We start from the raw sequence: 48411 nt of genomic DNA, 5'->3' as shown, positions 1-48411 counted from the left end.
AAAAGTCCTCTTTCTAATTTAAATTTATGGAGTTATACACATAAAATAAGATTGTTGATAAAGAAAACCACAGGCTGTTAATAATTATCCACAACTTACTAACAAACGGTGGATAACTCAACTTTCCAATTCTCTTGTCCACAATCTTTACACTAGTATTCTTCTATAGAAATCATAGTAGTATCAATACTTTGTATAACTTATCCACACAATTATACTTTCAAACAAAACAAGTTGTCAAATGGTTGTGAATATGTGTAAAAAGATTAAATTAGGCTGTGAATAAGAAATAAGATTTATATAATTATCCACAAAAAGTTGGTAATGCATTGTGAATAAGTGGATAACTCTATTTTCGATTGTTGTAAATTTCTTCTTGATTTTTAAAAACTGATTTGTTATAGTTTAGTAGTTATTGAAATTGTGAAAAGTCACGTGTATGGTATAACTAATTTTGAAACTAATCTTCTGATATATATAAATGAATATCATACAAACAATTATCTAACTGTAAATTTAGATGTTAAGAATAAATAATGGAGGTGTTCTTAAATGGTAAAACGTACGTATCAACCAAATAAGCGTAAACATAGTAAAGTACACGGTTTCCGTGCTCGCATGAGCTCTAAAAACGGCCGTAAAGTATTAGCTCGCCGTCGTAGTAAAGGTAGAAAAGTATTATCAGCTTAAGATCACTGAAGAGCAGTGGTCTTTTTTTTGTTTTAATTGATGTAATTGTTTTGTATAATAAACAATAATTAAGTGTTGTTTTTTGGAGTGGATGTTTGTGGAAAAGGCTTATCGTATTAAGAAAAACAATGATTTTCAAAGAATATATAAAAAAGGTAAGTCAGTTGCTAATCGACAATTCGTTATTTATACAGCAGAAAACGAACATGAACACTTTAGATTAGGTATAAGTGTTTCAAAAAAATTAGGAAATGCTGTTACTAGAAATAGAATAAAAAGGTCAATTAGAGAATGTTTTAAGAATCATAAAGAAAATATTATTCCTAAAGACATCATTGTTATCGCTCGAAACCAATCTGTTAATTTAGAAGTAGTTGAAACGCAGAAGAGTTTAGAGCATGTATTGAAGATTGCTAAAGTTTTTAATAAACGTATTCCCTAAGTATTGATATTTTACTAGGAGGTTGCAGCATGCTTAAATCACGCTATGAAGGACAATCAGTAGAACAAGCACTTCAACAAGGTTTAGAAGATTTAAATGTTCAAGAACAACAAGTAAGAATTGATGTTATTAAAGAAGGTAAAAAAGGTATTTTTGGATTTATGAAACAAGATGCACACATTGAATTAACTATCATTGATCCTGAACTTAAGCAGTTTGAGTCAATTGAAGCGTTAAAATGTCGTCATCAACAACATGAAGAAGCTGACGAACCAATAAGTGATGAGACACATCACGAAGAAGCAATAATTATAGAAGAAAAGAATAACAATCAAAATGATATTCAGTCAGAAGAAGATATACGTGAACATAACAATCAGAAAAAAGATTCATTAAATGAAGTAGCACAAGATACATTAACGTATGTGCTTAATATTATAAGAGAAATGAACATTGATGTAGATGGTTCATACGAAATTAAGTCTAATACAATTTATATTAATATGACTTCGAATAACGCTGCTTATATAATAGGTAAACGTGGACAAATTTTAAATGCACTACAAACTGTAGGACAAAATTATATGCATCAATTTGTGAAAGGTTATTATGCGCTCATATTAGATATTGAATCTTATCGTGAAAAACGTAAAGAAACTTTAGAACAGTTGGCAATTAATATGGCTAAAAAAGCAACCCAGACGAAAAAACCGGTTAAATTAGAGCCAATGCCGAACTTTGAACGTAAAATTATGCATCAAGCAGTGAGTAAAATTGAAAATATCGAAACATACTCTGAAGGAAGAGAGCCACATCGATATTTAGTCATAAAGAATAAATGATAATAGTCGGAGTGAGTGATCTCGCTCCGCATTTTTTCGAACATAAAATTCGAAAAATAGAACAAAACCATTTACAATCAATAGAATAGTTACTAATGGTGGAGGAGAAAATCATGGAATTAGATACAATTACAAGTATCTCAACGCCTATGGGTGAAGGCGCAATAGCAATTGTACGATTAAGTGGCCCGGATGCCTTAAACATTGCCAATCGTATATATAAAGGAAAAAAACAACTCAACGAAGTAGCATCACATACTATAAATTATGGTCACATTATTGATCCTGAATCAGATGAAGTGATTGAGGAAGTGATGGTAGCTGTAATGAAAGCACCTAAGACTTTTACAAGAGAAGATATCGTAGAAATTAACTGTCATGGTGGACTTGTAACAGTTAACCGTGTGCTTGAATTAACGATGTCAAATGGTGCTAGAATGGCTGAACCAGGTGAGTTTACGAAAAGAGCCTTTTTACACGGACGTATTGACTTATCACAAGCTGAAGCAGTCATGGATTTCATCAGATCTAAGACGGAACGCGCATCGAAGGTAGCCTTAGGGCAGATGGAAGGGCGTCTAAGTAGTCTAATAAAAGGGCTGAGACAGTCCATTTTAGAAATTCTTGCACAAGTGGAAGTCAATATTGACTATCCAGAGTATGACGATGTTGAAGAAGCAACTGCACAATTTCTACTAAAGGAAGCTAGACATATTGAGAACGAAATTGATCAGTTATTAAAAACAGGTCAACAAGGAAAAATTATGCGTGAAGGGCTATCTACAGTAATAGTAGGGAAGCCTAATGTTGGTAAAAGTTCGATGCTTAACAACTTGATTCAAGATAATAAAGCAATCGTAACTGAAGTTGCCGGAACAACGCGTGACGTATTAGAAGAATATGTTAATGTTCGCGGCGTGCCATTAAGGCTCGTTGATACAGCAGGTATTCGTGAAACGGAAGACATCGTAGAAAAAATTGGTGTTGAAAGGTCTAGAAAAGCTTTATCAGAAGCTGATTTAATTCTATTTGTACTTAATTATAACGAGTCACTCACAGAAAATGATTATCAATTATTTGATGTCATTAAAGATGAAGACGTTATTGTTATCATAAACAAAATGGATTTAGAACAAAACCTAGATATGGATGAATTAAAAGAAATGATAGGTGATCATCCGTTAGTTCAAACATCGATGATAGAACAGCAAGGTATAGAAGATCTTGAACAAAAAATATCAGAATTATTCTTTGGTGGTCAAGTTCAATCACAAGATATGACGTATGTTTCTAATTCAAGACATATAGCACTTTTAAAAGATGCGAAAAGGGCAATTAATGATGCAATACAGTCTGCAGAAGACGGTGTACCTATAGATATCGTGCAAATTGATTTAATTAAGACTTGGGAATTGCTAGGAGAAGTTATCGGTGAAGAAGCAAGTGAATCACTTATCGATCAACTATTTAGCCAATTCTGTTTAGGAAAATAAAAAGGAGGAAAAATTTTGACACAAAAATATGACGTTATTGTTGTCGGTGCAGGGCATGCTGGAGTAGAAGCAGGTTTAGCTTCAGCGAGACGTGGCGCAAAAACACTTATGCTTACAATTAATTTAGATAGTGTAGCATTTATGCCATGTAACCCATCAGTAGGTGGCCCAGCAAAAGGAATAGTAGTGAGAGAAATCGATGCACTTGGTGGTCAAATGGCTAAGACGATTGATAAAACACACATTCAAATGCGTATGTTAAACACGGGTAAAGGCCCAGCTGTTAGAGCATTACGCGCACAAGCTGATAAAGTATTATATCAAGAAGAAATGAAACGTGTAATCGAAGACGAACCAAATCTTGATATTATGCAAGGTATGGTAGAACGTTTAATTATAGAAGATAATAAAGTTAAAGGCGTAGAAATGGTTATTGGATCAACTTATGAAGCTGATGCAGTTGTATTAACTACAGGAACATTTTTACGTGGTGAAATCATTTTAGGAAACTTAAAATATTCAAGTGGTCCAAATCATCAAATGCCATCTATTAAACTAGCTGAACATTTGAAAGAATTAGGTTTTGAGATTGTTCGTTTCAAAACTGGAACACCACCACGTGTAAACGGAAATACAATAGATTATAGCAAAACTGAAATTCAACCAGGTGATGATGTCGGACGTGCATTTAGCTATGAAACGACAGAATACATTTTAGATCAATTACCTTGTTGGTTAACGTATACAAATGAACATACACATAAAGTTATCGATGATAATTTACATTTATCAGCAATGTATTCAGGCATGATTAAAGGTACTGGACCAAGATATTGTCCTTCCATTGAAGATAAATTCGTAAGATTCAATGATAAACCAAGACATCAATTGTTCTTAGAACCAGAAGGACGCAAAACTCAAGAAGTTTATGTACAAGGTTTATCTACAAGTTTACCGGAAGATGTTCAACGCAAAATGTTAGAAACAATCCCAGGACTTGAAAAAGCTGATATGATGCGTGCAGGTTATGCAATTGAATATGATGCAATTGTTCCAACGCAATTATGGCCAACATTAGAAACAAAAATCGTAACTAACTTATTCACTGCTGGTCAAATTAACGGTACTTCAGGATATGAAGAAGCGGCTGGTCAAGGTTTAATGGCTGGTATTAATGCAGCAGGTAAAGTACAAGGTAAAGAAGATGTTATTTTACGTCGTTCAGATGCTTACATTGGTGTATTAATAGATGATTTAGTGACGAAAGGTACAAATGAGCCTTATCGTTTATTAACTTCACGTGCCGAACACCGTCTATTACTTAGACATGACAATGCAGATTTAAGACTGACAGACATTGGTTATGAACTTGGCATGATTTCTGAAGAACGTTACGCTAAATTTAACCAAAAACGTGATGCAATCACTTTAGAACAAGAAAGATTAAAAGATATTCGTATTAAACCGAATGAACATACACAAAGTGTTATTGAAAGTCGCGGAGGTTCCGCACTTAAAGATGGAATTTTAGCGCTAGATTTATTACGTAGACCAGAAATGGACTATGATGCAATTATGGAAATCTTACAAGAAGAATCTCCAGTGAGTCCGGATGTTCAAGAACAAGTAGAAATTCAAACTAAATACGAAGGTTACATTCAAAAATCATTAGCACAAGTTGAAAAAATGAAACGCATGGAAGATAAAAAAATACCTGAAAATATTGATTACGATGCTATTAACAGTTTAGCGACTGAAGCACGTCAAAAATTAAAAGAAGTCAACCCACTAGATATCGCACAAGCTTCACGTATTTCAGGGGTTAATCCAGCAGACATTTCAATATTGCTTGTTTATATCGAACAAGGTAAAATTCAGAAGGTGAACTAGATGAACGAACAAACATTTATTAATTCCTTAAAAGAATCAGGTATAGCGTTAACAGATAAACAAATTAATCAATTTGAGATTTATTTTGAAATGTTAGTAGAGTGGAATGAAAAAATTAATTTAACAGCCGTGACTGAAAAAGAAGAGGTTTACTTGAAACACTTTTTTGATTCTGTAACACCTAGCTTTTATTTAGATTTCAACAAAATTGAATCAATATGCGATGTTGGTGCTGGAGCAGGATTTCCTAGCATACCGCTAAAAATTATTTATCCACATTTACAAATTACAATAGTAGATTCATTAAATAAACGTATTAAGTTTTTAAATGAATTAGCAGCAGAATTAAATATAGACAATGTGAACTTTGTACATGATAGAGCTGAAACGTTTGGTAAGAGTAATTACCGTGAAAGCTTCGATCTTGTAACAGCGCGTGCAGTGGCAAGATTATCTGTATTAAGTGAATTGTGCATACCTTTAGTTAAAAAAGGTGGGCAATTTGTAGCTTTAAAAGGTTCGCAAGGCAGTGAAGAGTTGGAAGATGCACAATTTGCTATTTCAGTCTTAGGAGGACAAGTGAATGAAATATATGACTTCACTTTACCTTTAGAAGAAAGTATGAGACAAATAATTACGATAGATAAATTAAAACAAACACCTAAGAAATATCCAAGAAAACCAGGAACACCAAACAAAGAGCCGCTAACAAAATAATTCCTGGGAAATATGTATGAACGAAAGTAGGTATATTGAGATGAAAAAGCCTTTTTCTAAATTATTTGGACTAAAAGACAAAGAATTAGAACACATAGAAGAAGCTCGAGCTGAAGGTAATGTAGCGATAATTTCAACAGAGAGAATTGTGCCAAACCGTTACCAACCGAGAAAAGTATTCGATGAATCAAAAATTAAAGAATTGGCACAATCTATAAAAGAACATGGATTATTACAACCAATTGTTGTTCGTCCAATTGAAGAAGGTATGTATGAAATCATAGCAGGAGAGCGAAGATTTCGTGCAATAAAACATAACGATTTACCTGAAACAGAAGTAATTATTAAGCCGTTAAATGATAAAGAAACAGCAGCAGTAGCACTAATTGAAAATATTCAACGAGAAAATTTATCAGCAATAGAAGAAGCAGAAGCATATAGAAAGCTTCTCGATTTAGAAGATATTACACAACAAGATTTAGCTGTGAGTATGGGGAAAAGCCAATCATTTATAGCAAATAAATTGAGATTGCTTAAATTATCAGAACCGATCATAATTTCACTACAAAAAGGTGAAATAACAGAAAGACACGCTAGAGCGATGTTAGGTCTAGATGATGACGGTCAACAAGATGTCTTAACAGCCATCCATTCACAAAATTTAAACGTTAAACAAACAGAGGATCGTGTTAAGAAAATACGAGGCTCTGAAAAAGTAAAAGCTAAACAATTCCAATTCGAGCAAGATATTACAGAAGCCCTTGATTCACTTGGACAAAGCATTAAAAATGTTGAAAAAGAGGGAATTAAGATTAAGCGCATCGATGAAGAACATAAAGACTTTTACGAAATTACGATTAAAGTTTATAAAAGAAAATAGCTAAAATGAGCTGGGGACATCAATCTCTTGCTCAAAATAAATCACCCAATCCGTTTGAGTCATGTTCGGATTGGGTGATTTTTATATTTTTGATTTTGTAAAGTCCATGCTTGCATGGTCAATGTGCAAATAAAGTAATATTATGTAAATCATAATCAAAGTTGATATGTATACTAAGTTAAAATGTTGTTAAATTGCGCGCAAAGCATTGTATTTTGTAAATGATTCATTTATAATTTTCTGTAAACGCTTACACAATAAGGGGGATTTCAATGATTACATTTTTAGTTTCTATTGTATTATTGATTGTAGGTTATTTTACATATGGTAAGTATATTGAAAAGATGTTTGGCGTTAAGGATGAACGTCCGACACCAGCTCATGATCAAAGGGATAATATTGATTATGTTCCGATGACGACAAATAAAAACTCACTGATTCAATTATTAAATATCGCTGGTGTAGGACCGATATTTGGGCCTATTATGGGTGCTTTATATGGTCCTGTTGCTTTTTTATGGATTGTATTAGGTTCTATATTTGCTGGGGCTGTCCACGATTATTTAACAGGTATGATTTCAATTCGTAATAAAGGGGCTCATCTACCTGAATTAGCTGGTAAGTTTTTAGGTAATGTGATGAGACATTTAGTGAATGTCTTTACGTTATTATTATTGTTATTGACGGGTACGGTGTTTGTAACAAGTCCGGCATTACTGTTACATTCGTTAATGGATGGAAAAATTGCACTAGGTATTATCATTTTTGTTATTTTCTTATATTATTTCTTATCAACGATTTTACCAATCGACAAAATTATTGGTAAAGTTTATCCGGTGTTTGGCTTTGTTCTGATGATTTCGGCAGTGGGTATTTTCATCAGATTATTAATGACAGGGGCAGAAATTCCAGAATTAACGTTGAAGAATATGCATCCTGATTCTGCACCGATATTCCCATTGTTATTCTTTACGATTACATGTGGTGCTTTATCTGGTTTCCATGCAACACAATCGCCGATAATTTCTAGAACGACGAATAATGAAAAAAATGGTCGCAAAATATTTTACGGCATGATGATCGCTGAAGGTGTTATCGCGATGATTTGGGCTGCGGCTGCAATGAGTTTATTTGGTGGATATGGTGGCCTACAAGAAGTGTTGGCTAAAGGTGAAGCGGCTCTTGTAGTGAGTGAAGCATCTACTATGTTACTTGGATCTGTATTCGGTACATTAGCAATACTGGGTGTTATTGTATTGCCAATTACGAGTGGAGATACATCATTTAGAAGTGCGAGAATGATTCTTGCTGATTACTTTAATATTGGTCAAAAGAAAGTATGGAAGAGATTTGCTATCGCGATACCAATGTTTATTATTAGCTTTATATTAACGACAGTGGACTTTACAATCTTGTGGAGATATTTCTCTTGGGCAAACCAAACGACAGCTGTTATAGCGTTGTGGATAGGTGTAATGTACTTGCTGTTATCTAAAAAGAATTTCTATGTCGCGTTAATACCCGCATTATTTATGACGTGGAATATATTCACTTATATTTTAAGTCAGCCTATTGGATTTGGAATGGATTTAAAGTTAAGCTATTGGCTATCTATCGGTCTCACAATTTTATGGACAATGTACTTCTATTATTTATACAGAAAAAATAGTGAGAATGCGATAGAAATAGATCATCAAATTGGCGCTGCAACAGTATCAAAATACTAATCATGAAAAAAGAACCTTTCGATCTCCACCGAAAGGTTCTTCTTATATATATTTAATATAGGGAAGCTAGTCTGCCATATAACACTCGCTCAAAAATATTATATGGCAGTGCTATTATTTAGGGGTAATAGCAAATGCTCGGACAGGGAATCCGGGAGCATTATTAGGTTTAGGGCTAATGGCTAATATAACTGCACCACGTGTTGGCAGTTTGTCTAATCCGGTTAACAATTCTATTTGGAAAGTATCTAAACCAAGGACGTATCGCTCACCGACTATATCGTTATGTTTACGAATGTCTAAAGAAGCATCTGTATCGAACGTTTCATGTCCTATAGATTTGATTTTTCTTTCTTCAAATAAGTACTTAAGGGCATCTAATGACCATCCTGGGAGGTGTTCATGACCTTCTTTATCTTTATTTTCAAATTGTTCTTTGTCTGGCCATTTTTTTGACCAGTCACTTCTGAATGCTACGAACGTTCCGCTTTCAATAGGACCATTTTCTGATTCCCATTGAAGAATATGTTCTTTTGTTAATCTAAAATCTGAATCTTGAGCCACTTCTTTTGAAAAATCTAATACGATTAAAGGTAATACTGTTTCTTGTAAGCCTAATTCATGTAAAAATCGCTTATGTTCTACAAAATGTATCGGTGCATCTATATGTGTACCGTACTGTGTAGGGAATTGCCATGATTGCGCAAAGAAACCATCATCTTTAACTTTATATAATGTTTTTGTTTCTGCATTTTCAAAAGCTGAGAAATGGGGAGACTCAGAATCAAAAGTATGCGTTAAATCTATCCAATTATATTCTTTTAGTTGATTTAGCGTGTTCCACAATGGATATGACATAACATCACCTCATATGATTGATTAATTTGGTTGTTTAACTGTGCTGTCTTGACGTAATTTTTCTACTGATTTGACTAATACTGTTAATGCTTGTTTAACTTCTTCTTCTTGTCTAGTCTTTAATCCGCAGTCAGGATTTACCCAGAATAGAGAACGGTCAATCTTTTGAAGTGCTCTATTGATGGCTACTGTAATTTCTTCTTCTGTAGGTATACGAGGGCTATGAATGTCATAAACGCCTAAACCGATACCTAGATCATACGTAATGTCTTCAAAGTCTTGAATTAAATCACCGTGGCTTCTAGATGTTTCGATTGAAATAACGTCAGCATCTAATGATTTGATTGCATGGATGATTTGTCCAAACTGAGAGTAACACATATGTGTATGAATTTGAGTTGAATCTTGGACTGAAGATGTTGATAATCTAAATGAATGAACAGCTTTATTTAAATAATCTTCATGGTACTCTGAGCTTAAAGGTAAGCCTTCACGCAATGCAGGTTCGTCTACTTGAATAACTTTGATACCTGCTTCTTCAAGTGCGAGTACTTCTTCATTGATAGCTAAAGCGATTTGATCTTGAACTTCGCTACGTGGGATATCAACACGTTCAAATGACCAGTTTAAAATTGTAACTGGACCTGTAAGCATACCTTTAACAGGTTTGTCAGTTAAGCTTTGAGCGTATAATGTTTCTTTAACTGTTAATGGAGCTGTCCATTTAACATCACCGTAGATGATTGGTGGCTTAACGGCACGAGAACCGTATGATTGAACCCAACCGAACTTAGTTACTAAGAATCCGTTTAATTTTTCGCCAAAGAATTCAACCATGTCGTTACGCTCGAATTCACCGTGTACTAATACGTCTAAACCAATTTCTTCTTGAATATCAATCCAACGTTTAATTTCGTTTTGTACAAATTCTTCGTATTTTTCGTCTGAAATTCTATTGTTTTTCCAATCAGCACGGTATTTTCTTACCTCTGTAGATTGAGGGAATGAACCAATCGTTGTTGTAGGTAAGTCTGGTAAATTTAATACTTCATCTTGTAATACTTTTCTTTCTTTAAATGGTGTTGAACGTTCTGATTTTACTGAATCATAATCGTATTCAAGTTGTTTGAATGATTGACTTTCAAAGCGTTCAAATTGAGCTTTTAATTCATTGTATAAAGTGTCATCATTTTCATTGAATAATTGTTTTAAAGCATATAATTCATCTAATTTTTCAGTAGCAAAACTCAAACCTTCGCGTACTGAATCTCCTAATGTTTCTTCTTCTAATGTAACTGGAACGTGTAATAAAGATGAAGATGGTTGAATCACTAATTCTTCTGTATAAGATTGTAATGATTCTATTAATGCTTTTTTCTCTTCTATGTTTGTTGCCCAAACATTTCTTCCATCAACGATACCAGCAAATAATGCTTTTTCTTTAGGGAATAAACCGTCTTTAATTTGTTTTAAGTTAAATCCATTGTCATGTACAAAATCTAAACCAAGACCGTATACTGGTAATTGTCCTACAAAGCTTAAATCAACGCGTTCAAAGTAAGTTTGTAATACTAAGTTTGTAGAAGGTACTTCTTTGTTGAAAAATTCGTATGCTTCTTTCGTAATGTCTTGAAGTTCTTTTGCTTCGTCAGTAACTAAAATAGGTTCATCTACTTGAATATATTCTGCACCAGCTTCAGTTAAACTTTCGAATACTTCTTTATATAATGGTAAAAGTGTTCTGACTTTTTCATCGAAACTTTGGTCTCCACCTTTAGATAAAGCAACATAAGTCACAGGACCTACAATAACTGGGTGCGCGTTGACACCCGCTTCTTTAGAAAAGTTGAATTTCTCTAATAATACGTTGTTATTTACTTTAGGTGAAACGTTGTCCCATTCAGGTACGATATAGTGATAGTTAGTGTTAAACCATTTGATCAATGCACTTGCAACATGCTCTTTGTTACCTCTAGCGATATCGAATAATAAATCATCGTCAACAGGGCGTCCTTGGAAACGTTCTGGAATAATATTGAATAATAATGATGTATCTAGAACATGGTCATAAAGTGAGAAATCACCAGCAGGAATTTGATCGACATGGTGCTCTTTTTGAATTGTTAATATTTCTTTATGCAGACCTTGCAATGTTTGATCTAATTCAGCTTTATCTATTTTTTTAGCCCAGTAGCTTTCAATGGCTTTTTTCCATTCTCTTTTTTTACCTAGTCTTGGAAATCCTAAATTTGCTGTTTTAATTGTCATAATATTGCCTCCTTGGTTTGTGTTCCAGTTTTTAATTTTGAATAATTTGCTAATTCAACTGTTAAATCATATTTTAAAAATGGTGTAACTAAGTACAAGCCATTAAAATATTGGTGTACTGCATCAATTAATTGTTTGCTCAAGCTAATGCTGAGCTTTCGAGTTGCGTCTCGATCGTCTTTAACTTTTTCAAAAGCGTTGAGAACAGTTTCTGATAATTTAATACCAGGAACTTCGTTGTGTAAAAATAGTGCGTTGTTATAGCTCGTTATAGGCATGATGCCTATAAAAATGGGTGCATCTATATGTTTTGTTGCTTCATATATCTCTTTAACTCTTTCAGGTTCATAAATCGGTTGAGTAATGAAATACTCCATGCCAGATTCAACTTTCTTTTCTAATCTTTTAACTGCAGGTTCAAGGCGTCTTACATTTGGGTTAAATGCACCAGCAACAGAGAAGTTTGTATTACTTCTTAATGTATCTCCGTCAGCGTTAATACCTTGATTAAATTGCGTAATAATCTCGGCTAATCCGCTAGAATTGACATCGAATACACTTGTTGCACCAGGGAAATTACCAACCTTTGATGGGTCACCTGTAATTGTTAAAATATCGTTAATGCCTAGAAGGGATAGCCCCATCAGATGTGATTGAAGACCGATTAAATTTCTATCTCGGCATGCTAAATGTACGAGGGGTCTAATTTTATATTTTTGTTTTATAATGCTGGCTGCTGCAATGTTAGAAATTCTAACGCTTGCTAACGAGTTGTCAGCAAGTGTTACAGCTTCTACACCCGCATCTTCAAGCGCTTGTATACCTTCAAAAAACCTATTTGTATCTAAATGTTTCGGCGTATCTAGTTCAACAATGACGGTTGGTCTTTGTTGGACGAGTTCTTTAATACTTGGTTCGTTTTTATTTTGCTTTTTATACTGTTTTGTTTCTATCGGAATAACATTTTTATGTTTTATAGGTGTTAAGTCTTTAACGATATTCTTTATCTTTTTAATATGTTCTGGTGTTGTACCACAACATCCACCTATTAATCTGACACCTTGATTGACAAGTTCTTTAGCTGCATCAGAAAAGTATTCTGAGTTGTTATTGTATTTTAAGTCGTTTTCTTCTAAATCCAGCAAACTTGCGTTAGGGTAGCAAGAAAGATAGGCATTGTCAGGAATTTCAATATGTTTATATGTCTTGATCATATGGTAAGGGCCATGGTGGCAGTTTAAACCGACGATATCTGCACCTTCATTTAATAAAGCTTCTAATGCATCAGGTATAGGTGTACCATTTCTCAAATAATTTGTATTGCTTGCAGTAAGTTGAGCGATAATCGGAATATCGTATTTAGCTTTTGCATCTTTTAAAACAGTTAGCAACTCTTCTAAATCATAATAAGTTTCAAATAAAATGCCATCTACACCTTCATTAACAAGTGTTTCGATTTGAATTTCTGTATGGTATTGAATGGCTTCTATAGATAAGTGGCTTTTCTTAATGTTGCGAAAACCACCTACAGTACCTAGAATAAATGTGTCTTTATTGCTTGCCTTTTTAGCGATTTGAACAGCTTCTCGATGTATTTCTTTCACACGATGTTCTAAATTGAAATCTTGTAGTTTTTCAAAGTTAGCGCCATATGTGTTCGTTTGAATGACATCTGCGCCAGCTTCTATATATGAGCGATGTATTTGCTCAACTTTTTTAGGGTGAGTCAGATTATAACTTTCTGGGCAAGTGTCTAACCCTTCAGAATAAAGGATTGTTCCGATTGCGCCGTCAGCTACTAAAATGCGGTTCTTCAATGCTTTTTTTAGATTCATATGTAGCCTCCTTTAATGCCCAATCGATATCTGTAATCAATTCTTTGACATCTTCCAAGCCTGCTGACAGTCTAAATAATCCATTTGTTATACCACGTTCAGCTCTCACATCTTCTGGAATAGCTGCATGACTCATTGTAGCTGGGTGTGAAAGAATGGTTTCAACGCCACCTAAGCTTACAGAAACGAGCGGTATATTGAGATGATCGACAAATGCTTGTGCTTTTGATTCATCTTTAAGTCTGAATCCAAGCACGGCACCACCATTTTTAGCTTGTCTTAAATGCGTGTCGCTTGTAATTGGATAATAAACAGTTTCAATCGCTTCATTTTCAATTAAATATCTGTAAATTTGTTCCGCATTATAAACGGATTGTTTAAATCTAATAGGTAATGTTTTTAAATGTTTAGCGAGTGTCCATGAATCATAAACGCTTAAACCTGAACCTGTACCATTTTGGATTAAGTAAATGTCGTTTTTAAGTTGTGGGTCGTTTACGATAACAGCACCTGCAATTAAATCACTATGACCACCTAAGAATTTCGTTGCTGAATGAATGACAATATCTGCACCTAGTTTCAATGGAGATTGTCCAAGTGGTGTCATGAAAGTATTATCTACAGCTAAAAGTGCGTTGTTTTTACGAGCTATCTGGCTAACACCGTCTATATCAGTCACTTTAAATAGTGGGTTAGAAGGTGTTTCTACATAGATAAGTTTTGTATTGTCTTGGACAGCAGCTTTTACTTGTTGTAAGTCTGTTTGATCAACAGTTGTAAATTCGATTTTGAATTTCTTGAGTATTTGTTCTGTTAATCTGAACGTACCGCCATAAACATCATCTGGAAGGACGACGTGATCACCTGGTTCTAATGTTAAAAATACTGCTGTAATAGCGGCAATACCTGAACTGAATGCAAATCCGTATTGACCGCCTTCTAAGTCAGCTAATTTTTCTTCGAGTAGCTGTCTATTTGGATTACCGCTTCTTGCGTAATCATATTCAGCATTACCACCTAAAGTTTGTTGGTGATATGTTGATGAATAATATAATGGTTGATTGCTTGATAAATGTTCATTGCCTCTAGTGGAATCTAATATTAGTGATGTTTCTTTTGAATAGCTCATATTGACACTCCTTCTTTTCTTGAATTTTTTAGTGCTTGAAGTATGTCTTCGTAAATGTCTTCATAGTCTTCAATTCCAATTGATAAACGAAGTAAGTATTCATCGATGCCGCGTTTATCTTTTTCTTCATCAGCCATGTCTACATGTGTTTGTGTATATGGGAAAGTGATAAATGTTTCAGTACCACCTAGGCTTTCAGCAAATATACATAAATCAATATTTTGTAAAAAGCTATCAACACTATAAGCGTGGTTTAATCGAATGCTTAACATGCCTGTTTGACCGGAATATAATACTTCGTCGATGCTATCAACTGATTGAAGTGAAGCGGCTAACTTTTGAGCATTTTCAGTAGCACGATCAAGTCGTAAGTGAAGCGTTTTTAATCCTCTAAGCAATAAATAACTGTCGAACGGTGATAATGTTGCACCAATCATATTGTGGAATTGTCCAAGTAATTCACCTAAGTAATCGTCAGAAACTGTTACAATTCCTGCTAATACATCGTTATGACCACTTATGTATTTAGTAGCAGAGTGTAGTACGATATCGGCGCCATCTTTTAATGGTGTAGATAAGTATGGTGTTAAGAATGTATTATCTATAATCGTTAAAATATTTTTAGATTTTGCAATTGCATAAAGTGGATCTAAATCTACAGAGAACATTAACGGATTTGATATTGGTTCGATAAAGAATGCTTTCGTATGATCATTGATAGATGCGTTAACTTCTTCAATATTTGAAAAATCGATGTATTTAAATTTAATGTTGTATTGTTTTTCGTAAAACTCAAACAGTCTAAAAGTGCCACCATATAAATCAAATGAAACGAGTATTTCATCATTTGGTTTAAATAAGTTACATATTAATTGAATACTTGCCATACCACTAGAAGTTGCAAATGAGTATTTTCCACCTTCTAATTTGGCAAAAGCTTCTTCAAATTGAGAGCGCGTTGGATTTTTAGTCCTTGTATAATCAAAGCCAGTTGAACAACCTAATTTTTCATGTTGATAGGCTGTTGCAAGATAGATAGGGTTTGTAGTAGCCCCGGTATGGTCTTTAGTTAATGAAATTTGAGCGAGTTGAGTAGATTTCATAATAGCCGTCCCCCTAATGTATTTAAAAAATAAAAAAAGCTTCCGTCCTTTAAACCCGAAATAATCGGATGTAAAGGACGAAAGCTTAGCTCGCGGTACCACCTTTGTTTGTAATGACATTACTGACACTACCTCTATAAGTACGTGGTCTCTTAAGTAAGAGTATATAATGGCAGTAAAATCGTAAACAAATTCCAGTACGCCATCAACACTAAAGAGACTTTAATACTGTATCGCTATAACGGGCGATCCCGTTGACACCTCAATATCGATGTCACCACTCCAAGGCCATTTTCAATCTTTCTTTCAATATTCCCTTTCAGCAAATGGGAACTCTCTGATAATTGCAGTGTAAGATTTACTTTCCTTTTTATCGTGATTTTAATTTATATTTCGTTGTTGATATATTACACAATACTATGGTGTTATTTTTTTGTCAACAACTTTTCTGAATATTTTAACTTATCGGTCAATTATTCTTTTGTGCATATCATCAACAAAATTGTTATAATCTATTGTGGATGTTTTACGTGAAACAAATTAGATGATATGACGTGGTGATGAAATGAAAGAAAGAAATCATGAACTTGTTGAAAAGATTTCTTATAATCTGAGTCATGATAAAATAGTTGAAATTCCTTTATCCAAATTAAGAAGGAATCCATATCAACCGAGAGATTATTTTGATGAAGCAGCTTTGAAAGATTTAACGCAGTCCATTTCACAACATGGTGTATTACAACCAATAGTAGTAAGAGAAACGATTAAAGGTTATGACATCGTAGTTGGAGAAAGAAGATATAGAGCGAGTCAATTAGCTGGCAAAGATACAGTTCCAGCGATTGTTAAATCATTAACGGATGAAGAAATGTTAGAACTCGCTATTATAGAGAACCTTCAACGTGAAAACCTTAAACCCTTAGAAGAAGCAAAGAGTTATGCCACGATGATGAAAGAACTTAATTTAAAACAGCAAGATGTCGCGGATAGATTAGGGAAATCAAGATCTTATATTGCGAATGTTTTAAGGTTGCTTAACTTACCTCCAAGTGTGAAAAGTTTAATTAACGAAGAAAAATTATCAAGTGCACACGGACGAACATTACTTGGTTTAGAAAAGAAACATCAATTAAATCAAGTAGCACAAAAAATTGTCAAAGAAGGCATGAGTGTTAGAGCATTAGAAGAATATATAAAATTTTTGAATGCTAATGATCATGGGAAGACAAGAAAAGCAAGAAAGAGCAAGCCAAACTTTTTAGTTAAACATGAATATCAATTAAAAGAGAAATATGGAACTAACATTGATATTTCAAAGACAAAAAAAGCAGGTAAAATATCTATTGAATTTAATTCTGAAGATGAATATAAGAGAATTATGGAATTATTGCTAGAAGAATAAGAGGTGCAGAATTTTGGATAAAATTATGAATATCATTCATAAAATGATAGACCCATTTATGAATCCTGAGAATTGGCAGAAATGGATAGAACAAATTTTAATCGGAATATTTTATGTTGTATTAGCATTTATTATTATAAAGGTTCTCCATAAAGTTGTTGAAAAATTCTTTACTACTAAATACGGAACTAAGAGGATAGGGAAGTCTAACAAGCGTGCTAAAACGATGGTAAACTTACTACAAAATGTCATTTCATATGTAGTGTGGTTTATTGTGGTTACAACAATATTAAGCAATTTAGGTATAAGAGTTGAAAGTATTATTGCAGGTGCAGGTGTTGTAGGTTTAGCTATTGGTTTCGGAGCACAAACGTTAGTGAAAGATGTCATAACAGGATTCTTTATTATTTTTGAAAATCAATTTGATGTTGGAGATTATGTAAAAATTAATACAACGGGTACAACTGTTGCTGAAGGTACTGTACAATCAATAGGAATGAGATCTACGAGAATTTTATCATTTGCAGGAGATTTAACGATACTTCCAAATGGTACGATGAATGAGATTGTGAACTTTTCAATTCATAATGGTATGGCAATCGTGGAAATACCCGTATCCATTAAAGAAGATTTAAACGAAGTAGAAAGTAAATTAAATGAATTTTTACCTACACTTAAAGAGAAATACGAAATCTTCATCAAAGACCCAGAAATTTTAGGTGTAGAAACGGTTACAGCAGGAGAAGCAACAATAAAAATTGCAGGTGAAACAGAACCTAATGAACATACGTCGGGTGCAAGAATCTTAAGAAGAGAAATAAAATCATTCTTCGATAAAGAAGGTATACAAGCACCTATACCAACTATGGTTTCGTATAATCCTAACAACATTCAATAATCATCTACTCGGGAGGCAGTCATATGATGAAATCGTATAATTTAAATGATATCGTTGAAATGAAAAAACAACACGCATGTGGGTTTAATAGATTTAAAATCATAAGACTCGGTGCAGATGTTAGAATTAAATGTGAAGAGTGTTCTCGTAGCATCATGCTACCTAGACAAGAATTTAATAAAAAAATAAAAAAAATAATTGAAAAAGGACAAGGTGAATAACATATGGCATTAACAGCTGGCATAGTCGGATTACCTAACGTAGGTAAATCAACACTATTTAACGCAATTACAAAAGCAGGAGCATTAGCAGCGAACTATCCATTCGCAACAATCGATCCAAACGTAGGTATCGTTGAAGTACCAGATCAACGTTTACAAGAACTTACGAAATTAGTTAAACCTAAGAAAACAGTACCAACAGCATTTGAATTTACAGATATAGCAGGTATTGTTAAAGGTGCATCTAAAGGTGAAGGATTAGGAAATAAATTCTTATCACATATTCGTGAAGTAGACGCAATCTGCCAAGTTGTGCGGGCATTTGTAGACGAAAATGTAACGCACGTATCAGGTAAAGTAGATCCTATAGATGATATTGAAGTCATCAATATGGAATTAGTGCTAGCAGACCTTGAGTCAGTCGAAAAGCGTTATGACAGAGTCATAAAAATGGCGAAACAGAAAGACAAAGACGCAGTTGCAGAAGAAAAAGTGTTAGCAAAAATTAAAGAGACATTAGAAAACAACGAGCCAGTAAGAAGCTTAGAATTCACACCTGAAGAACAAGTAATCGTGAAACATTTGAGCTTATTAACAGCAAAACCAATGCTATACGTAGCAAACGTAGCAGAAGACGAAGTAGCAAGCCCAGAAGACAACGAATACGTACAAAAAATTGAAGAATATGCAAGTAACGAAGGATCAGAAGTTATTGTTATTTCAGCAAAAATCGAAGAAGAATTAGCAACATTAGACGAAGAAGATCGTGAAATGTTCTTAGAAGATTTAGGCGTAGAAGAAGCAGGATTAGACAAATTAATTCGCGCTTCATATGACTTGTTAGGATTAGCAACATACTTTACAGCAGGTGAACAAGAAGTAAGAGCTTGGACATTTATAGAAGGCATGACAGCACCACAATGTGCGGGAATCATTCATACAGACTTTGAAAGAGGCTTCATTAGAGCAGAAACCGTGAGCTATGATGATTTATTAAATAATAATGGTATGAACGGTGCAAAAGAAGCGGGTAAAGTAAGATTAGAAGGTAAAGAATATCTTATGAAAGACGGAGACGTCGTACACTTTAGATTTAATGTGTAGAGATAAAGGCCTTCATGACAATGATTTAAGTAAGTTTTAAAACAGTAAAGAACACATTACATTTTTAGTTGTTTATGTATTTTGGCTTTTTACCTTTTCGGTAAAGACCACATTACTTGTCGTAAGTACTGTAAGATTACGTAAACAACGAATTTGGTTCAATTAATGCACTTTCTTTCAACATTTAATTTAGTTGAAAGGAGGTGTTTTTTATGAAAAGGATAAGAAATACTTCAATAAATAATTTTGACAATAAGAGTCTTAATGAAATTAGGTCAATTGTAATCAGTTATAAACAATCTCAAAATTTATCACCTAAAACTTTTGATGTATATAAAAGAGTGTTTAAAGAATTTGATATATATTTTGATAAAAATCTAAATTTGTATGAATTAAAGATGCGTAAAGCAAGTCAATTTATTGAATATTTACTTAAAGACAAAGTGTATTATTTAGACAGATTTCATAATACAGGAAGAGTACGAGGTATTAAGCCAACTACTGTAAATACTTATCTAAAAGCTTGTAAATCAATATATCAAGTATTAGTTGATCTAGAGTATATTGAAAGTAATCCTTTTAAGAAAATTAAAACTGTAAAAAGACAAGAAGAAAGAATTAAAACTATTCCCGAAGATGATATTAATAAGTTGATAGATAGTTTAGATAAAAATTACTATACAGATTTTAGAATGATAGTAATTATACATGTATTATTAGATACATTCGGGAGGATAAATGAAGTGTTAAACATGAAGGTTGAAGACATTGATTTTGAAACTAACACTATATACTTTGGTGAAACTAAATCGAATCAATATAGATATGTACCGTTTTCTAATAAAACGAAAAAATTATTGATTGAATTAATAGAAGAAACAAAAGAGTTTCGTAGCGATTATATATTTCTTACGCAGTATGGAACTGTTATGACTCCTAATAATTTTAGATCAGCATTAAATAGATATTTAAAGCAATTTAAAATTAGCACTCATATTACACCACATATGTTTAGGCATACCGCTTCAACTTTATTTTTAAAAAATGGTGGAAGTATCAATGTATTGCAAAAAATATTAGGACATAAAAAAATAACTACAACTGAAATATACACACACTTATCAATAGAAGATGTATTGAATCAGAGTGAAGAATACAGTCCATTAAATAGTATAGTAAATACAAGAAAGTATAACAAATTAAGAAATAAAAGGAGAAAATAAGATGAAAGATAGTATCATAGAATTACAATTAGTAGGTAATAAAATATTAAACGAAAATGAAATGAGTCAACTTAAGAACAATGAAGTTCAAGATGTTGTTTCATTATTACGATTGTCAAATGGTGAAACAATAATAATTAAAAGTGAGTTGGACAATGAAATAAAAATTGTTGAAGCGGTTGAGTAATAATTAAAAACATGTCATTCGCATGAGTTTGTATCAGTTAGCTCATTTAAAATAAATCACTGAAATTGTGAATCTAAAACTATCCCCCTAGTACTTGTTATATTAGTGATTTGAAGAATGGAATTTACATTTAAATGTTTTTGCACTGAATACGCTAATTTATCGTAACATCTTAAATTTAAATTGGAGACTGAACAGAATATTTGTAAAATAATCAGTTATCTCGAAGAAGATAGAATATGAAAATTCAATTAAAATAGATTATATTGTGAAAATTTCACAATAAGGATAGTTGGATAATTTGGTAAATAATACTAGAAAACAAGGGGCGTTGCTATACTATTTTTTGCTGCAAAATGATTAGAACATTAGTTTAATTAAGTAATTATACACTGTACAAAGGTTGTCAAATCAATGTTTTTGACTACAGGAAATTAGTTTTAAAAACATACTTGCAGGTACTTGTATAACAGATGAACTTTTTCTAACTGTCTATTTAGAGAAAATTAGACTTAAAATATTTATTCTTTAAATTTTTAAAATCAATCTTATGAAAATTTTAGAAATAAAATTGAGATTTTATCATTCAGAACATTTAAAGTTAAATAACTCAAATATCAAATTCTAGTAGCGTAATCAAGCGTATATAGAACGGTTGAACAAGGTTGGATAATAAGTAATAGGATATTAACTTTAAGCATATACTCACGGTATGGGCTTGTAGAATGCTGATTGATTTTCTGTCAGTTAATGATTATATATGTATCTTATGGTGTGCATGTTATTATCTCACCTACCATTGATTTAAGTAGTATATCGTTTAGTTTATTGACTTAATTAAGTTAGCTATAATTTTGAATATAATCTAATATATTAATGACTTGCACCACCTTTCAATTGTGTTAGGTGGTGTTTCTATGATTTCTTTCAAACTTGCTTTAACCTTTTGTTCTTCTATCCAAGCATATGCACGCTCAACTGGATCTTCAATCATGTAACTATCCATTCTTCTATTGTTACCATTAGTTGTATTAATGATGTATCTTCCAGTCTTTCTTAATGTAGGCAATACTTCTGATGTAACCCAACGTTTAAACTGTTTAGCTGATTCTAACTTTGAAGAGAAGATTAAACTGTATAAGCCTGATTCATTAATCACTACTGGTTTTTGAGCTCTACCAATGGAGTCGTAAATTGCTACCCCATCTTTTTTAACTTCATTGTCTACATGATATTTCAATGCTTCTCTTGTATTCTTATATCCCAAAACATTCGCAACATCTTTACCAACAAAATATGGTTCATCTTCAATCATTAATGTTCTAACTTCTATTGAATCAAAATTAAATATTGTAGGTATCTTAAAGTTGACATATATACATTAAAAGAGTTATAATTAATCAATCTCTATACTTGACAAAAAAATAAATGTGATAATATATAATTATAGTCTAATTGACGGTTTAAATCTCTTTCTTCTTTACATATCCTTGCATTTTTTTGATTTACATAATGATGAATGTCGAACATCGTCATATTACAAGATTGGATTCTTTTCGATCTTCATTTTGGAATAAATACATATATTATAGGTTTCTATTTATGAAACTCTTAGGATTTATATAATTACATATTGGAACATAAGCATAATGAAATAGTAAGCTTATAGATCTATCTTTTTACTTTTAATAAGTTATTGGGTAGGTCTATTTGTTGAATAGGAATATGATAAAGGTTGTATGTATATTCATATGGCGTATAGACTTAATTTTTATAATAGTCATCACGTGCTTGTAAATAGTGACTAGAAGATGACTTGATATTATACAACATCTTACGATGTTTTTATTTATATAGTGTATAGAAGAAGGTTATTTAAATTGTTACTTAGAGTTAGCAATTAGACTAATAGGAACTTCACTTCATCGCAGGCTTGAAGTTCGTTCTTTCTGCCACTTCGCAATCCTGTTGGTTGCTTGTGACAGTCAATAATTTAGAGTTTAGAAATAAATTAATTTGGTAAGAATGTAAAATGATTAAGTGTAGATTTAGTTGAGACTAGAGGAGCAAATCGCAAGAAATGACAGAATTTGCACTAATTTTTAAGTAAAAAAGTGTTATATAGATGGTGCCTGTAGAGTACGGAAGAAGATTGAAAGAACGAAAGTTATTAAAAATAACAAGGAGGACATTGAATGTCAGAAGAACAAATAGATAAAAATTATGATACTGAAAATAGAAAGATGAAAGAAATTACTTACATAGATTATACAACGGGTGGATTCATAGATTTACCGTATAACGCTACCCCATATGACGAGAAAGTAATAGGTATGACAAGTAAGTTTAAAGAGAAAAATCCAGAACCATTTTTCTTAGTGCCGTGTATTAGATTTCAAAAGAATTTGAAAGATACTCTTCAATTGAATCATAAAGAAATAGGGATGCTTTTTTATTTAATGTCGTATGCCAATTATAGAAGCTTGCATTATACAGAAAAGGAAGAAGTTTGCTACTTTTCTCATTGTAATAATAATACTTATTTTAAAGGTAACAAGGATTTAGAAAAAATATTACAAGTAAGTAATAATATTGTTAAGAAATTTAAAAAAAAATTAAAAGACAACGGCATTTTACATGAGGATGAACGAGGTTTCTATATTAAGAAAGAGTATTTAATAAGAGGCAAAACATATTCGCTAGAAAAGAAGAACCGTTTCTATAAAATTTCTAATAATTACGTAAAAAAGTTAGTTGTAGAACTTAGAAATAATAATGTAAAAAAGTATTATTCAGCTCTAGGATTTTTGTTTTCTTTATTGTCATTCATCAACATTCATGAAAAAGATTCAGAGGGAAATCCAATCAGACCATCATTTAACAGATTAGTAAACCAAGAATATTTATTTGAAAAAGATCGATATTTATCTATACCAAAAGAGGAATTGGCAAAAAGAATGAACGTTTCAAAAAGCACATTAATAACTAGAACGCGTGAATTGAATGCTGCAATGAAAGAAGCTTTTGGCGAATATTTAATATTTGAAAGGAAAATTAATCCAGTAGGTTACGAAAACGAGAAAGTTACTTCATGGTTTATTAATCCCCATTTCAGCTATTCAAATGATAGAACAACAGAGGAATATAAAAAATTAGTAGAATCGAGTAAAATCAAGAAAAATAAGAAGGAGAATGTAGATGAAAGAAATTAAAACATTACCATATTATACCCAGTACGGAATAACTAACGATAAAAAAATTATACATATTGAATCAAAAGAAGAAGTAGAACAAACATATTGTAATAAAGATAATACATATAAAGTAATATTGAAGGATATTAAAGGAAACAAAAGAGTTTTAGAAGTGGATTATATTTATAAATTTCATTATAAATATAATCAAAAAAACAGATTAGAAGAAGGTAAATTCATTTATACAAATAAAACAAAAGCATACGATTATATGCACTATAATATTCAAAGTTTTTACAACAAGCATAAAATTGATGTCAGTTTCTTTGATTTAATGAGAAGCAAAGAAACGCTTCGACAAGCTGTCATAGATGGAGAAATATATCATAATTACTTTGTTTCAAATAGAGGTAATGTATATCGTAGATATGGTACTTTCTATTACAAATGGTTAAAGCCTACGGAACATAAAGGTTATTTACGTATAACAGTGTATAAAGATAAGATAGCGAGAAAAGAATACATACATAGAATAGTTGCGGAAACTTATAGGAATGCATATAAAAACAAATTTGATAGTAAAGGAAATATTAGGAACGAAGTAGATCATATTAATGTTGATACATTTGATAATAGGGCAGGAAATTTACAATGGGTATCAAGTAGTGAAAATGGTTTGCTTATGAATATTAGAAAAAATATCGTAAATCGTAAAAAAGATAGTAGTGAATATACTCAATTTATAGATGATTTAAGAGTTTATTAGCTATAAAAAGCATCAAAATGAAATTAGTTAATCACATTTAGTTGAATAAAGTTAAAAACACTTTCATTGAATTTGTATTAAATAGAATTCAATGAAAGTGTTTTTGTGAAAAATGTATATTTAATTAAAATTAAATATTAAATAAATCGTTGAAAGATTCCATCATAGTAGGGTGTGTATATATATTGTCACGTAAAACTGTATAGTTAATATTTTGGTCAATTGCTAGTTTTAATAAATTAATGATTTCCTCAGATTGTAAACCATATAATGTAGCGCCAAGTATTTTATTTGTTGTTGCGTCTATCACAATTTTAAACAGACCTCTAGGGTCATTATTAATTTTGTGACGAGGTATATTATTTACTGGTAGTTTACCTTCTTTAATTTCATACCCTTGTTCTTTTGCTTCTTTAGCAGTCAATCCTACACGAGATAATGGAGGATCTATAAATACCGTATAAGGTACTGCACCTCTATTTTCTGTTGTGCGTGCACCTGAACCGAATAATTTGTCTTTAACAATTCTAAAGTCATCTAATGAAATGTAAGTGAATTGCATGCCACCTTTAACATCACCTATCGCATAGATGTGTTTTACAGCTGTTTCCAACTGATTATTGACTTCTATTTCTCCACGTTCACCTAGTTTAATATCAGTATTTTCTAAATTTAAGTCAGTATTTGGCTTTCTACCAATTGCGAGTAATACCGCTTCTGCTTCAAAATCACCTTTATTCGTTTTAGCGATTGTATATCCATCTTTATCTTCAAATTCTGAAGTTTGAGCACCTAACTCGAATTTTACACCTTTATCTTCTAAATCTTTAATCGCATGTGAAACGATTTCTTTATCTTCTCTTGCCATTAGTTTGTCATTCGCTTCTAATACAGTCACTTCTGTACCAAAGTTAGAAAACATAGATGCAAATTCTAAAGAAATATAACCTCCGCCAACAATCACTAATCGTTTAGGTTGTTCACGTAAATTCATTATTCCTGTAGAATCGTATAAATGCTTAGATTCTTTAATACCTTTAATATCAGGAATAACTGGTATTGCACCAGTGTTTATCACAATGTCATCTGCTGTTAAAGTATCTACTACTTTGCCTTGCTCATCTAATAAGTCTACTTCCGTATTGGATTTAAAGCTAGCCTTGTAATCTAATACTGTTATATTTTCATCGTCTGCTAAGTTATGATAATTCTTTTTATTAAGGGCCGTTACGACTTCTTCTTTAAGCTCAAATGCTTGATTGAACGAACCACTTTCTAATCCTTCGTGCACTAATGTTTTAGATGGAATACAGCCGATATTGATACATGTGCCACCATACATTTTTTGGGATTGTTCAACAACTGCTATTTGTTTTCCTTGAGCCGAAGCTGTTTTTGCTAGTGTTTTTCCACCTTTACCAAACCCTAAAATTAATAAATCATACTTTTTCATTGTAACCCTCCATTAATATATCGTTTAATATATCTCCAATAGAAATATTTTGATAATATTTTTCTATTATTTCAAATTCTTTTCGATGGTAGTTTGACATTACTCGACTCATTTCATTTGAAATTTTACAGTCACTTTCTTTTGTACCTGTGTAAATTCTGCCAAATGATTGACTAGAAGCGAATAATTTAAATAAATTGGATAATGGCGTATCTAACACATTACCATTTATACGATACCCTCCATATTTACCCTTTTGTGTAGTAATGTAACCTTCTTCTAATAGTTTGCTCATAACTCGTCTTAATTGTACGGGATTAACACAAACTTTAGATGACAATTCGACACTACTAAACCTTTCAGATGAATGTTTACTTAAGAAAGTTAATGCATGAACTGCGATATTAAATTCTAAATTCAATGAATCATCTCCTTTTTCTAAATGTAACTATTATAATTACATTTAAACATGTCTACTTCTTAAGTTCAAATAAAAAAATCACACCTATAATAAGACGTGATTTTTTTCTGATAAAATTATTGATTGTTGTTGACATAAGAATCTGGATTAACTGAATATTCATTACCTACGCCACCTTGCATACGTTGGAAATGTAAGTGTGGTGCCGTTGAATTACCAGTATTACCTGATTGTCCAATTTGTTGACCTGCTTTTACTTCGTCACCTTTATTTACATTTAATTTATTCATATGCATGTACCATTGATAATAGTCACTATTTTTCTCTTTAATTGTTACTTGGTTACCACCACCGTAGTTACTCCAACCACTTTGAATCACAGTTCCATCTGCTAAAGAATATACAGGTGTATTTTCTTCCATCGCATAATCTACACCGTAATGTGCACCACCGCCGTGATATTGACCATATTCTTGTAACTTTTTATTTTTAGTAAGCCAATTTGATGAAGCTTCTGCATTACCTTTAGCTTCCTTAGTGCTTGCTGCATCGTTGTTAGGAGTTGATTGTTCTTTAGAAGCAGTATTGTTATATTGTGCTGTTTCTTGATTATCATTTGTTTCATTAGAAGTCGCTACATGTCCATTACTTCCTGTTTCATTATGCTTAGCTGTTTGATTATTATTTGCTATCGTTTCTTTATTTGTTTCAGATGTTTGATTTTCATCTCCATTATTTACTTGATAGCCTTTATCCTTAATTGATTGATTTGATTGAGATGGTGAATAGTCATTATCATTTTTTTCAAAATAGTAATAATGCGTAACACCATTTTGATCTACTTCATACGATTTATATTCTTTATGATCAAACATAGATTGATTCCAATTGCCATCTAATGTGTGGTGATAGTTCCCTTTACTATCTATTGTATAATAAACACCATTTTCAATTCCCGTAGAGGTTTGAGTATTTTGAGTAGATACACTACTTTGTTCTTCAGCTTGTGCATCCTGTTGAGCAATACTCATTGTTAGAATTCCAATAGTCGCTATTGAAGTTGTTAGTATTTTTTTCATTTTAATAAACCTTCCTTTTCTTAAACTATAGAACTCAATTTATCACGTGCATAAATGAAAATAAATACTTGTAATCGATTTGTGCATACTAAATAACAAGTTGTAATATTTTCAAAATAATATTACTGATTTCTGAATTTTTTAGTATTGATGTAAACTCTTATTTCACATAAAGTGAATACATTTAATGGACTATTTTTCAAAAAAATCATTACAAATTTAGAATCTAATAACTTTCATAAGATACCTAAATGAATATATCTTGATAATAAAAAGTATTTAAATCTTGAAATATAAAAATAAAAGAATGTATAAATAAAATTCATTTATTCTACAGTGCAAAACAATTTGTATAAAGGAACTAGAAATGCATGTTTGTACGATTAATGAATTTCAATATTAGTATATGTGTCAATTTGCAAGTGGTTAAAATAAAGATGAAAACAAAAATGAATTTCTGGTTTTATTTCTAATGGATAAGTCTAATAATCAAAACTTTTGGACAAGTTCAGTAAAAGCTAAAATCACAATTGCTTCGAGTCTAGAATATAGTCTATAATTAAAAGTACAGATATTTATATATTTTAGACATAGAGGTGTTATAGATGAAAATTGGTTATGCTAGAGTCAGTACAATAGGACAAAGTTTGGATAGTCAGATTGAGCAGCTTAATGAGCATGGTGTCTCAGAGATATTTGAAGAAAAGGTTACTGGTACCTCAACTAAAGCAAGAAATGAATTAGAAAGAATGATTGAGTATGTTAGGGAGGGTGATTTAATCATTGTTACAAAAATTGATAGACTAGCACGATCCATAAGTGACCTAAGTAAAATAGTTACTTATCTTAACGATAAAGGTGTATCTATAAAATTTTTAAAAGAACAATTAACTTTTGGAGCGGGTAACAATAATAGTTTGAATACATTACTTTTTAATATTCTTGGCTCATTTGCACAATTTGAAAGAGATCTTATTGTAGAACGGACTAAAGAAGGTAGAGAACGATCTATGAGGAATGGCAATCGCATGGGCAGAAAACCTTCTAGTAGTGAAAAAGATGTAAAAAAGGCTATTTATTTGTATGAGAATAGAGAAGAAAATGGATTAAGTGTTGCTGAAATATTGAGGTCTACAGGTGTTAAAAAAAGTACGTTTTATGTGAAGTTAAAAGGGGATAGTCTTAAATGACAGAGATTTCAAAAGATATAATTACTTTTGGTTTTAGTGGAGTGAGTTTTATATTCGGTGCTTTAGTATCTACAGTATTATTAATACCGTTTGAAGAAAATTTAATTCAATTTTTAAGAAATAGATATCTATTGGTAAGAAAAAAAGCTGTTAGAGGAACAAGAGTAAGGTGTACAATATATCCAAAATTCAATATAGGAATGAATAGTATTTTAAATTTAAATGACTTAATTTTATCAGGTAAGTTTGAATTTATTGTCAATTTACCATATAAAAATATATCAGAAGATTATATGGCTATAAATGAATCTGATAATTTGATTAGGGAAGCTATACATCAAAAGTATAAAATTAGGTTAGATGGTCTTGAACTTAATAATGTATCACCTAGTCAGAATATAATTATTAGAAATGAAGATTTGGATTTAAAGAAATTTATCAATAAAAAACCAAAAAGTTAGTTACTATATTATTAATGTAAATAAACTGTGCGTTAGAATTATAATTGTTCTATACTGCACAGTTTATTTGCACTTAATTTAATTCACAAAATCTTTGAGACTCCCAGTACTGTTCAGCAACTGGTATCTTAATAAATTCAACTGTATTATTGTGTTCTCTTAATACTATGTCTTCTATTTCATCAATATGTACATTGAAAAATTCTTTGCGATGATTAACTTTATTTAATTCTCTATCCCTAAAGTGACTATGTAGAGTTCTTTCGAGTTTCGGAGCATCATCACTGAATATCATTGCGTGTATATCAAATTCGAATGGAACAGAAGCATCACCAAGCTCTTTAATTCTCTCTGTGGGTTCTAATCTTCTTGTCATACCAATTTTATATATATTTTCACCGAATGAACCAATATTTGAGATTATGTAAACATATCCTGCTCTAGTATTTGCTTCTCTATTTAGAACATCTTTCTTATCTTTTTCTAATTCTGAAATTTTTAGTTCTAGTGACTTAATTTTTTCAGCATAAATTTCAGCTTCGACTGTACTTTGAGATTTTTCTAATCGTTTAAGTAATAAATTAACTTCATTGTTAAATTGTTTTTCTTCTTTTTCTATTTTTTTCTTTTCATTTTCAATCTCTCTACGCACTCTTTCTTCTTCTTTCATTTGAGCTTTAATTTCTCTTTGAATTTCCTTTTCTTGATCAATTTTTAATAGTTTTGCATGAATTAAGCTAAGTTTTTCTAGTTTTAATTTAAGATACTCTCTGGTAATTTCTACTGAATCTATAGCGTATATTCTATTAAGTGTTTCAAATAGTTTGCTGATTTTTTTGTGATATGATTCGTAATTTTTAGAGGTAACATTTAAATATAGACTATCACACTCAATATTAAATGATCGTAAAATTTGTTTAGATTGCGAATCTATTATTCGTTTATTATCTAATTCGCCAAAATAGTTTATAGCCAAACTGTTTTTTATACAATCTTTCTCATCTAAATTGATGATTGTAAGCTTATCAGTAAGATCTTTAGAGGTTATAGTATCTTCATAATGAGTAACTAATATATCTTTAAAATAAACTTCTTCATTCTTATCATTTATGATATTTTTTAACTTTTGGATTTCTTCTTCTTGTATTTTGAATTCATTTCTTTTATCTTCTATTTGAATATCTAATTTTTTGATTAATTTTTCTCTAGTTTCAACATTGTTGTTGAAGTCAGATATCATTTTTTGGATTTCACTTTCCATACTTTCTTTGTTTAAAATAATCTCATGTTCTGCTCTTTCTTTCATTAAAGCAATTTCATTTTCCTTTTTTGTTAAAATTTCTAACTTATCATCGATTTCTTTTAATTTGTTCTCTCTGATACTTTCATGTTCTTTTTTTAAGCTTAATAAAAGATTTAGCAAAGTCGATGTAAAACTAAACTCTGATGTATCAGTTATTTCATATTTACTAGAATATTTTTCTCCATATTCTAAAAATAAAGTGTTAGTTAATCTCTGTTTTCCTGTTTCAAAACTTTTGATTTCGCTAAATGGAATTCTGTAAATAAATTGCTCTTTCTCTCTTATAAAAGTAAAATATTTTTCGGTTATAAATATAGTTCCAAATTTGTTTTTGGAGTCTTTGATTAATGAAGATTTGACAGAAATTAATTCTTCTTCATTAAATTTCATTTTAAATGCTTGATAATCATTCTTATAAAAGCTCATTGCACACCGTCCTATAAATAGTTTATAAGAATATTATAACCTTTAATTTACTTAAATTAAATTGTTTAGTAATGAATTGTTGAAAGAAGAATTAAAGAAATATCAATTGATTGACTGAACTAACCACTCTAAGATATAATTTATATAAATGTTGAAAGAAAAACTACTTATTTCATTGTTATATAAAGGTTTCTAAAACTTTGTAATGTGTTCTTTCTAGAAGGTAAAGAATATCTTATGAAAGACGGAGACGTCGTTCACTTTAGATTTAATGTGTAAAATTGAAGATATATTGAAAGATAGTCGGTTGTGATTAACACAAGCGGCTATTTTTATTAGTTCTATTGAGTGATAAAAAGATTGTAAAAAGTAATACTCTATGCTATAATTCTTGATTGTGAGTAATGAAAATTATTCCTTGCTTAATACTAAGTTGTTAGGCCGCATAGACCATAAGGAGGTGTAAATTGATGAGAACATATGAAGTAATGTACGTAGTACGTCCAAATATCGAAGACGAAGCTAGAAAAGCTGTCGTTGAACGTTTTAAAGGAATCTTAGCTTCAAACGGTTCAGAAGTCATCGAAGAAAAGGATTGGGGTAAACGTCGTTTAGCCTATGAAATCCAAGACTTCGCAGAAGGTTTCTACAATATCGTTCGAGTTAAGTCTGAAAATGACGAAGCAATTAACGAATTTGATCGTTTAGCTAAGATCACTGATGATATTATTCGTCACATCGTTATACGCGAAGAAGAAAAATAATTTAACTTTTAAGATATGGGGGAGATTAAATGATTAATCGTGTTGTATTAGTCGGTCGGTTAACTAAAGATCCGGAATACAGAGTAACACCCTCAGGCGTTCAAGTTGCTACTTTTACCTTAGCTATCAATCGTACTTTTACGAATTCGCAAGGTGAAAGAGAAGCTGACTTTATCAACTGTGTTGTATTTAGACGTCCCGCAGAGAATGTAAACAATTACTTATCTAAAGGTAGTCTTGCAGGTGTTGAAGGTCGTCTACAATCTCGTAGCTACGAGAACCAAGAAGGTCGTCGTGTTTATGTAACTGAAGTTGTTTGTGACAGTGTTCAATTTCTTGAACCTAAAGGCGCAAATCAACGTCAATCTGGTAATGATAACCAATCAAATAACCAAAATAATAACGAGTTCCAGAATTATGGACAAGACTTTGGCGGTAATCAGCAACAAGGACAAAAAGCACCTTCAAATCAACAGTCAAATAATAATCAACAATCAAGTAACCCATTTGCGAATGCTAATGGACCAATTGATATCAGTGATGATGATTTGCCGTTCTAATAGTTGATTGAAACGAATATAAATATAAAAATTTAAAAAGAAGGGAGGAACTCAATCATGGCAGGTGGACCAAGAAGAGGTGGTCGTCGTCGTAAAAAAGTTTGTTATTTCACTGCAAACGGTATTACACAAATCGACTACAAAGATACAGATTTACTTAAGAAATTTATCTCTGAAAGAGGTAAAATTTTACCACGTCGTGTAACGGGTACTTCAGCAAAATACCAACGTATGCTTACTATAGCTATCAAACGTTCACGTCACATGGCTTTATTACCATATGTTAAAGAAGAACAATAATTTTTAATGTATATAAACCCCTCTAGCAATCAGGCTAGAGGGGTTTTTTGTGATTGTTTTTATAAGAAAGGGCGTAAAAAAAGAGGGAACTGTAAGTAACAGTTACCCTCAAGTGCATTCCGCAGATATGCACCGCTATTTGTAATTATTATAGTACACACTTTCGACTTAAGCAAGATTATCTATGAATATTTTTAGCGCTTTTAGTTTTGGTCTTGCATGTGCACCGTTAATTCGATCATAAAAAGATAATATGATTCTTTTTGTAACTATGTTACCATTGGGAAAAGTTTTTTGATAGGAGGATACGATGAGTAACTTAGCAAATAATACTAAATTAGATATTGATCGAATTATCTTTATAGGTCGAACTTTTGAAGAATACGTAAATATGTTTGATTTATCGATAGCAAACCTTAAAAACAAAAAGGTTCTAGACTGTCCGGCTGGCGCGTGTTCGTTTAGTGCGACGGCTAGAGAAAATGGTTTAGATGTTGAAGCCTGTGATATTGCTTATTATTTTAATAATGTTGAATTATATAATAAGGGTAAAGAAGATATTAAACACATGATTAATAAAATGGAAAAATCTAAATCAAATTATAATTGGACATTTTTTAATGATACTGATGATTTGAAAGATTATAGAATAGAAGCACTGGATACTTGTGTGAAAGATATGAAAATGTATCAAGAAAAGTATCATGCCGTTGAATTACCTCAGTTACCTTTTAGTGATAATGAATTTGATATTTTATTATCTGCTCACTTTTTATTTTTATATTCAGAAGCGTTTGATTTTAATTTTCATATTCAAACACTTGAAGAAATGTTGCGTGTGACTAAGGAAGAAATTCGCATATTCCCACTCGTTAATATTGAGGGTGATCGCTACGAAGAATTAGATAAAATTATACATACCTTAAATGAACGTGGTTATACTACAGAAGAAGTACAAGTGAACTATGAGTTTCAATCCAATGCAAACTCATTTTTGAAAATAAATATTAAATAAATTTATTGAAAGTTTAGGAGGTTGCTTCTTGAAATCAATAACGGTATATCATTATGATGCATTTAGTGTTGAACCTAATAAAGGAACAGCTTCAAGAGTGATGGGCGCATATTATGCTCAGTATATTAAGAATATGGCAGAAGAAACATTTGAACTTGTAATAGAACAAGGTCAAAAAATAGAAAAAACGTCTAAGTAATCGTTCACGTTGAGAAGCAAGATAAGCAGTATGATATTAAGATAACTGGTAATGCAGTATATGTGAAAAAAATAGAAGTAGAAATATAATATTTAGACTACTAGACCACTAAACACCCCTTTAGCAATCAGACTAGAGGGGTGTTTTAGATTTTAATTAACGATAATAGGCAGTGTAATGAATATGATTAAAATCAATATTAGTATACTGCTTATATAAATTGGATAGGCTATCTTAAAATTTATTAAACTTCAACTGCTCGATTACATGTGCATGATTCTTATAGAGTACGAGGTCTGATCTGTTTTTAGTTGGTAAGATGTTTTTAATCAGATTGACTTCGTTTATATTATCCCAAAGGTCTGTAGCTATTGTGATGGCTTCTTCTTGAGGGATGTCTCGGTATTTATAGAAATGTGAGTCAGGCTTCTGGAAGGCTTCTTCTTGTAGCAGTAAGAAGCGATTGAGATACCATTTTTTCATGTTTTCTATTGTTGTATCTAAGTATATTTTATAATCGATATAGTCACTTACGAGCTCTTCTTCATGTGGACTGACTTGGAATATATTCACACCTTCTATGATGAGAATGTCTGGGCAATCAATGTTGTGATATTGATCTTTTAATCGGTCATATGTGATATGCGAATATGTGTAAGTTTGTATGTTTCGTTCGTTGTTTTTAATTTGTTTTAAGTGACTGATTAAAGTTTTGGTGTCGTAACTTTCTGGGAATCCTTTTTTAGATAATAAATCTTTATCTATCAGTTCTTGTTTAGGCATAATGTACCCATCTGTTGTGATGAGATCAACTTTCCAGTCTGTATTGTATTCTTGAAGTAAGCTTAAGAGCAGTCTTGAAACTGTGCTTTTACCGACAGAAACGCCACCTGAAATACCAATAATAAATGGTGGAGTGTTTTCTTTGTTTTGTAATTTATTGTTAATATCAAATGAGTAATCTTTATGGAATTTAACTTTGTTTGTTAAAAAATTAATGAGTGGTAAATAGACTTCGTTAATTTCAGAGTTCGTTAAATTATCATTTAAGCTGATGATTTCTTCAAGGTTTAAATGACTTGTGTCCATATCTAATTTAAAGTTTGTGTTACGCCATTCTTCTTTTGTGAATTTCATAATGAGTTCCTTTGCTTTAAGAATTTATCAATTTTTTACAGTACTCGTATAGGGTAACATAAATATTAATGAAAGTGCTTTATAAATTTTTGAATTTTCACATGAATATCTTAAATTTTGTCTTAATAGCATTTATTGAGAAGATTTGGATAGAAGAAAAACGCCCTTAGGAAAGTATCCTAAGGGCGTATATTGTTTAGAAGTCTGCTATTGCGAGCTTATTTTCTAATACTTTATTAACAAAATCAACAGTGGCTTCACGAGATATGGGATCGTGTCCCTTTTTTTTATTATTGTAGAGGATAAATTTGATGTTGATACTATTTATGTTGTATTTATCAAGAAAATTGCAGAATGGTTCATAGTGTCTTGTCATATCTGTCAGACACAATCTGTTTTGGATATAGTAAATTTTTGGAACGTAGTTTTCATGCCTAAAGAGACTTGTGATGGATAATCTAAGTGAATATTGCTTTTTGATATAGTCTCGTGAGCGTCCAGGAAATATTTTGTTATACAGTTTTTCGACATTTACTTTATCATATCGATCAACGTAGCATTGCGGATTGTTTACAACAGCTGTCGATTCTTTATGCAAAGTGGCAAGATACATAGACATATATCCGCCTGCAGATGAGCCGCAATAAACAACATCATGAGCTTCTATATTAAGGTGTTCTGCTATATGTTTGGTAATTTCGGAATAGTCTACTAGAAAATGACGTTGTTCTCTACCAACACCCCAACCAATCCTTAATTGCTTATAGTGGACTGTTCTATCGTCTATATATAGGCAATTTGCATTAAAGTCTTCATGCCATTTACTTCTCATAAAAACAGGTGGTTTACTTTTAGAAGGATCAATTGCACCATTTGAAAATACAACTAATTTATCATTGTTTTCTTTAAGGTTTAGTTTGATATAAAAGTCTAAATCATCTTTTATGATTTTAACAACTTGATTGTTTTGTTGCCATAGCTTTTCGCTGGTAATATCTTCGTAATTTAATGTTTCCATAATATGAAACACTCCCAATTGTTAATGTTAATTAAACGAGCTTAATATAAAGTTTAATATAACAAAGTAGCGCTTCTTTTAACAATTATATAGTGGAAATTTACAAAATCTTAACAAAAAGTATGGGAAATAAATGTCCTAAACTATAATGATTTTGTAAAGTGCATGCTTGCCTAGGGGTATGGCTCGAGCCTGTAGTCTCTCTCACATACTATTCCTCCGGGCGTCAGCACTTTACAAAATCAGAAATAAAAAATCACCCAATCCGAAAATGATTCCAACGGGTTGGGTGATTTATTTTAAGTTGGGATTTATGTCCCAAACTTTTTGAATGGATTAGATATTGAATAATCTTGAGAAGAATCCTTTTTTCTTTGGTTCTTCTGTTTCTAATTTAGTTTCTTCACTTGTTGCATCTAGAGTAGAAGTCGTATCCACTTTTTCTTCTTCAGCAATATTATTTGTAGTTTCTTGCTTCTCAGTTGTAACTGCTGTTTCTTGTTTGTCAGCTGCAACTTCTTGAGTAGGATTAGCTTCTTTCGTTTCTACTTTCACTTCTTCAGTTTTGTCAGTTGTAGGTTCTGTCTTAACTGCTGAAGCTTTATCTTCAACTTTATCTTCGTCTTTAAGTTTCTTCTCTATTTTTTCTTCAGTAGAAACAGTTTCTTTACTTATGTTAGTATCTTCTTTGTTTTCCGCCGCTTCTTTAGAAGTAATGTCTGCTGTGACACTTTCTGAACTGTTAGTTTGTACAGCTTCTTTGTCTGCAACTTTCGTTTCATTCGTTTGTACAGCTTCTTCAGTTTGTTGAGGTGCTTGTAATGCTAAAGTTTGTTCCAATTTTTGTTGTTGGATATGTACTTGTTGCAACATTTCACCTAACATTTGTCTTTCTCTACGCATATGTTGAACTTCTGTTCTTAACTCTTCGATTAATTGTTGAAGCTCAGGTGATTGCTGATCTGGTTGATCTTTCACTAGAACTTGTAAGAAGTCTTTTTCTTTTTCTAGCGTTTCAAAAGCTTGATCATAACTGTTTGTTTCTTTAACTTTTTCAGCTATTTCTTGGAATAATTCTACATCTTCTTCTTGGAAGTCTGTTGCTTCTCTTCCACGGTATTCAGTCTTAGAAAGTTGATATCCTCTGTCTTCTAAGTGTTGTACAATTTTTCTAACTTGTTTTTCGCTAAGACCGACCTTAGCTGCGAATTCTTTCGTTAACATATTATATATCATCCTTTATTTGGCAGTAGTTTTATAGGTAGGGTTGTCTATGGGCAGACAACCGTCACACTTCCCTTATTACATTACATGTAATTATGATAAAGTTCAAGCATTTGTTGTATTAATTGTAAAAAGTATTATATACAAATAAGAAATATGTTATTATTTAGGAAATTAGAACAATAAATAATAAATTTGGAGCTGTTTCAAATGTCAAGAGATATAGAGAAGAAAGCGTTTAAACCAATTTGGATTATTGTTAGTTTCGTATTATTAATTGGAATTTTATTATTACCAACGCCAAATGATTTACCCGTTATGGCAAAATGTGCGTTAGCCATTTTAGCATTCGCAGTTATTATGTGGGTTACAGAAGCTGTAACTTATCCAGTATCGGCAGTTATGATTGTCGGTCTTATAGTTGTATTGATTGGATTTAGCCCAGTGCAAAATTTAGGAGATGCTCTAGGTAATCCGGCAGCAAATGGTAAAGCATTAGAAGGGGATGCGTTATTAGGTACTAGTAATGCATTGCAAATGGCGCTAAGTGGATTTTCTGGTTCAGCCGTTGCACTAGTTGCCGCAGCATTATTTTTAGCGACAGCGATGCAAGTCACGAACTTACATAAGCGATTAGCACTACAAGTACTTTCTATAGTAGGTAATAAGACAAATAGAATTGTTATAGGTGCCATTATCGTTGCAATTATATTAGCATTTTTTGTACCTTCTGCTACAGCAAGAGCTGGTGCAGTAGTGCCTATTCTACTTGGTATGATAGCAGCATTTAACACTTCTAAAAACAGTAAATTAGCAGCGTTATTGATTATTACAGCTGTGCATGCAGTCTCTATATGGAATATCGGTATAAAGACGGCTGCAGCTCAAAATATAGTCGCTATAGGCTTTATTAATAAATCGATGGGACAAGACATTTCATGGGGTGAATGGTTCTTGTATGCAGCTCCTTGGTCCATTATCATGTCAGTTGTTCTATACTTCGTCATGATCATGATTATCAAACCTGAAGAAAAAGAAATTGAAGGTGGTACGGAATTAGTAAAAGCACAATTAAATGAATTAGGTCCAATTACTGCTAGAGAGTGGAGATTAATTATTATTTCTGTCTTGCTCTTGCTATTCTGGTCTACAGAAAAAGTATTACATCCAATTGACTCTTCTTCCATAACGATTATTGCATTAGCCATTATGTTAACGCCAAAAATTGGTGTATTCTCATGGGAAGATGTTGAGAAAAAAATACCATGGGGTACTGTAATTGTATTTGGGATTGGTATATCACTAGGTACAGTTTTGTTAGAAACAACAGCTGCACAATGGTTAAGTGATAAGACGTTTGGATTGATGGGACTTAATCATATGCCGCTTATAGCTACAATTGCGTTAATCTCAATATTCAATATATTAATTCATTTAGGATTTGCCAGTGCAACAAGTTTATCTTCGGCATTAATACCTGTGTTTATTGCATTAACGCAAACATTAAATCTAGGTGATCAATCTATTGGGTTTGTACTCATACAGCAATTTGTTATTAGTTTCGGATTCTTATTACCGGTTAGTTCTCCACAAAATATGTTGGCGTATGGTACTGAAACATTCACAGTTAAAGACTTTATAAAAACAGGTATACCATTAACAATAATCGGTTATTTGCTCATTATCTTGATGAGTATGACTTATTGGAAATGGTTAGGATTATTATAAGTGAGTTCAACTCAAAATAAATAAGCATGTCACGCTAGTCATTTTTACGTGATTAGCGTGACATGCTTTTATTTATATGAAGTGTCTTATTTTTGGAAATCGATTTATAATAATTGGCCAATAAATACTGCGATGATAATAATAGGTAAAACAAATTTGACTAGGAAATACCATACGTTGACAAAGATTCTACCTTTTTTAGTATCACTCATATTCAGTTCTTTCATGATGGTCTCTTTGTTAAATATGTGTCCGACAAAGATGGTAACACCCAATGCACCGATAGGCATTAAGACGTTTGCGACTAAGTAATCCATGTTATCAAAGAAGGTTCCAACACCAAATGTAAAGTTTTGTAACAGTCCGTTTGATAATGCTGACGGAATACCAAATACAAATACTAAACCACCTATTATATAAGACCATTTTTTTCTATTATCGTTATTATTTTTAGTAATGTTAGATATATTTAATTCTAATAAAGAAATTGAAGATGTAATGGCTGCAAACAAGAATAAAATTAAGAATAACAGATAGAACAATTGACCTACGAACATTTGGTCAAATACTTGTGGAAGAACAATGAATAATAATCCTGGTCCTTGATTTGGCTCTAAACCAAAAGCAAATATTGCTGGGAATATGGCTAAACCTGCTGCTATAGAAACGGCGATGTTCATCCATACAATCGCATTAGCACTTTTGACGATGTTGGTCTTGCGGTTTAAATAAGAAGCATAAGTCATCATGCCGCATGTACCAAGTGATAAAGCAAAGAATGACTGACCTAATGCATATAATATACCTTCAGAACTTAAGTCTGAAATTTTAGGTTGTAGAAAATATTGAATACCTTCTACTGCACCATCTAAAGTTACAGATCTAATAATAATGATGACAAATGAGATAAACAATAGTGGCATCATTACTTTTGATGCTTTTTCGATTCCTTTTTCGACACCTTTACTGACGATGATGACAGTAAAGAGTATAAAAGCGAATTGGCTAGCTAATGAATATAATGGATTAGAAATATAATCATTAAAGACATGACCGTAATCGTGTGACTGCGTTAATCCAAAGCTGTCTAACAATGTACGTATAATATATAGAATGATCCAACCACCTATAACACTATAGAATGAAAATAGTACGAATACTGTTAAATTCCCGAGCCATCCTATTAAGTTAAACGATGATTTTCCAGAAACTTTTTTAAAGATATTTGTAGAGTACGTTCTACCATATCGTCCCAAAACAAATTCACTTAAAAGCAAAGGTAAGCCGACGAGTAGTGTAAATATAATAAATATTAATAAGAATGCGCCACCACCATATGTGCCAGCCATATAAGGAAACTTCCATACTGCTCCTAGACCTATTGCTGAACCTGCACTAGCTAAAATAAAGCCAATATTTGATGACCATTGCGATAAATTTTTCATTTAAATTCCTTCCTTACTATATAAATACTTTAAAGCGGTAAAGCTTTTAAGTAAAAAAATAAAACTCACAGAAGTGAATTTTACATGATTATGATAATGATTGCAATATAAAAAATATCGACAACAATCATTTGTTGTCGATAAGTAGGGTGTCTAAATTGTTAAATGTTAGAGCAACCTATTGACCGATAGAGCCGTTGCTTTCGTCATTCCAAGCCAATATGTTCTCTAATGGTAATCTACTAGAATCGTGAGGTGGTTTAACCCCTTTACCAATCGCTAATAAATGTGCTGGAACGTATCTTGAAGTATCGATATTTAAAGCTTCTAATACAGCTGTTTTATCGAAACCACCGATAGGGTTTGTATCATAACCGTGGTCTGTAGCGATAAGCATTAATTGCATTGATGCTAAATTAACATCCATTAAACCTTGAGCGTTGAAGTAGCTTTCATCAGCGTTGCTGATTAAATTAGATATTGTTTCAACGAAGTAATCTTTAGAGTTTTCATCCATGTATCCAAGTTCAACATTTTTTTCATAAATATCACTTACGTAGTCAGCATGTTTCAAGTCTGCAAGAATAAGAATAATTGCGCTTGAAGAGTGTAATTGTCTTTGGTTGAATTGTACAAGGTGGTCTAATTTTTGTTTTGTTTCTTCTGAATCAATTACAACGAATCTCCAAGGTTGAAGATTAATTGAAGAAGGTGCTTTAGTAGCTAGCTCTATCATTTCTTTTATTTCTTCTCTAGGTATTTTAAAGTTTGGGTCGAATTCTTTAACTGATTTTCTTTTGTTAATAATTTCAGTTAGTGAAAGGTTTGATTGTGTCATTTTATTTCTCCTTTTAGTATGATGAGATTATAATGCACTAATTTATAAGAAAAATAAAATGATTAGCTTATGGCTGAAAATTATTTTTGGGGGTTTTGTAAATGAAAGCGACTACTTTATTATCTGAATTGAAAATAACGGAACCAATCTTTCTAGCAGGAATGGCTGGAGGCGTGACGACGCCGAATTTAGTTGCTTCTGTATGTAATGAAGGTGGATTTGGACAAATTGGAGCTGGCTACATGACACCAGAAACACTTGCGAGAGATATCGATCAAATTAGGGAAATGACTCATAAACCATTTGGCGTTAATTTATTCGTACCTGAATTTCCAGAAGTTAATCAAGAAAAAGTCGATTTTATGAATAGAATTTTAGAGCCTATTGCTGAAAAATTAAACTATGAACCCGTCAAAGAAGTTTCGATTGAGAACACATTTGATCAAATGATAGAAGTGATTATTGATAAAGGTGTAGAACTTGTTAGCTTTACGTTTGGTCCACCTTCAGAGCATCTTGTTCAACAATTACATCAACACCATATAATTGTGGTTGGAACAGGTACTAATTTAGATGAGGTTAAAGCTTTAGAAGCGATAGGTGTAGATGCCGTTGCGATACAAGGTAGTGAAGCGGGAGGTCATAGAGGATCATTTGAGCAAGCGTTGCCTGAAGAACGTTTAACATTAGAAGAACTCTTCGATCAAACTTATCCAAAAGTAAACTTACCGCTTATTGTAGCAGGAGGTATTACAACACCTGAGCAAGCTAAATATTATATCGAAAAAGGCGCAGCAGCTGTACAACTTGGAACAGCATTTTTAACAACAAGAGAAAGTGGTGTTCCAAAGGTGCATAAAGAAAGTATATTAAATGCAAAATCAGAAGATATTATACTTACGAATACATTTAGTGGACGATATGCAAACGGCATTATGAATCCTTATATTCTGTATGTTGAACAATTTAGAGACAGTATTTGCCCTTATCCTATTCAAAATATATTAACACAGCCGATGAGAGGGCAGTCTAAAAAATTGGGGAATAAAGATTATATGAATTTATGGTGTGGCACACATCCAGAAGGCGCACGAGATGAGACTGTATCAGAATTGATGAACAGGTATCGTTTAGTATAACACTAAGGGGCTGGGACCATACATCTAGGCAAGCATGCACTTTCAAAGTCGTCACACTATAAAAAAGCATATCACGCTGTTCACTGAGAAATATCAGTAGCGTGATATGCTTTTTTATTTTGAGTCTTCGTGCGTTTTGCCTATATTTTACCAAAATCGCAAAAAATTTTTATTAATTATAAATCCATAGATTCTAAGAGTTCATAAACAAATTCTCTATCATTTTCGTTGCCGTGTATATATTTATTGATATAACAAGAACGAATACTTGGAGCAATAACATCCTTTTGAAGTGGTAAGTATTGTTTAATATATAAGTCTATCGGTGTTGGCGGTAATGATTTTTGAGGATTTGGCTGTATATACGGAAAGTCTTGTTGAATTTCATAACCATGTCTATTAAAGAAATTCTTTCGCATAATCGCATCTTCTTGTTTGCTTTCATCATCATATACTTCTACGCCAAATGATTCGAGCATGATCATGTTAGCATCTCTTCCATGAACATCTTGAGCATGTTTATGAAGCTCTTTCTCAATCTTTTCTAGTGTTTGTGCACCGACGCGTTGGTTTCGGTATTCAGGATGTGTCATTAAATAAATGATAAAAGCTGAATTTGTGGTAGGTTCATAATGTCCTGTAGATAAACTTACGACAGTATCATCTATTAAACCAACTAAAAATATATAATGTTTTTGTATATAATCTGATGTTAAAGAGTGAATAAAGACGTGACGATCTTCTCTTACTTCAGCTTTAAAAATATCTTCATACATTTCTAAAGCTTTTTTAAATAATGGATCATCTATAGATGTGACAACTTCAAAATTCATAATTATGAACCCCTCAATCAATATTTTATAATATTATAACATAAGATATTCATAGAGGTAGACTTCACACAAAAAAGACTGCCAACCGAGACTCGGTTGGCAGTCTTAAATATTATAGTTATTGTCTATTTGGGTCATCTGTCGGATTGTTAATATCTGCTTCTTCTCGTCTTACTTTTTCAGATACATGTTCAGTATCTTGAACTTTATTTTTCTTAATCACAATTTCTTCAGATACAACATTTTCTTTATCAACGTTTACACGTTCTTCATGTAAAGGAACATGTACTGAATCATCTTCGTTTGCGTTGAAGTCCTCGTCTACCTTCTCATTTACTGGTCGACGTTCAATCGTTACTTCTTCGCGTTCAACAGGTACATCGAATTCTTCGTTTTCTTCAACGACACGTTTATCAACTGAAGCTTGCCCAGTTTCAACGTTTTCTTTATCAACATTTAAGCGTTCTTCGTGTAGTTGAACAGATTCTTCATCTTCGATATTTTGATTGCGATCATTAAATGATTGATTTGATGCATTGATATTAGTATCTTGTCTATTTTGACTAGATGAGAAGTTTGATTCTCGTGCTGTATCTTCATTTGTTGCACTAGGCGCATCAACACTTTCATTTGGTTTATTATAGTTTAATGATGAACGCTCTGCTTCAACATCATCATCGTTAACTCTTGAGAATGAAGATTCGTCTTCTCTTGATAAGCTTTGTTGGTCTTTTACGTTATCCGTTTCACGATATTGAGATCTCGTGTTTGTCGTTTCTTTATTGTTTAATGCCTCTAAATCTCTTTCGTTATCACTAGAATAAACTTGACGGTCACCTTGACCTTCTAAATCATCGTCAGCTTGTTTGTTTGCATATCCAGCAGCCCCAAGACCTGATGCACCAGCTAGATTTGCCGAAGTAGAAGTATCGTCATGTGCTTGCTTGTCATTTTGATTGCCAGTAGATTGATTAAATTCATCTTTGTTATCAGCAATATTAGAATCATCTACATCATCATGTGCAATACTTTCGTCACCTATACTGTTACCGTATCGGTTAGTGTCTGTATAATTATCTGTTCCTGCTTGCTTATTGAATGAAGATGTTTCATTTTTTTCAGTTGTATCATTGTTTGTAATATCATTTTTAGAAACGTCATCACTTTGATTAAATTCATTTTCTTTTTCAGTTTTATCAAATTCATTTTGATCTTGCGCATCTTCGTTGTGACGATTAGACGAACTAGCTGCCGCAGCACCTGCAGCGCCAGCACCTACTCCTGCCCCAGCAGCTGTTCCTTTAGAAACACCTGTTTCTTCATTATCATTATTTGAAAATGGTTTTGTATCATCATAGTGTTCGTTCCCTGATTGAGAATCTTTAGGATGACCGGAATCGTAGTTGTCAGTATCTCCTAAATTATCATTATCAATATATAATAGTATCTTACCGTTACTTAAATCTGCTTTATACTTATCTAATTGTTCTTCTGGAACTTTTAAGCTTGATAAAACTCTTTCTTCAGCACTTTCTCCAGAGAATAAAGCTGTAATCTTATCACTAAATGATCCTCTTGAGTTTTTAACTTTTACATCTGTGTAGTCTAGAGAATTATCCTCAAGTTTTTCTTCAGAGATGACTTGTAAATCACTTTCTCCTGCACCTTCTTGCTTTAATTGGTCAATGCGTTGCAGTAATTCACTTTCGTTATTAAACTTTTCTATTTTACCCATACTAAAACCTCCATAAATTTGTAATGTGTAAAAATCTGATAAATAGTGATTATTCTCTAGGTGTTCAAAACTTAATAAATATTGTCTTCTAAAATACAATATAATTCACAAATACCCTTGTACGAGCGACTCAAACACAAAAATATAATAGCTTTCTAATTATTTGAATAATTCAGTTTATTCAAATGCTGTTTAAATAGCGTTATAATAAGGTTTTGCCTATTGTAAAAATACTGATATTTTGTTATTATCAATGAATAATTTATTACTAAAAACTCATATAATCTGAAGAATATGGCTTTAGAAGTTTCTACCGTGTTGCCTTAAACGACACGACTATGAGTAAATGAATAACACTGGAATCAGACTATCTAAATAGTGTGGTTTTATATTATTTTTTACTCATCTTACCTAATTTCTAGGATTAAGGTGTGTTTTTTTTAATCTAAATGAGGAGGCGAGTAGTGTGAGGACACTACAGGATAGGGTTAAAGAAGATGGTGTAGTCATCGATGAAAAGATTCTTAAAGTGGATTCATTTTTAAATCATCAAATCGATGCAAAGTTAATGTACGAAGTTGGACAAGTTATTATTGATCATTTTAGTGACAAGAAGATTACAAAAATACTGACTATTGAAGCTTCTGGTATTGCACCAGCAATTATGGCTTCGTTACATTTAGATGTTCCGTGTTTATTTGCTAAAAAAGCGAAGCCATCTACAATGACGTCTGAGTATTATCACACAGATATCCACTCATTTACTAAAAATACAACAAGTACAGTGGTTATTGCGAAACAATTTTTAAATGAAGATGATCACGTACTTATTATCGATGACTTTTTAGCAAACGGTGAAGCATCATTAGGTTTACATCGTTTAGTTCAAGCAGCAAATGCTACAACATCGGGAATTGGCATCGTTATCGAAAAAAGTTTCCAACCAGGTAGAGAGAAGTTGGAATCTGAAGGATTGGAAGTATTGTCACTTTGCCAAGTTTCTTCTTTATTAGGAAATAAAGTTAAACTGGTAGGAGAATAAAATGAAAAATTTCATCTTAAGTATTCAACATTTACTCGCAATGTATGCAGGTGCCATAATGGTACCGATCATCGTAGGTTCTGCACTTAAGTTCACGCCGGAAGAAGTCGCATATTTAGTCGCAATTGATATCTTTATGTGTGGCGTGGCAACATTTTTACAAGTTTATAAAGGTATTGGTATAGGACTGCCGGTAGTCTTAGGATGTACATTTACTGCAGTTGCACCAATGATATTAGTAGGTAATACACATGGTATCGGCGTCTTATATGGTTCAATATTCTTATCAGGAATTATCGTCGTTCTCATTTCACCATTTTTCTCGTACTTAGTTAAATTATTTCCACCTGTTGTTACAGGTAGTGTAGTGACAATAATTGGTATAACTTTAATGCCAGTAGCTATGAACTATTTAGCTGGAGGTCAAGGTGAGAAAAATTATGGAGATAGTAAAAATATATTTTTAGGTATCTTTACGCTAGTTATCATATTAGTTATACAAAGGTTATCAAAAGGGTTTATAAAATCGATTGCCATTTTATTAGGTTTATTGATTGGAACGATCGTCGCTTCCTTCTATGGTTTAGTAGATACATCTAGTTTAAAAACGTCTAATTGGTTAGAGTTGCCAAGACCATTTAGATTTAGTGGGTTTGAATTTGAATTTGGTACGACTATCGTCTTTGTCATTATTGCGATTGTAAGTCTAATCGAATCAACAGGTGTCTATCATGCACTGAGTGAAATTACAAAACAACCTATTACAAGAAAAGATCTATCAAAAGGTTATCGAGCTGAAGGAATCGCTATTATCATCGGCGCAATATTTAATGCCTTTCCATATACAGCTTATTCTCAAAATGTCGGTCTTGTTTCATTATCAGGTGCTAAAAAGAATCAAATTATGTATATGATGGTTGCACTGCTCATTGTATGTGGATCTATACCAAAAATTGGTGCTTTAGCTAGTATGATACCTTTCCCTGTGTTAGGTGGCGCGATGATTGCAATGTTTGGAATGGTTATGGCTTATGGTGTTAAAATGCTTGGTGGTATAGACTTTAATAAACAAAACAATTTACTCGTAATTGCTGTTTCTGTTGGAATCGGTGCTGGCATTACGGCAGTACCTCAAGCGCTTGAAACATTTGGAGAAGAATATGCATGGTTAACTCAAAATGGTATAGTATTAGGTACTTTCTCAGCTATTATATTAAATTTGTGTTTTAATGGATTAAACAATCAACAAAATAGTGAAAATGTGAAATAATAAATATGAAAATAAATTAGTGGAGGTTATATTCATGTGGGAAAACAAATTTCAAAAAGAAGGTTTAACGTTCGATGATGTATTACTAGTACCAGCAAAATCTGAGGTATTACCAAGTGATGTAGATTTGAGTGTGTCACTATCTAAGAATATTAAGTTAAATATTCCGATTATCTCAGCTGGTATGGATACAGTTACTGAAGCTAAAATGGCTATCGCTATGGCTAGACAAGGTGGCTTAGGTGTTATTCATAAGAATATGTCTATCGAACATCAAGCAGACGAAGTACAAAAAGTTAAACGTTCTGAAAATGGTGTCATTACAAATCCATTCTACTTAACGCCTGACGAACAAGTATATGCAGCAGAAGCATTAATGAGTAAATATCGTATTTCTGGTGTACCTATTGTTAAGAACGATGAAGATATGGAACTTGTAGGTATTATTACGAATCGTGATTTAAGATTTATTGAAAACTTCTCAATCAAAATTTCAGATGTTATGACTAAAGAAAATTTAGTTACATCTCCAGTTGGAACGACGCTAGAAGAAGCAGAAGAAATTTTACAAAAATATAAAATCGAAAAACTTCCATTAATTACTAACGAAGGTAAACTTAAAGGGCTTATTACAATTAAAGATATTGAAAAAGTGATTGAATTCCCTTATGCAGCTAAAGATAAAGAAGGTCGTCTTCTTGTTGCAGCAGCTTTAGGTATTGCTAAAGATACACCAATTCGTGCTCAAAAATTAGTAGAAGCTGGAGCGGATGCTCTTGTTATTGATACTGCACATGGTCACTCTAAAGGTGTATTAAATGTAGTTAAAGAAATTAGTCAATCTTATCCAGAAGTAACAATCATTGCAGGTAACGTAGCAACTCAAGAAGGTACAAAAGCGTTATTTGAAGCGGGAGCAGATGTCGTTAAAGTTGGTATCGGACCAGGGTCTATCTGTACAA

The 48411-nt window shown here is 32.1% G+C and carries 45 protein-coding genes, 1 pseudogene, 1 riboswitch and 1 other annotated feature (1 of these 48 cut by a window edge); of the genes and pseudogenes, 29 read left to right on the top strand and 17 right to left on the bottom strand.

What is annotated here, in order from left to right:
• Positions 1–552 precede the first annotated feature (552 nt).
• The 8 genes from rpmH (at position 553) to PYW35_RS13210 (ending at position 8681) form a co-directional block, all read left to right on the top strand.
• Entirely contained in the window at positions 553–690 is a 138-nt protein-coding gene (gene rpmH / locus PYW35_RS13245; protein WP_016911738.1) for a 50S ribosomal protein L34, read from the top strand.
• A gap of 97 nt (positions 691–787) precedes the next feature.
• Complete coding sequence (gene rnpA, locus PYW35_RS13240) at positions 788–1132, top strand: ribonuclease P protein component (RefSeq protein WP_016911739.1); 345 nt, start codon at positions 788–790, stop codon at positions 1130–1132.
• 29 nt (positions 1133–1161) lie between these two features.
• On the top strand, positions 1162–1974 hold the full coding sequence (jag, locus tag PYW35_RS13235) for an RNA-binding cell elongation regulator Jag/EloR (RefSeq protein ID WP_103322400.1): 813 nt from the start codon (positions 1162–1164) through the stop codon (positions 1972–1974).
• 113 nt (positions 1975–2087) lie between these two features.
• Positions 2088–3467, top strand: coding sequence for a tRNA uridine-5-carboxymethylaminomethyl(34) synthesis GTPase MnmE (gene mnmE, locus PYW35_RS13230; protein WP_016911741.1), 1380 nt, complete (start codon positions 2088–2090; stop codon positions 3465–3467).
• 15 nt (positions 3468–3482) lie between these two features.
• Complete coding sequence (gene mnmG, locus PYW35_RS13225; RefSeq protein ID WP_103322399.1) at positions 3483–5357, top strand: tRNA uridine-5-carboxymethylaminomethyl(34) synthesis enzyme MnmG; 1875 nt, start codon at positions 3483–3485, stop codon at positions 5355–5357.
• Positions 5358–6074 carry a 16S rRNA (guanine(527)-N(7))-methyltransferase RsmG gene (gene rsmG, locus PYW35_RS13220; RefSeq protein WP_103322398.1) on the top strand — a complete coding sequence of 239 codons (717 nt, stop codon included), beginning with the start codon at positions 5358–5360 and terminating at the stop codon, positions 6072–6074. It abuts the gene before it with no gap.
• A gap of 40 nt (positions 6075–6114) precedes the next feature.
• A complete protein-coding gene (locus tag PYW35_RS13215) occupies positions 6115–6954 on the top strand; it encodes a ParB/RepB/Spo0J family partition protein (RefSeq protein ID WP_016911744.1) in 840 nt (279 codons plus the stop codon).
• Positions 6955–7226: 272 nt separating this feature from the next.
• Positions 7227–8681, top strand: coding sequence for a carbon starvation CstA family protein (locus tag PYW35_RS13210; RefSeq protein ID WP_103322397.1), 1455 nt, complete (start codon positions 7227–7229; stop codon positions 8679–8681).
• A gap of 114 nt (positions 8682–8795) precedes the next feature.
• On the opposite strand, the gene PYW35_RS13205 is transcribed toward PYW35_RS13210, so the two are convergent.
• Genes PYW35_RS13205 through PYW35_RS13185 form a run of 5 tightly spaced genes read right to left on the bottom strand, consistent with a single transcriptional unit; the run spans position 8796 to position 15874 of the window.
• Positions 8796–9539, bottom strand: coding sequence for a cyclase family protein (locus PYW35_RS13205; protein WP_103322396.1), 744 nt, complete (start codon positions 9537–9539; stop codon positions 8796–8798).
• Positions 9540–9560: 21 nt separating this feature from the next.
• Entirely contained in the window at positions 9561–11810 is a 2250-nt protein-coding gene (gene metE / locus PYW35_RS13200) for a 5-methyltetrahydropteroyltriglutamate--homocysteine S-methyltransferase (protein WP_103322395.1), read from the bottom strand.
• The gene (locus tag PYW35_RS13195) at positions 11804–13642 is read right to left on the bottom strand and encodes a bifunctional homocysteine S-methyltransferase/methylenetetrahydrofolate reductase (protein WP_103322394.1); all 1839 of its coding nucleotides are present in this window, start codon (positions 13640–13642) and stop codon (positions 11804–11806) included. Before PYW35_RS13195 ends, metE begins: the two co-directional genes overlap by 7 nt.
• A complete protein-coding gene (gene metC / locus PYW35_RS13190) occupies positions 13599–14771 on the bottom strand; it encodes a cystathionine beta-lyase MetC (RefSeq protein WP_016912346.1) in 1173 nt (390 codons plus the stop codon). The genes PYW35_RS13195 and metC overlap by 44 nt, the downstream gene beginning before the upstream one ends.
• Positions 14768–15874, bottom strand: coding sequence for a PLP-dependent transferase (locus tag PYW35_RS13185; protein WP_016912345.1), 1107 nt, complete (start codon positions 15872–15874; stop codon positions 14768–14770). Before PYW35_RS13185 ends, metC begins: the two co-directional genes overlap by 4 nt.
• A gap of 70 nt (positions 15875–15944) precedes the next feature.
• Positions 15945–16257: a binding site (T-box leader), on the bottom strand.
• Positions 16258–16439: 182 nt separating this feature from the next.
• On the opposite strand from PYW35_RS13185, the gene PYW35_RS13180 reads away from it, so the two are divergent.
• From PYW35_RS13180 to PYW35_RS13155, 6 genes are all read left to right on the top strand, one after another.
• On the top strand, positions 16440–17276 hold the full coding sequence (locus PYW35_RS13180) for a ParB/RepB/Spo0J family partition protein (RefSeq protein ID WP_103323405.1): 837 nt from the start codon (positions 16440–16442) through the stop codon (positions 17274–17276).
• 13 nt (positions 17277–17289) lie between these two features.
• Positions 17290–18174, top strand: coding sequence for a mechanosensitive ion channel family protein (locus PYW35_RS13175; RefSeq protein WP_016912343.1), 885 nt, complete (start codon positions 17290–17292; stop codon positions 18172–18174).
• 23 nt (positions 18175–18197) lie between these two features.
• Positions 18198–18395 (top strand): DUF951 domain-containing protein, encoded by a 198-nt coding sequence (locus PYW35_RS13170; protein ID WP_103323404.1) that lies wholly within the window; start codon positions 18198–18200, stop codon positions 18393–18395.
• Positions 18396–18398: 3 nt separating this feature from the next.
• Positions 18399–19499: a redox-regulated ATPase YchF gene (ychF, locus tag PYW35_RS13165; RefSeq protein WP_016912341.1), complete on the top strand. Its 1101-nt coding sequence runs from the start codon at positions 18399–18401 to the stop codon at positions 19497–19499.
• Positions 19500–19711: 212 nt separating this feature from the next.
• Complete coding sequence (locus tag PYW35_RS13160; RefSeq protein ID WP_103323403.1) at positions 19712–20722, top strand: tyrosine-type recombinase/integrase; 1011 nt, start codon at positions 19712–19714, stop codon at positions 20720–20722.
• Position 20723: 1 nt separating this feature from the next.
• Positions 20724–20909 carry a hypothetical protein gene (locus PYW35_RS13155; protein ID WP_103323402.1) on the top strand — a complete coding sequence of 62 codons (186 nt, stop codon included), beginning with the start codon at positions 20724–20726 and terminating at the stop codon, positions 20907–20909.
• A gap of 1033 nt (positions 20910–21942) precedes the next feature.
• Here the strand turns inward: PYW35_RS13155 and PYW35_RS13150 are convergent.
• Positions 21943–22269, bottom strand: a pseudogene (locus PYW35_RS13150) (BRO-N domain-containing protein); the annotation flags it as partial.
• A gap of 835 nt (positions 22270–23104) precedes the next feature.
• Here PYW35_RS13150 and PYW35_RS13145 point away from each other — a divergent pair.
• Together PYW35_RS13145 and PYW35_RS13140 are read left to right on the top strand one after the other, a co-directional pair.
• A complete protein-coding gene (locus PYW35_RS13145) occupies positions 23105–24121 on the top strand; it encodes a hypothetical protein (protein ID WP_204107871.1) in 1017 nt (338 codons plus the stop codon).
• Positions 24108–24869 carry an HNH endonuclease family protein gene (locus tag PYW35_RS13140; RefSeq protein ID WP_103323664.1) on the top strand — a complete coding sequence of 254 codons (762 nt, stop codon included), beginning with the start codon at positions 24108–24110 and terminating at the stop codon, positions 24867–24869. Before PYW35_RS13145 ends, PYW35_RS13140 begins: the two co-directional genes overlap by 14 nt.
• Positions 24870–24999: 130 nt before the next feature.
• On the opposite strand, the gene merA is transcribed toward PYW35_RS13140, so the two are convergent.
• The 3 genes from merA to PYW35_RS13125 all read right to left on the bottom strand — a co-directional run bounded on the left by merA (position 25000) and on the right by PYW35_RS13125 (position 27822).
• Positions 25000–26322 carry a hypothiocyanous acid reductase MerA gene (gene merA, locus PYW35_RS13135; RefSeq protein WP_103323523.1) on the bottom strand — a complete coding sequence of 441 codons (1323 nt, stop codon included), beginning with the start codon at positions 26320–26322 and terminating at the stop codon, positions 25000–25002.
• Positions 26309–26743, bottom strand: coding sequence for a redox-sensitive transcriptional regulator HypR (hypR, locus tag PYW35_RS13130; RefSeq protein WP_204107870.1), 435 nt, complete (start codon positions 26741–26743; stop codon positions 26309–26311). Before hypR ends, merA begins: the two co-directional genes overlap by 14 nt.
• A 116-nt stretch (positions 26744–26859) precedes the next feature.
• Positions 26860–27822 carry a M23 family metallopeptidase gene (locus tag PYW35_RS13125; RefSeq protein WP_103323522.1) on the bottom strand — a complete coding sequence of 321 codons (963 nt, stop codon included), beginning with the start codon at positions 27820–27822 and terminating at the stop codon, positions 26860–26862.
• A 605-nt stretch (positions 27823–28427) separates the two neighbouring features.
• Between PYW35_RS13125 and PYW35_RS13120 the strand changes: the two genes are divergently transcribed.
• The gene (locus tag PYW35_RS13120) at positions 28428–29012 is read left to right on the top strand and encodes a recombinase family protein (RefSeq protein WP_103323592.1); all 585 of its coding nucleotides are present in this window, start codon (positions 28428–28430) and stop codon (positions 29010–29012) included.
• On the top strand, positions 29009–29473 hold the full coding sequence (locus PYW35_RS13115; RefSeq protein WP_239102453.1) for a hypothetical protein: 465 nt from the start codon (positions 29009–29011) through the stop codon (positions 29471–29473). The genes PYW35_RS13120 and PYW35_RS13115 overlap by 4 nt, the downstream gene beginning before the upstream one ends.
• A 73-nt stretch (positions 29474–29546) precedes the next feature.
• On the opposite strand, the gene PYW35_RS13110 is transcribed toward PYW35_RS13115, so the two are convergent.
• Entirely contained in the window at positions 29547–31202 is a 1656-nt protein-coding gene (locus PYW35_RS13110) for an SNIPE associated domain-containing protein (RefSeq protein WP_239102452.1), read from the bottom strand.
• Positions 31203–31409: 207 nt separating this feature from the next.
• Here PYW35_RS13110 and PYW35_RS13310 point away from each other — a divergent pair, with 207 nt between their 5' ends.
• The 6 genes from PYW35_RS13310 to PYW35_RS13080 all read left to right on the top strand — a co-directional run bounded on the left by PYW35_RS13310 (position 31410) and on the right by PYW35_RS13080 (position 34040).
• Positions 31410–31481 carry a DUF933 domain-containing protein gene (locus tag PYW35_RS13310; RefSeq protein ID WP_259338407.1) on the top strand — a complete coding sequence of 24 codons (72 nt, stop codon included), beginning with the start codon at positions 31410–31412 and terminating at the stop codon, positions 31479–31481.
• A 191-nt stretch (positions 31482–31672) separates the two neighbouring features.
• Positions 31673–31966, top strand: coding sequence for a 30S ribosomal protein S6 (gene rpsF / locus PYW35_RS13100; RefSeq protein ID WP_016912340.1), 294 nt, complete (start codon positions 31673–31675; stop codon positions 31964–31966).
• Positions 31967–31995: 29 nt separating this feature from the next.
• Positions 31996–32526 (top strand): single-stranded DNA-binding protein, encoded by a 531-nt coding sequence (gene ssb, locus PYW35_RS13095; protein WP_016912339.1) that lies wholly within the window; start codon positions 31996–31998, stop codon positions 32524–32526.
• A gap of 57 nt (positions 32527–32583) precedes the next feature.
• Positions 32584–32826 (top strand): 30S ribosomal protein S18, encoded by a 243-nt coding sequence (gene rpsR / locus PYW35_RS13090; protein WP_016912338.1) that lies wholly within the window; start codon positions 32584–32586, stop codon positions 32824–32826.
• Positions 32827–33136: 310 nt separating this feature from the next.
• Complete coding sequence (locus PYW35_RS13085; RefSeq protein WP_103322831.1) at positions 33137–33841, top strand: class I SAM-dependent methyltransferase; 705 nt, start codon at positions 33137–33139, stop codon at positions 33839–33841.
• Positions 33842–33869: 28 nt separating this feature from the next.
• Positions 33870–34040 carry a hypothetical protein gene (locus PYW35_RS13080; protein ID WP_016912333.1) on the top strand — a complete coding sequence of 57 codons (171 nt, stop codon included), beginning with the start codon at positions 33870–33872 and terminating at the stop codon, positions 34038–34040.
• Between the two features lie 234 nt (positions 34041–34274).
• Here the strand turns inward: PYW35_RS13080 and coaA are convergent, their stop codons facing one another.
• The 3 genes from coaA to PYW35_RS13065 all read right to left on the bottom strand — a co-directional run bounded on the left by coaA (position 34275) and on the right by PYW35_RS13065 (position 37419).
• Entirely contained in the window at positions 34275–35177 is a 903-nt protein-coding gene (coaA, locus tag PYW35_RS13075) for a type I pantothenate kinase (protein ID WP_016912332.1), read from the bottom strand.
• 196 nt (positions 35178–35373) lie between these two features.
• Positions 35374–36195: a hypothetical protein gene (locus PYW35_RS13070; protein WP_016912331.1), complete on the bottom strand. Its 822-nt coding sequence runs from the start codon at positions 36193–36195 to the stop codon at positions 35374–35376.
• A 336-nt stretch (positions 36196–36531) separates the two neighbouring features.
• Positions 36532–37419, bottom strand: a complete 888-nt coding sequence (locus PYW35_RS13065) for a hypothetical protein (protein WP_103322832.1) — start codon at positions 37417–37419, stop codon at positions 36532–36534.
• 210 nt (positions 37420–37629) lie between these two features.
• On the opposite strand from PYW35_RS13065, the gene PYW35_RS13060 reads away from it, so the two are divergent.
• A complete protein-coding gene (locus tag PYW35_RS13060) occupies positions 37630–39147 on the top strand; it encodes a DASS family sodium-coupled anion symporter (protein ID WP_103322833.1) in 1518 nt (505 codons plus the stop codon).
• A gap of 104 nt (positions 39148–39251) precedes the next feature.
• Here PYW35_RS13060 and PYW35_RS13055 read toward each other — a convergent pair whose 3' ends face one another.
• Positions 39252–40592: a sodium-dependent transporter gene (locus PYW35_RS13055; RefSeq protein ID WP_016911835.1), complete on the bottom strand. Its 1341-nt coding sequence runs from the start codon at positions 40590–40592 to the stop codon at positions 39252–39254.
• A gap of 178 nt (positions 40593–40770) precedes the next feature.
• Positions 40771–41430, bottom strand: coding sequence for a nitroreductase family protein (locus PYW35_RS13050; protein ID WP_016911836.1), 660 nt, complete (start codon positions 41428–41430; stop codon positions 40771–40773).
• Positions 41431–41531: 101 nt separating this feature from the next.
• Here PYW35_RS13050 and PYW35_RS13045 point away from each other — a divergent pair, with 101 nt between their 5' ends.
• On the top strand, positions 41532–42569 hold the full coding sequence (locus tag PYW35_RS13045; RefSeq protein WP_103322834.1) for an NAD(P)H-dependent flavin oxidoreductase: 1038 nt from the start codon (positions 41532–41534) through the stop codon (positions 42567–42569).
• 176 nt (positions 42570–42745) lie between these two features.
• Here the strand turns inward: PYW35_RS13045 and PYW35_RS13040 are convergent, their stop codons facing one another.
• Positions 42746–43402 carry a GNAT family N-acetyltransferase gene (locus PYW35_RS13040; protein WP_016911838.1) on the bottom strand — a complete coding sequence of 219 codons (657 nt, stop codon included), beginning with the start codon at positions 43400–43402 and terminating at the stop codon, positions 42746–42748.
• A gap of 118 nt (positions 43403–43520) precedes the next feature.
• Complete coding sequence (locus PYW35_RS13035) at positions 43521–45137, bottom strand: DUF2382 domain-containing protein (protein ID WP_103322835.1); 1617 nt, start codon at positions 45135–45137, stop codon at positions 43521–43523.
• A gap of 256 nt (positions 45138–45393) precedes the next feature.
• A riboswitch (purine riboswitch) is annotated at positions 45394–45496 on the top strand.
• Between the two features lie 107 nt (positions 45497–45603).
• Between PYW35_RS13035 and xpt the strand changes: the two genes are divergently transcribed.
• The 3 genes in view from xpt to guaB are tightly spaced (at most 34 nt apart) and all read left to right on the top strand, a layout consistent with a single transcriptional unit that may run on beyond the window.
• Positions 45604–46179: a xanthine phosphoribosyltransferase gene (xpt, locus tag PYW35_RS13030; protein WP_016911840.1), complete on the top strand. Its 576-nt coding sequence runs from the start codon at positions 45604–45606 to the stop codon at positions 46177–46179.
• 1 nt (position 46180) lies between these two features.
• The gene (locus tag PYW35_RS13025; RefSeq protein ID WP_103322836.1) at positions 46181–47449 is read left to right on the top strand and encodes a nucleobase:cation symporter-2 family protein; all 1269 of its coding nucleotides are present in this window, start codon (positions 46181–46183) and stop codon (positions 47447–47449) included.
• Positions 47450–47483: 34 nt separating this feature from the next.
• On the top strand, positions 47484–48411 hold the 5' portion of the coding sequence (guaB, locus tag PYW35_RS13020) for an IMP dehydrogenase (protein WP_103322837.1). 542 nt of this gene lie beyond the right edge of the window; only the first 928 of its 1470 coding nucleotides appear in the window; its start codon is at positions 47484–47486; its stop codon lies beyond the right edge, outside the window.

Source organism: Mammaliicoccus vitulinus (genome assembly GCF_029024305.1).
GTDB classification, from domain to species: Bacteria; Bacillota; Bacilli; order Staphylococcales; family Staphylococcaceae; genus Mammaliicoccus; species Mammaliicoccus vitulinus.
The sequence above is the reverse complement of the archived record's forward strand: the minus strand, read 5'-3'. Positions and strand labels throughout refer to the sequence as shown.

Coding starts and splice junctions, on each gene's coding strand:
- PYW35_RS13040 (WP_016911838.1), bottom strand. CDS start 43,402: ATGAATTTTGAAGTTGTCACATCTATAGATGATCCATTATTTAAAAAA.
- rpsR (WP_016912338.1), top strand. CDS start 32,584: ATGGCAGGTGGACCAAGAAGAGGTGGTCGTCGTCGTAAAAAAGTTTGT.
- PYW35_RS13140 (WP_103323664.1), top strand. CDS start 24,108: ATGAAAGAAATTAAAACATTACCATATTATACCCAGTACGGAATAACT.
- PYW35_RS13215 (WP_016911744.1), top strand. CDS start 6,115: ATGAAAAAGCCTTTTTCTAAATTATTTGGACTAAAAGACAAAGAATTA.
- PYW35_RS13035 (WP_103322835.1), bottom strand. CDS start 45,137: ATGGGTAAAATAGAAAAGTTTAATAACGAAAGTGAATTACTGCAACGC.
- PYW35_RS13050 (WP_016911836.1), bottom strand. CDS start 41,430: ATGACACAATCAAACCTTTCACTAACTGAAATTATTAACAAAAGAAAA.
- PYW35_RS13070 (WP_016912331.1), bottom strand. CDS start 36,195: ATGGAAACATTAAATTACGAAGATATTACCAGCGAAAAGCTATGGCAA.
- PYW35_RS13205 (WP_103322396.1), bottom strand. CDS start 9,539: ATGTCATATCCATTGTGGAACACGCTAAATCAACTAAAAGAATATAAT.
- ychF (WP_016912341.1), top strand. CDS start 18,399: ATGGCATTAACAGCTGGCATAGTCGGATTACCTAACGTAGGTAAATCA.
- PYW35_RS13110 (WP_239102452.1), bottom strand. CDS start 31,202: ATGAGCTTTTATAAGAATGATTATCAAGCATTTAAAATGAAATTTAAT.
- metC (WP_016912346.1), bottom strand. CDS start 14,771: ATGAGCTATTCAAAAGAAACATCACTAATATTAGATTCCACTAGAGGC.
- jag (WP_103322400.1), top strand. CDS start 1,162: ATGCTTAAATCACGCTATGAAGGACAATCAGTAGAACAAGCACTTCAA.
- merA (WP_103323523.1), bottom strand. CDS start 26,322: ATGAAAAAGTATGATTTATTAATTTTAGGGTTTGGTAAAGGTGGAAAA.
- PYW35_RS13125 (WP_103323522.1), bottom strand. CDS start 27,822: ATGAAAAAAATACTAACAACTTCAATAGCGACTATTGGAATTCTAACA.
- PYW35_RS13120 (WP_103323592.1), top strand. CDS start 28,428: ATGAAAATTGGTTATGCTAGAGTCAGTACAATAGGACAAAGTTTGGAT.
- PYW35_RS13185 (WP_016912345.1), bottom strand. CDS start 15,874: ATGAAATCTACTCAACTCGCTCAAATTTCATTAACTAAAGACCATACC.
- PYW35_RS13060 (WP_103322833.1), top strand. CDS start 37,630: ATGTCAAGAGATATAGAGAAGAAAGCGTTTAAACCAATTTGGATTATT.
- coaA (WP_016912332.1), bottom strand. CDS start 35,177: ATGAAATTCACAAAAGAAGAATGGCGTAACACAAACTTTAAATTAGAT.
- mnmE (WP_016911741.1), top strand. CDS start 2,088: ATGGAATTAGATACAATTACAAGTATCTCAACGCCTATGGGTGAAGGC.
- PYW35_RS13115 (WP_239102453.1), top strand. CDS start 29,009: ATGACAGAGATTTCAAAAGATATAATTACTTTTGGTTTTAGTGGAGTG.
- PYW35_RS13155 (WP_103323402.1), top strand. CDS start 20,724: ATGAAAGATAGTATCATAGAATTACAATTAGTAGGTAATAAAATATTA.
- ssb (WP_016912339.1), top strand. CDS start 31,996: ATGATTAATCGTGTTGTATTAGTCGGTCGGTTAACTAAAGATCCGGAA.
- PYW35_RS13045 (WP_103322834.1), top strand. CDS start 41,532: ATGAAAGCGACTACTTTATTATCTGAATTGAAAATAACGGAACCAATC.
- rpsF (WP_016912340.1), top strand. CDS start 31,673: ATGAGAACATATGAAGTAATGTACGTAGTACGTCCAAATATCGAAGAC.
- rpmH (WP_016911738.1), top strand. CDS start 553: ATGGTAAAACGTACGTATCAACCAAATAAGCGTAAACATAGTAAAGTA.
- PYW35_RS13160 (WP_103323403.1), top strand. CDS start 19,712: ATGAAAAGGATAAGAAATACTTCAATAAATAATTTTGACAATAAGAGT.
- PYW35_RS13195 (WP_103322394.1), bottom strand. CDS start 13,642: ATGAATCTAAAAAAAGCATTGAAGAACCGCATTTTAGTAGCTGACGGC.
- PYW35_RS13210 (WP_103322397.1), top strand. CDS start 7,227: ATGATTACATTTTTAGTTTCTATTGTATTATTGATTGTAGGTTATTTT.
- rsmG (WP_103322398.1), top strand. CDS start 5,358: ATGAACGAACAAACATTTATTAATTCCTTAAAAGAATCAGGTATAGCG.
- PYW35_RS13025 (WP_103322836.1), top strand. CDS start 46,181: ATGAAAAATTTCATCTTAAGTATTCAACATTTACTCGCAATGTATGCA.
- PYW35_RS13170 (WP_103323404.1), top strand. CDS start 18,198: ATGATGAAATCGTATAATTTAAATGATATCGTTGAAATGAAAAAACAA.
- PYW35_RS13145 (WP_204107871.1), top strand. CDS start 23,105: ATGTCAGAAGAACAAATAGATAAAAATTATGATACTGAAAATAGAAAG.
- PYW35_RS13055 (WP_016911835.1), bottom strand. CDS start 40,592: ATGAAAAATTTATCGCAATGGTCATCAAATATTGGCTTTATTTTAGCT.
- PYW35_RS13085 (WP_103322831.1), top strand. CDS start 33,137: ATGAGTAACTTAGCAAATAATACTAAATTAGATATTGATCGAATTATC.
- PYW35_RS13180 (WP_103323405.1), top strand. CDS start 16,440: ATGAAAGAAAGAAATCATGAACTTGTTGAAAAGATTTCTTATAATCTG.
- PYW35_RS13065 (WP_103322832.1), bottom strand. CDS start 37,419: ATGTTAACGAAAGAATTCGCAGCTAAGGTCGGTCTTAGCGAAAAACAA.